Annotated in this window: 46 protein-coding genes (1 of these 46 running past the window's edge); 32 read left to right on the forward strand and 14 right to left on the reverse strand. The window is 66.6% G+C overall.

The annotated features are described in order from the left end of the window. Together J7U37_RS04545 and J7U37_RS04550 are read right to left on the reverse strand one after the other, a co-directional pair. A protein-coding gene (locus tag J7U37_RS04545; RefSeq protein ID WP_247634950.1) for a hypothetical protein crosses the window boundary here: on the reverse strand, positions 1 to 213 show its 5' end (the start). It extends 393 nt beyond the left edge of the window; 213 of the gene's 606 nt are visible here — the first part of the coding sequence; it begins with the start codon at positions 211 to 213; its stop codon lies beyond the left edge, outside the window. Between the two features lie 213 nt (positions 214 to 426). Continuing rightward, entirely contained in the window at positions 427 to 855 is a 429-nt protein-coding gene (locus J7U37_RS04550) for a hypothetical protein (RefSeq protein WP_247634951.1), read from the reverse strand. A gap of 436 nt (positions 856 to 1,291) precedes the next feature. Here J7U37_RS04550 and J7U37_RS04555 point away from each other — a divergent pair, with 436 nt between their 5' ends. The 16 genes from J7U37_RS04555 (at position 1,292) to gor (ending at position 19,506) form a co-directional block, all read left to right on the forward strand. Further along, positions 1,292 to 1,594: a hypothetical protein gene (locus J7U37_RS04555; RefSeq protein ID WP_247634952.1), complete on the forward strand. Its 303-nt coding sequence runs from the start codon at positions 1,292 to 1,294 to the stop codon at positions 1,592 to 1,594. A 497-nt stretch (positions 1,595 to 2,091) separates the two neighbouring features. Next, the gene (locus J7U37_RS04560) at positions 2,092 to 2,745 is read left to right on the forward strand and encodes a LemA family protein (RefSeq protein ID WP_247634953.1); all 654 of its coding nucleotides are present in this window, start codon (positions 2,092 to 2,094) and stop codon (positions 2,743 to 2,745) included. A gap of 21 nt (positions 2,746 to 2,766) precedes the next feature. Beyond that, positions 2,767 to 3,549, forward strand: coding sequence for a YgcG family protein (locus J7U37_RS04565; RefSeq protein ID WP_247634954.1), 783 nt, complete (start codon positions 2,767 to 2,769; stop codon positions 3,547 to 3,549). After that, complete coding sequence (locus J7U37_RS04570; RefSeq protein WP_056479271.1) at positions 3,539 to 4,171, forward strand: TPM domain-containing protein; 633 nt, start codon at positions 3,539 to 3,541, stop codon at positions 4,169 to 4,171. Before J7U37_RS04565 ends, J7U37_RS04570 begins: the two co-directional genes overlap by 11 nt. A 145-nt stretch (positions 4,172 to 4,316) precedes the next feature. Further along, positions 4,317 to 6,383, forward strand: a complete 2,067-nt coding sequence (locus tag J7U37_RS04575; RefSeq protein WP_247634955.1) for a carbon starvation CstA family protein — start codon at positions 4,317 to 4,319, stop codon at positions 6,381 to 6,383. A gap of 5 nt (positions 6,384 to 6,388) precedes the next feature. Then, entirely contained in the window at positions 6,389 to 6,613 is a 225-nt protein-coding gene (locus J7U37_RS04580) for a YbdD/YjiX family protein (protein ID WP_056479277.1), read from the forward strand. 131 nt (positions 6,614 to 6,744) lie between these two features. Further along, a complete protein-coding gene (locus J7U37_RS04585; RefSeq protein ID WP_247634956.1) occupies positions 6,745 to 8,025 on the forward strand; it encodes a DUF898 family protein in 1,281 nt (426 codons plus the stop codon). 98 nt (positions 8,026 to 8,123) lie between these two features. Next, a complete protein-coding gene (locus J7U37_RS04590; RefSeq protein ID WP_247634957.1) occupies positions 8,124 to 9,161 on the forward strand; it encodes a M48 family metallopeptidase in 1,038 nt (345 codons plus the stop codon). Positions 9,162 to 9,333: 172 nt separating this feature from the next. Beyond that, positions 9,334 to 12,558: an efflux RND transporter permease subunit gene (locus tag J7U37_RS04595; RefSeq protein ID WP_247634958.1), complete on the forward strand. Its 3,225-nt coding sequence runs from the start codon at positions 9,334 to 9,336 to the stop codon at positions 12,556 to 12,558. A 61-nt stretch (positions 12,559 to 12,619) separates the two neighbouring features. Continuing rightward, on the forward strand, positions 12,620 to 13,897 hold the full coding sequence (locus tag J7U37_RS04600) for an efflux RND transporter periplasmic adaptor subunit (RefSeq protein WP_247634959.1): 1,278 nt from the start codon (positions 12,620 to 12,622) through the stop codon (positions 13,895 to 13,897). Positions 13,898 to 14,291: 394 nt separating this feature from the next. Further along, complete coding sequence (locus tag J7U37_RS04605; RefSeq protein WP_348772974.1) at positions 14,292 to 14,657, forward strand: DUF2975 domain-containing protein; 366 nt, start codon at positions 14,292 to 14,294, stop codon at positions 14,655 to 14,657. Beyond that, positions 14,657 to 14,890, forward strand: a complete 234-nt coding sequence (locus J7U37_RS04610) for a helix-turn-helix transcriptional regulator (RefSeq protein WP_056479297.1) — start codon at positions 14,657 to 14,659, stop codon at positions 14,888 to 14,890. The genes J7U37_RS04605 and J7U37_RS04610 overlap by 1 nt, the downstream gene beginning before the upstream one ends. Before the next feature lie 62 nt (positions 14,891 to 14,952). After that, complete coding sequence (locus J7U37_RS04615) at positions 14,953 to 16,218, forward strand: peptide-binding protein (protein ID WP_247634960.1); 1,266 nt, start codon at positions 14,953 to 14,955, stop codon at positions 16,216 to 16,218. Between the two features lie 268 nt (positions 16,219 to 16,486). Further along, positions 16,487 to 17,668 carry an MFS transporter gene (locus tag J7U37_RS04620; protein ID WP_247634961.1) on the forward strand — a complete coding sequence of 394 codons (1,182 nt, stop codon included), beginning with the start codon at positions 16,487 to 16,489 and terminating at the stop codon, positions 17,666 to 17,668. Between the two features lie 107 nt (positions 17,669 to 17,775). Further along, entirely contained in the window at positions 17,776 to 17,943 is a 168-nt protein-coding gene (gene rpmG / locus J7U37_RS04625) for a 50S ribosomal protein L33 (RefSeq protein WP_018044575.1), read from the forward strand. Between the two features lie 165 nt (positions 17,944 to 18,108). After that, the gene (gene gor, locus J7U37_RS04630) at positions 18,109 to 19,506 is read left to right on the forward strand and encodes a glutathione-disulfide reductase (protein ID WP_247634962.1); all 1,398 of its coding nucleotides are present in this window, start codon (positions 18,109 to 18,111) and stop codon (positions 19,504 to 19,506) included. A gap of 9 nt (positions 19,507 to 19,515) precedes the next feature. On the opposite strand, the gene J7U37_RS04635 is transcribed toward gor, so the two are convergent. The 3 genes from J7U37_RS04635 to galE all read right to left on the reverse strand — a co-directional run bounded on the left by J7U37_RS04635 (position 19,516) and on the right by galE (position 23,195). Further along, positions 19,516 to 20,922: an SGNH family hydrolase gene (locus J7U37_RS04635; RefSeq protein WP_247634963.1), complete on the reverse strand. Its 1,407-nt coding sequence runs from the start codon at positions 20,920 to 20,922 to the stop codon at positions 19,516 to 19,518. Positions 20,923 to 20,991: 69 nt separating this feature from the next. Then, on the reverse strand, positions 20,992 to 22,137 hold the full coding sequence (locus J7U37_RS04640) for a lytic murein transglycosylase (protein WP_247634964.1): 1,146 nt from the start codon (positions 22,135 to 22,137) through the stop codon (positions 20,992 to 20,994). 68 nt (positions 22,138 to 22,205) lie between these two features. Continuing rightward, a complete protein-coding gene (galE, locus tag J7U37_RS04645) occupies positions 22,206 to 23,195 on the reverse strand; it encodes a UDP-glucose 4-epimerase GalE (RefSeq protein ID WP_056479309.1) in 990 nt (329 codons plus the stop codon). 167 nt (positions 23,196 to 23,362) lie between these two features. On the opposite strand from galE, the gene galU reads away from it, so the two are divergent. Together galU and J7U37_RS04655 are read left to right on the forward strand one after the other, a co-directional pair. Further along, on the forward strand, positions 23,363 to 24,229 hold the full coding sequence (gene galU / locus J7U37_RS04650; RefSeq protein WP_056189657.1) for a UTP--glucose-1-phosphate uridylyltransferase GalU: 867 nt from the start codon (positions 23,363 to 23,365) through the stop codon (positions 24,227 to 24,229). Positions 24,230 to 24,469: 240 nt separating this feature from the next. Then, on the forward strand, positions 24,470 to 25,408 hold the full coding sequence (locus J7U37_RS04655; protein WP_056189136.1) for a DUF817 domain-containing protein: 939 nt from the start codon (positions 24,470 to 24,472) through the stop codon (positions 25,406 to 25,408). On the opposite strand, the gene J7U37_RS04660 is transcribed toward J7U37_RS04655, so the two are convergent. After that, a complete protein-coding gene (locus tag J7U37_RS04660) occupies positions 25,396 to 25,611 on the reverse strand; it encodes a hypothetical protein (RefSeq protein WP_055953370.1) in 216 nt (71 codons plus the stop codon). The two genes, J7U37_RS04655 and J7U37_RS04660, sit on opposite strands and share 13 nt — an antisense overlap. A 436-nt stretch (positions 25,612 to 26,047) precedes the next feature. Here J7U37_RS04660 and J7U37_RS04665 point away from each other — a divergent pair, with 436 nt between their 5' ends. From J7U37_RS04665 to J7U37_RS04675, 3 genes are all read left to right on the forward strand, one after another. Beyond that, positions 26,048 to 27,208: a trypsin-like peptidase domain-containing protein gene (locus tag J7U37_RS04665; protein WP_247634965.1), complete on the forward strand. Its 1,161-nt coding sequence runs from the start codon at positions 26,048 to 26,050 to the stop codon at positions 27,206 to 27,208. Between the two features lie 84 nt (positions 27,209 to 27,292). Continuing rightward, complete coding sequence (locus tag J7U37_RS04670; RefSeq protein ID WP_247634966.1) at positions 27,293 to 27,529, forward strand: hypothetical protein; 237 nt, start codon at positions 27,293 to 27,295, stop codon at positions 27,527 to 27,529. Continuing rightward, positions 27,526 to 28,203, forward strand: coding sequence for a DnaJ domain-containing protein (locus J7U37_RS04675; protein ID WP_247634967.1), 678 nt, complete (start codon positions 27,526 to 27,528; stop codon positions 28,201 to 28,203). The genes J7U37_RS04670 and J7U37_RS04675 overlap by 4 nt, the downstream gene beginning before the upstream one ends. 130 nt (positions 28,204 to 28,333) lie before the next feature. Here the strand turns inward: J7U37_RS04675 and J7U37_RS04680 are convergent, their stop codons facing one another. Further along, positions 28,334 to 29,824 carry a D-alanyl-D-alanine carboxypeptidase gene (locus J7U37_RS04680; protein WP_247634968.1) on the reverse strand — a complete coding sequence of 497 codons (1,491 nt, stop codon included), beginning with the start codon at positions 29,822 to 29,824 and terminating at the stop codon, positions 28,334 to 28,336. Between the two features lie 302 nt (positions 29,825 to 30,126). On the opposite strand from J7U37_RS04680, the gene J7U37_RS04685 reads away from it, so the two are divergent. The 4 genes from J7U37_RS04685 to J7U37_RS04700 all read left to right on the forward strand — a co-directional run bounded on the left by J7U37_RS04685 (position 30,127) and on the right by J7U37_RS04700 (position 34,263). Then, entirely contained in the window at positions 30,127 to 30,564 is a 438-nt protein-coding gene (locus J7U37_RS04685; RefSeq protein ID WP_247634969.1) for a phasin family protein, read from the forward strand. Between the two features lie 310 nt (positions 30,565 to 30,874). After that, positions 30,875 to 31,303 (forward strand): ATP-dependent Clp protease adapter ClpS, encoded by a 429-nt coding sequence (clpS, locus tag J7U37_RS04690; RefSeq protein WP_244476771.1) that lies wholly within the window; start codon positions 30,875 to 30,877, stop codon positions 31,301 to 31,303. Between the two features lie 23 nt (positions 31,304 to 31,326). Next, entirely contained in the window at positions 31,327 to 33,801 is a 2,475-nt protein-coding gene (gene clpA, locus J7U37_RS04695; protein ID WP_056189116.1) for an ATP-dependent Clp protease ATP-binding subunit ClpA, read from the forward strand. A 198-nt stretch (positions 33,802 to 33,999) separates the two neighbouring features. Beyond that, positions 34,000 to 34,263 carry a hypothetical protein gene (locus tag J7U37_RS04700; RefSeq protein ID WP_247634970.1) on the forward strand — a complete coding sequence of 88 codons (264 nt, stop codon included), beginning with the start codon at positions 34,000 to 34,002 and terminating at the stop codon, positions 34,261 to 34,263. A gap of 3 nt (positions 34,264 to 34,266) precedes the next feature. On the opposite strand, the gene egtD is transcribed toward J7U37_RS04700, so the two are convergent. Continuing rightward, positions 34,267 to 35,235, reverse strand: coding sequence for an L-histidine N(alpha)-methyltransferase (egtD, locus tag J7U37_RS04705; protein ID WP_247634984.1), 969 nt, complete (start codon positions 35,233 to 35,235; stop codon positions 34,267 to 34,269). Positions 35,236 to 35,279: 44 nt separating this feature from the next. Beyond that, positions 35,280 to 36,581, reverse strand: a complete 1,302-nt coding sequence (egtB, locus tag J7U37_RS04710; protein WP_247634971.1) for an ergothioneine biosynthesis protein EgtB — start codon at positions 36,579 to 36,581, stop codon at positions 35,280 to 35,282. A 203-nt stretch (positions 36,582 to 36,784) separates the two neighbouring features. Between egtB and murI the strand changes: the two genes are divergently transcribed. The 3 genes from murI (at position 36,785) to rpsD (ending at position 39,047) form a co-directional block, all read left to right on the forward strand. Then, the gene (gene murI / locus J7U37_RS04715) at positions 36,785 to 37,660 is read left to right on the forward strand and encodes a glutamate racemase (RefSeq protein ID WP_247634972.1); all 876 of its coding nucleotides are present in this window, start codon (positions 36,785 to 36,787) and stop codon (positions 37,658 to 37,660) included. A gap of 96 nt (positions 37,661 to 37,756) precedes the next feature. Beyond that, positions 37,757 to 38,233 carry a DUF3291 domain-containing protein gene (locus J7U37_RS04720; RefSeq protein ID WP_247634973.1) on the forward strand — a complete coding sequence of 159 codons (477 nt, stop codon included), beginning with the start codon at positions 37,757 to 37,759 and terminating at the stop codon, positions 38,231 to 38,233. Positions 38,234 to 38,429: 196 nt separating this feature from the next. Then, a complete protein-coding gene (rpsD, locus tag J7U37_RS04725; RefSeq protein ID WP_056189104.1) occupies positions 38,430 to 39,047 on the forward strand; it encodes a 30S ribosomal protein S4 in 618 nt (205 codons plus the stop codon). 100 nt (positions 39,048 to 39,147) lie between these two features. Here rpsD and J7U37_RS04730 read toward each other — a convergent pair whose 3' ends face one another. Both J7U37_RS04730 and J7U37_RS25090 read right to left on the reverse strand, forming a co-directional pair. Continuing rightward, a complete protein-coding gene (locus J7U37_RS04730; RefSeq protein ID WP_247634974.1) occupies positions 39,148 to 39,429 on the reverse strand; it encodes a hypothetical protein in 282 nt (93 codons plus the stop codon). Between the two features lie 107 nt (positions 39,430 to 39,536). Continuing rightward, complete coding sequence (locus tag J7U37_RS25090) at positions 39,537 to 40,304, reverse strand: cold shock domain-containing protein (protein WP_282103625.1); 768 nt, start codon at positions 40,302 to 40,304, stop codon at positions 39,537 to 39,539. 380 nt (positions 40,305 to 40,684) lie between these two features. On the opposite strand from J7U37_RS25090, the gene J7U37_RS04745 reads away from it, so the two are divergent. From J7U37_RS04745 to J7U37_RS04760, 4 genes are all read left to right on the forward strand, one after another. Then, on the forward strand, positions 40,685 to 41,155 hold the full coding sequence (locus tag J7U37_RS04745) for a response regulator (RefSeq protein WP_056189093.1): 471 nt from the start codon (positions 40,685 to 40,687) through the stop codon (positions 41,153 to 41,155). A gap of 157 nt (positions 41,156 to 41,312) precedes the next feature. After that, positions 41,313 to 42,443 (forward strand): Ppx/GppA phosphatase family protein, encoded by a 1,131-nt coding sequence (locus J7U37_RS04750; RefSeq protein ID WP_056189090.1) that lies wholly within the window; start codon positions 41,313 to 41,315, stop codon positions 42,441 to 42,443. Further along, positions 42,440 to 43,156, forward strand: a complete 717-nt coding sequence (locus J7U37_RS04755) for an RlmE family RNA methyltransferase (protein WP_056189087.1) — start codon at positions 42,440 to 42,442, stop codon at positions 43,154 to 43,156. Before J7U37_RS04750 ends, J7U37_RS04755 begins: the two co-directional genes overlap by 4 nt. 266 nt (positions 43,157 to 43,422) lie before the next feature. Continuing rightward, positions 43,423 to 44,718 (forward strand): alpha-hydroxy acid oxidase, encoded by a 1,296-nt coding sequence (locus J7U37_RS04760; protein ID WP_247634975.1) that lies wholly within the window; start codon positions 43,423 to 43,425, stop codon positions 44,716 to 44,718. 55 nt (positions 44,719 to 44,773) lie between these two features. Here J7U37_RS04760 and J7U37_RS04765 read toward each other — a convergent pair whose 3' ends face one another. The 3 genes from J7U37_RS04765 to J7U37_RS04775 all read right to left on the reverse strand — a co-directional run bounded on the left by J7U37_RS04765 (position 44,774) and on the right by J7U37_RS04775 (position 48,447). Beyond that, complete coding sequence (locus J7U37_RS04765) at positions 44,774 to 45,199, reverse strand: DUF779 domain-containing protein (RefSeq protein WP_247634976.1); 426 nt, start codon at positions 45,197 to 45,199, stop codon at positions 44,774 to 44,776. A 124-nt stretch (positions 45,200 to 45,323) separates the two neighbouring features. Next, positions 45,324 to 46,844 (reverse strand): aldehyde dehydrogenase, encoded by a 1,521-nt coding sequence (gene adh / locus J7U37_RS04770; protein ID WP_056479344.1) that lies wholly within the window; start codon positions 46,842 to 46,844, stop codon positions 45,324 to 45,326. A gap of 199 nt (positions 46,845 to 47,043) precedes the next feature. Continuing rightward, a complete protein-coding gene (locus J7U37_RS04775; RefSeq protein WP_247634977.1) occupies positions 47,044 to 48,447 on the reverse strand; it encodes a serine hydrolase in 1,404 nt (467 codons plus the stop codon). Positions 48,448 to 48,696: the final 249 nt, after the last annotated feature.

Below are 48,696 nucleotides of genomic sequence, written 5' to 3' on the forward strand. Positions count from 1 at the left end.
TGATGTGTTGCTGGCCGCGCGATCCGCTGAACCGACGTGCGGCCCCTTATGCTGCCCGGAATCCGGCTGGGACACGGGTGCCCCCATCCCCACCTGGGTCCCGAGTTCGCGCTTCAACGTGGCGATATCGTCGGTGCAGGGGCCTCCCTCCTGGGCGTAGGCCGCCGTATGGACGAAGCCGAGCGCGGACAGAGCGGCTACACCGCACAGCATCTTAAAAGGTGACATTGGCTTCCTTTAAATAATCCGACGACCAACGCGAGCGTCAATCGGATGTTCGAATGATAGTGGAAGCCTTTTCGCCGCAGATAGATGAACGATCGAAAGAAGAAAAACAAAACAAAGGCGGCACACTCGGATTTTTCCGAATGTGCCGCCAATGTTGTCGATTGTACCCCGCCCTGCAGCGGAGCTTAATTGACGACGTTAGTATCCGTAGCCATAGGCCGGGTAGCCGTAGCCGTAGCCATACGCCGGAGCATAGCCATAGGCGGGGGCCGGGGCGTAGCCGTATCCGCCGCCGTAATAACCGACGGGACGGCCGTAGCCGTATCCATAGCCGCCATAGCTGTTTGCCACGATCGCGCCGGCTGCCAGACCGGCGATGCCGAGGCCGATGGCGGCACCCGGGCCGATGCCGCGACGATGGCCGTAACCGCGACCGTAGCCGCCGCCATAGCCACGATATCCACCGTAGCCGCCGCGGAAGCCGACACCGCGATAACCACCGCCGTAGCCGTAACCGCCATGACCGTAACCACCGTGGCCGTAGCCCCAACCGCGTGCCTCGGCAGGTGCCGATGCCAGAAGGCCAAGGCCGACCAAGGCCGTGGAGGCAAGGACGAACTTCCGCATCTGAGAACTCCTGTCGTATGAACGTTAGGCTAGAAACAACCTGCGCCCCAGGCCGTTCCCTCGAACCTGTTGGTTCAACACGTCACAGGGTGAGTCTCCGGCGCCACGCCGGACCGGGCCGCAGCCTATTTGGCCGTAGTTTGGTCTGCGGATCGTCCGAGGCACAGCGATGACGCTTCGTCTCAACTGTGCTGTCTTAGGGCGATGGAAGAAATGCTGAGATCCGCGACCGTCGATCCGGTCGCTGCAGGCACTCTGACCTGTTCAGCGATCCGACGCTCGTAGCGGCGACGTTTGAAACGCCCGGTGCGCGCGGTCTGTCCCCCGCTCATCGGTTCGATCGACCGCGCAAACGGACGCGACACCGGACCGATCACCTCCGTTTGGTCGCAGGAACAGCCCCATCCGGCCCGTGTTCACCGATCAGGATTCTTGCATGGAGGACGCCGTCATGGAGGACGCCGTGAACATTCGTGTCGCGCTGGTCAGTTCGCTCGTCATCGGGGCTACATCGGCGGCCCCGGTTCTGGCGCAGGGTGTGTTCCTTCCCGAACACCGAAGGGGCGTCATCATCCAGAATCAGCCGAACACCACCGGCAACAGCCGCGATGTCGTCATCTCCTATGGAGCCACGGGGGCCGATACCGTGACGACGAACTCTGCCGCCGGCGGCAATGCGAGCCGGCCCGAACAGGCGTTTCCGAATGGAAGCGCCAACGGCGGCCCCGGGGGGCGCTGACCGGCACCTGCTGGCGGACGGTCTCTCGGCCTGATTGCGCTGCGTGGCCATCGCGGGAGGCAGGGCAGAAAGCAGAGGCCTGCCCAAGGCCGTTCGAAAGCGCTTGAGCCCTGTCCTTGAGCCCTGGACTTGCCGAGGTGCCTGCCGGATGGGATGCCCAAGCAGAATCCGACTGTGTGACGGCCCGGCATCGGGGACGCGGGCAGGAGCGTCGCTCAGACTTGGCGTTCGACGAAGGTTTCACCCTGACAGAGTCCCCATCCAGCTGTTCTGCCAAGGTGGCGGGCGTGGGCATCTCGGGGAAGAACGATGGCTCAGCACCCAAGGATCGGGTGATAACGGCTTTTCGCGGCGCCGATGGGTTTGGTACTTCGGCTTTCTCGTGGCAGGAGCGGCATCGTGAGTAGCGCGCACCGCCGCGACGCGCGGCCCCATACCTCGGAGACCGGGGCGGGGCAGCGCCGATGCGCGGCGGTCCGGTTCCGAGGAGTTCGACGATGCACGCAGGTGTGATCACCCCCACGACCCAGTCGGTCAGATCCGGCTCGGTCGGAAACTGGCTCGGCCGGGTGCGGATCGCCGTGGCCGCCCTGACGCTCGGCATCGGCCTGTCCGGATGTGGCGCCGTCAATCGGGTGCCGACCCTGGAGGAGCGGGCGAAGTCCTCGTGGAGCGAGGTCCAGAACCAGTACCAGCGCCGGGCGGATCTGATCCCCAATCTGGTCGAGACGGTGAAGGGCTATGCGCAGCAGGAGAAGGACGTCCTGGTCGGTGTGACCGAGGCGCGGGCCAAGGCGTCGAGCGTCAAGGTCGACGCCTCGACCGTGAGCGATCCGCAGAAATTCAAGGAATTCCAGGAAGCGCAGAACCAGCTTTCGGGCGCGCTCGGCCGCCTGCTCGTCACCGTCGAGCGTTATCCCGACATCAAGTCGAACCAGAACTTCCTCGCCCTGCAGTCGCAGCTCGAAGGCACCGAGAACCGGATCGCCGTTGCCCGCCGGGACTACATCGCGGCGGTTCAGGACTACAACACCGAGGTCCGTACCATTCCGGGCCGGTGGATCGCGGCGATCTTCTACCCGGATGCGAAACCGATGGAGACCTTCACGGCGACGCCGAACGCCGAGCGCCCGCCGAACGTGAAGTTCTAGCCCAGGATGGGCGCTCCGAGCATGCGGGGGATCGCGGCGCGCCGCCTCTGGATCGACACCGCCTGCCTGCTGCTGGCGCTCTGGCTCGCCCTCTGGGCCGGAGCCGCCGGCGCGGCCGAACCGACGTTTCCGGCCCTGACCGGGCGGGTTGTGGACGCGGCCGGCATCCTCAAGCCCGAGGACCGGGCGACCCTCGAGGCCAAGCTGAAGGCCTACGAGGACAAGACCTCGGACCAGGTGGTGGTCGCCACCATCCCGAGCCTGCAGGACCGCACCATCGAGGATTACGGCAATCGGCTGTTCCGGGCCTGGAAGCTCGGAGAGGCCAAGACCAACAACGGAGCGCTGCTGCTGGTGGCGCCCAACGAGCGCAAAGTACGGATCGAGGTCGGCTACGGCCTCGAAGGGGCGCTGACCGACGCGCTCTCGAAGGTCATCATCACCACCGCCATCACCCCGCGCTTCAAGACGGGCGACTATGCTGGCGGCCTCAATGCCGGCGTCGACGCCATGCTGACGATCCTGGCCGGTGACGCCGAGGAGTGGCAGCGCAAGGCCAAAGTCCGGACCGACGAGGCCGATCCGAGCCAGGTCCTGATCTTCATCGTGCTGTTCTTCGTCATCCTGTTCGTCGTCTATCGGATGAACCGGGGCGGGCGCGGCGGCCGCGGTGGCGGGTTCGTGATCCTGCCGGGACCGGTCTCCGGGGGATGGAGCGGCGGCGTGTCCGGCGGCTTCGATGGGGGCGGCTTTTCCGGCGGCGGCGGCTCGTCGGGTGGGGGAGGAGCCTCCGGTGACTGGTAAATCGAGGGACCTCCTGGACGAGGGCGCCCGCACCCGCATCGCGGAGGCGATCCGCAGGGCCGAAACCACGACCTCCGGCGAGATCGTGGTGCTGGTCGCCGCGCGGGCCGGCTTCTATCGCTCGGCGCCGCTTCTCGCCGCGCTGGCCTGCGGGCTCGTGGTCCCCTGGCCGCTGATCCTGCTCACGCCCTGGAGCGCGGCCGCGATCGCCCTGGCGCAGATCGCCGTCGTGCTCGTCGTGCTGCTCGCGGGTCTGCATCCCCGTGTGCGAATGGCCCTGGTGCCCCGTTCCATCCGCCGCGACCGGGCTCACGAACAGGCCCTGCGCGAGTTCAGGACAAGGGGCCTGTGCCAGACCGAAGGGCGCACCGGCGTGCTGATCTACCTCGCCCAGGCCGAAGGGCATGCGGAGATCGTGGCGGATCGCGGTGTCGCCGCTCGGGTCCCGACCCCGGCCTGGTCGAACGCGATCGATACCCTGCTCGATGCCCTCCGGCGCGATGAGGTCGAGGCAGGCCTGACCGCCGCCGTCGGCCAGGTCGGCACCATCCTGGCGGCTGATTTTCCTCCGCGCGCGGTCCCTGTCGACGCCCTGCCGAATCGCGTCATCACCATCCACTGAGCGGCGCGAGTCGACCTGCGACGAAGGCCGTTCGGTTTTCAAACCGCGTCGATTGAAATCGGCTGCCCTGGCCCTTCCAGTCAATTTGCGCGAGAAGGCCCCTTGACGACCTGCCGGCAAGGACAGGTCGCGGGAGCGAGACGTCATGAGTGCGGTATCCAAGCACGGACCCTGGGTCCTGGTCGGAGGTTTGGGGGCGGCCGCCCTCGCGATCGTCGCGACGACGCGCGGCGAAACCGTGAATGCCCTCTGGATCGTCGTCGCGGCGGTCTGCGTGTACCTGATCGCCTACCGCTACTACTCGCTCTTCATCTCCGAAAAGGTCATGCGGCTCGACAACGGCCGTCGGACGCCGGCGCACGTGCACAATGACGGGCTCGACTATGTGCCCACCAACCGCAACGTCCTGTTCGGCCACCACTTCGCCGCCATCGCGGGCGCCGGCCCCCTGGTCGGCCCGGTGCTCGCCGCGCAGATGGGCTACCTGCCGGGCCTGCTCTGGATCCTGGCCGGCGTCGTCCTGGCCGGCGCGGTGCAGGACTTCATGGTGCTGTTCATCTCGATGCGACGGGACGGCCGCTCGCTCGGCGAATTGATCCGTGCCGAACTCGGCACCATCCCGGGCATCATCGCGCTGTTCGGCACCTTCATGATCATGGTGATCCTGCTGGCGGTGCTGGCGATGATCGTCGTCAAGGCCCTGGCCGAGAGCCCGTGGGGCACCTTCACGGTCGCTGCGACGATCCCGATCGCCATGCTGATGGGCCTCTATGCGCGCTACATCCGCCCGGGCAAGGTCGGCGAGGTCTCGATCATCGGCTTCGTCCTGCTGATGCTCGCCATCGTGTACGGCGGCAACGTCGCGGCCGACCCGTATTGGGGTCCGGTCTTCACCTTTACCGGGACCCAGCTGTGCTGGCTGCTGATCGGCTACGGCTTCGTCGCCTCGATCCTGCCGGTCTGGCTCCTGCTCGCTCCGCGCGACTATCTGTCGACCTTCCTCAAGATCGGCACCATCGTGGGTCTGGCGCTCGGCATCGCCTACGTCGCCCCGCACATGCAGATGCCGGCGGTGACCAAGTTCGTCGATGGCAGCGGTCCGGTCTGGGCCGGCTCGCTGTTCCCGTTCCTGTTCATCACCATCGCGTGCGGCGCGGTCTCGGGCTTCCATGCCCTGATCTCCTCGGGCACCACGCCGAAGCTCATCGACCGGGAGTCGGATGCACGCTTCATCGGCTACGGCGGCATGCTCATGGAGAGCTTCGTCGCCGTGATGGCGCTGGTCTCCGCCAGCGTGATCGAGCCCGGCATCTACTTCACAATGAATTCGCCCGCGGGACTCGTCGGCACCACGCCGGAGAGCGCGGCGGCGGCGGTGACGAAGCTCGACCCGGCCTTCACGATCACGGCCGCCGAGATCGCCCAGACCGCCGTCGACGTCGGCGAGCACTCGATCATCTCGCGCGCCGGCGGCGCCCCGACTCTCGCGGTCGGAATGGCGCACATCATCTCCTCGGCCATCGGCGGCAAGGGCATGATGGCGTTCTGGTACCACTTCGCGATTCTGTTCGAGGCCTTGTTCATCCTGACGGCGGTGGATGCGGGCACGCGCGCCGGCCGCTTCATGCTGCAGGACCTGCTCGGCCTCGTCTCGCCGGCGTTCAAGGACACCACCGCCTGGGTTCCCAGCATCCTGGCCACCGCCCTGTGCGTCGGTGCCTGGGGTTACTTCCTCTACCAGGGCGTGACCGACCCGCTCGGCGGCATCTACACCCTGTGGCCGCTGTTCGGCATCTCGAACCAGATGCTGGCCGCCGTGGCGCTGACCCTCGCCACCGTGGTGATCTTCAAGATGAAGCGCGAGCGCTACGCCTTCGTCACCATCATCCCGACCGTGTGGCTCTGCATCTGCACCCTGACGGCCGGTTGGCAAAAGATCTTCTCCGCCGACCCCAAGATCGGTTTCCTGTCGCATGCCGACCGCTTCTCGGCGGCGATCGCCGAGAACAAGGTGCTGGCCCCGGCCAAGACCATGGCCGACATGCACAAGATCGTCTTCAACGACCGGATCGACGCGGCGCTGGCGATCCTGTTCGTCGGCCTCGTGGTGGCCATCGCGGTCTTCGGCATCATGGCCTGCGTGAAGGCGTACCGGGCCGATCGCTGGACCGCGCTGGAGAGCGACGGTCCGTCCGCGGTTCCGGCGGAGTAGGCACCATGGCGCTATCGTCGGCCGAGTTGCGGGACCGCCTCAAGACCTTCTCGAAATGCGTCTGCGACGGCGCCCGGCTGATGGTGGGGCAGGGGGACTACGAGGCCTATGCCGCCCATATCCGCCGGACGCATGCGGACCAGGAGCCCATGACCGAGCGGGAATTCTTCCGCAACCGCGAGAATGCCCGCTTCGGCGTCGGCAACCGCAACGGTTTCCGCTGTTGCTGAAGGAGTCCGCCTGCTGCGACCTTGGCGGGTCTTAACCGGGTCTACAGTCTGTTCGTGTGCGGTTGTGGCAGCGGCACGGCAAATCGGCTTAGCTGAAGCCTCTGACGTTTGGGGGCACGATGACACAGCCGATGCCGGGCGACGCGCGATCCGTGGCTGGGCGCGTCGGGGCGATCACCTTCGACACGCGCCTCGCCGGGCTCACCGGCCTCGCCGTCCGGGGCTTCCTGCTGTCTCTGGTCACCTTCGGAATCTACCGGTTCTGGTATGTGACCGACCTGCGGCGCTACTTCTGGAGCCGGACCGTCGTAGACGGCAGCCCGGGCGAGTATGTCGGCCGCGGCAAGGAACTGTTTCTCGGGTTCCTGGTGGCGCTCGCGGTCCTGATCCCGATCTACGTGGCGATCTTCGTCGCCACCCTGTCGGTGCCGTCGCTCGCCTCCTTCGGCGGTGCCCTGTCCTTCGCCATCCTGTTCGTCCTCGGGCAATTCGCGCGCTATCGGGGCCGTCGCTACCGGGCCTCGCGCACCCTCTGGCGCGGGATCCGGCTCGGGCAGGACGGTTCGGCGATCACCTACGCGCTGATGGCGTCGGGGTGGGCGCTCCTGACCCTGGCGACCCTCGGACTCGCCTTCCCGTTCATGCGCGCGAGCCTGGAGCGTTACCGGATCAACCACACCCTGATCGGGTCGGGCCGCATGGCGTCGTCGGCCCGAGGCCGATCGCTGCTCCTGCCCTGGCTCGCCTTCTACCTCATGGTGCTCGTCCCGGTTCTCGCCGCCGTCCTGGCCTTCTTCGCAGCCTCGGATTTTGCCATCCCGGCCGACCTCTTCGTGGCCAAGCCCGGCGGAAAACCCGGTGAGACCGTCTTCAATTCCGCCTATGCCGGCACTCCCATCGCCACCTACGGCGCCCTCCTCATCGGCACGATCAGCGTCTCTGCGCCCCTGGGGCTGCTGCTGATCCCGTTCTATCGGGCCCGCGAGACGCGGATCTTCATGAACGCGGCCAGCCTCGGCCCCGTTCGCCTCGCCTCGACCCTCAGAGCGCGACAGTTCTATTGGCCCTACATCGTCTACATGCTGTCGATCTTCGGCTTCATCACCGTGGTCGGCGTCGTGATCGGAGCCGGCGCCGTCTCGATCCAGACCGGCGGAGCCCTCAATGGCGCCCAGTGGGTCCTCATGTTCGGGCTGGTCCTGGCCTATCTCGGCGGTGCCCTGTTCTTCGCCGTGCTCTACGTCCGGGTCATCACCGCGCGCCTCTGGGCCGCCGTCGCCACGACCACCCAGGTGGAGAACGCGGACGGCCTCGGGGCGATCCTGGCTTCCGGCCGACGGGTCGGCAGCGGGCTCAACGAGGGCCTCGCCGACGCCCTCGACGTTGGCGGCGCCCTCGAGATCGGGTTCTAGTGCAGCCGCACGGTTCGGACCGAACGGGCGCCGGGCAGGGAGCGACGCTCCACGCCGAAGGGCGCTATTTCGATGGGCTCAGCGCCCGAATCCATCCCGTGACGCTGAGGCTCGATCAGCGCCTGTGGATCGCGGGGCCGGAGATCGCCGTCGACTGGGATCTGTTCGACCTCGTGGCCGGCGACACGGTGGCACCGTTGATGCGGATCGGCCCGCGCGGTCGACCGGCCCGCGTGGAGGTCAGCGACAGCGCCTTCGCCGACGCCCTCACGGCCCGATGCCCCGATCTGCATCGGTCGGATGACAAGGGGTCCGGCGGCAATCTGCGGCTCGTCGTCTGGTCGATCGTCGCTGGGCTCTCGGTGATCCTGCTGGCGATCTACGGAGTGCCTGCCATCGCCGCGCGGCTCGCCCCCATGATCCCGATATCGGTCGAATCGCGGCTCGGCAGCGCCGTCGCGGATCAGGTCGGCCGGATGCTCGGGCATCCCCCCGTCTGCGACGACGGTCCGGCCCGCGCCGTTCTCGACCGGCTCGTGGCACGGATGGCGGGGGAGCGAGGCCTGCCGGGCGAGCCCCGGATCGCCGTGCACCGCCACGCCGTCGCCAACGCCCTGACCCTGCCGGGCGGCCGCGTCATCATCCTGTCCAGCCTGATCGACCGATCCGAGACCGCGGACGAGTTCGCCGGCATTCTCGCGCATGAGTTCGGCCACATCGCCGCTCGTGATCCGATGCGCGCCCTGCTGGCGGCCAGTGGCAGTTCGTTCCTCCTCAGCCTCGTCCTCGGCGATCTCACGGGCTCGACGCTCATCGTCGCCACCGGGCAGATGGCCCTCTCGGCCGGCTATTCACGGGATGCCGAGACCGCGGCGGATGCCTACGCGGTCGAAACCCTACGGCGCTCCGGCGGCGATGCCGGCGCACTCGCCACCATCCTCGAGCGCATCGCCCGGGATGAAGAACCGGACGGGGTCGCGAGCCTTCTGCGCAGCCATCCCTTCACCCGGGAGCGCGCGCATCGAATCCGCACGCTGGCCGGCAAGGACACAGTCGGGCGCCACATCCTGACCGACGCGGACTGGCTCACGCTGAAGCGTATCTGCCGCAGCGTCGCGACGGCAGCACCCCGATAGGTTCGGCGTCGGTTCCGCACGCTTTCGTACAGTCTTGATTCGCGGATTTACACGCGGAAACAAAAATCCCGGCCTGCAACCACAATTGCGTCGCGGCGTCGCGGCTACACATGGCCCCGTGGCATGCGACGAGCGTGGTACACCAGCCTGAACGCGACCACCTGGAAACCCGATGGGCCTCGTCCAGTATGCTCTAAAGTTCCGCATCACGATCTACGTGCTGGCCGTGCTGATGATGCTCGGCGGGGCGGCGGCGGTCGTGGTGGCGCCCAAGGACGTGCTTCCCACCGTCGACATTCCGGTGGTGGTGGTGGTGTGGACCTATAACGGCCTGTCGACCTCCGAGATGGAGCGTCGCATCACCACCTACGCGGAGTTTTCGCTCTCCAACAACGTCAACAACATCGCACGGATGGAATCGACCACCCTCCAGGGCACGGCGATCCAGAAGATTTACTTCGACGGCGCCGTGAGCATCGATCTGGCCATCGCACAGGTCGTCTCGGCCATGAACTCGATCCGCGCGACGATGCCGCCGGGCGTGCAGCCGCCCATCGTCCTGCGCTTCTCGGCCTCCTCCGTGCCGGTGATCCAGTTGGCCCTGTCCTCCGACCGGGAGAGCCTGACCAAGGTCTTCGACTACGCCCAGTACCGCATCCGCCAGCGCCTGACCCAGGTCCCCGGCTCGACCCTGCCGTCGCCCTTCGGCGGCACCCCGCGCCAGATCATGGTCGACCTCGACCTGCACGCGCTCCAGGCCCTCGGGCTCACCGCCCTCGACGTCACCAACGCGGTGACGGCGCAGAACCTCACCATTCCGTCGGGCCTCGCCAAGATCGGCGAGCAGCAATACCCGGTGCAGCTCAACGCCTCGCCGGAGGCGATCGACGCCCTGAATCAGATCCCCATCAAGGTCGTGGGGGGACAACCGATCCTGGTGCGCGACGTCGCCCATGTCCGCGACGGCGGTCCGCCGCAGGTCAATATCGTGCGGGCCGACGGTCTGCATTCGGTGCTGATGCGCATCTTCAAGAACGGCACCGCCTCGACCCTCGACGTGGTCAACAACGTCAAGAAGGCCCTGCCGGACATTCAGGCCGCCGCCCCCGAGGGCATGAGCCTCAAGCCGCTGTTCGACCAGTCGGTCTTCGTCTCGGCGGCGATCGAGGGCGTGATCCACGAGGCGATCATCGCGGCGGCCCTGACGGGCCTCACCATCCTGCTGTTCCTCGGCTCATGGCGCTCCACCATCGTGGTGCTGGTCTCGATCCCGCTCTCGATCCTGACCTCGCTGGCGATCCTGACGGCGCTCGGCGAGACCATCAACGTGATGACGTTGGGCGGGCTGGCCCTGGCGGTCGGCATCCTGGTCGACGACGCCACGGTGGCGATCGAGAACACCTATCGGCTGTTCGAGGAGGGCGAGCCCTTCCGCAAGTCGGTGGTGGAGGGCGCCGCCGGCATCGCCAAGCCGGCGCTGATCTCGACCCTGTCGATCTGCGCCGCCTTCGTGTCGGTCTTCGCCCTGACCGACACGCCGAAATACCTGTTCACCCCACAGGCGCTCGCGGTCGTGTTCGCGATGCTGACCTCCTACGTCCTGTCGCGGACCCTGGTGCCGGTGCTGATCGACGTGCTGGTGGCGCGGGAATACGACGCCAAGCACGGGGAGGGCGCCGCGCCGCAGCAGGGCCGTATCGCCCGGGCACTCGGCGGGATCGTCGGCCCGGTGTTCCGCCTCGCCGGCTGGTTCCGGCACGGCTTCGAAGCGCGGTTCGCGCGCTTCCATCGCGGCTATCTCGGCCTGCTCCACGTCGTCATCGCCCGCCGGATCGCGACGCTGGCCGTGGTCGCAATCGTCTTCGCCACCACGGCGGGGCTCTTCGTCTTCGTGGGCCAAGACTACTTCCCGCAGGTCGCTTCGAGCCAGATGACCCTGCACCTGCGCACCCGCCCCGGCATGCGGATCGAGACGGCCGAGCAGGTTTTCGCCCAGGTCGAGACCGTGGTCCGCGAAGTCATTCCCGAAGGGGAGATCGACCAGATCCTCGACAATATCGGCCTGCCGGCGAACAACTACAACTTCGCCTTCTCGGATGGTTCGTTCGTCGCCTACAACGACGGTCAGATGCTGATCAACTTGAAGGAAGGCCATGGCTCGGTGGCCGACTATACCAAGCGCCTGCGTGAGGTTCTGCGCGAGCGGTTTCCTGATGTGGTGTTCTACTTCCAGCCCTCGGACATCATCACCCAGATTCTCAACTTCGGCACCCTGGCGCAGATCGACATCCAGGTTTCAGGCCGCAACACCGCCAAGGATCTGGAGGTGGCGCAGACCATCGTCCGGCGCCTCAAGGCCACCCGCGGCGCCGTCGACGTCCACCTGCACCAGATCGTCGGCACGCCGCAGTTCTTCGTCGATGTCGACCGGCGCCTCGCCTCGGAACTCGGGCTGACACAACAGCAGATCGCGCAAGGGCTGAACGTCTCGCTCTCGGGCTCCTTCCAGGTGACGCCGAACTTCTGGACCGATCCGAAGACCGGCATCCCCTATCAGCTCTGGGTGCAGACGCCGGAATACCGCAACGCGTCCCTCACCGACCTGCAGAACACGCCGCTTCTGGTCAACGGCAACGCGGATGCGCCGGGCGTCCTGACGCTCCTGTCCAGCGTCTCGACCATGCGGCGGGAGGGTTCGCAAACGGTGATCAACCACGTCAACACGCAGCCGACCTTCAACATCTACGCTGCCGTACAGGACAGCGACCTCGGTTCGGTCGCCAAGGAGATCCGCCGCATCGTCGCCGAGGAGCAGAAAACCCTGCCGGCCCCCGACAAGATCACCGTCCGGGGCCAGATCGAGAACATGGAATCGGCCTTCTTCCGGCTCCAGGTCGGACTCGCGATCGCCCTGGTGGCGGTCTACCTGCTGATGGCGGTGAACTTCCAGAGCTGGGGCGACCCGTTCGTGGTGCTGGCGGCCCTGCCGCTGGCCTTCTGCGGCATCGTCGCGAGCCTGTTCATCACCGGGACCACGTTCTCGATTCCCTCGCTCTTCGGCGCGATCATGTCGGTGGGCATCGCCTCCGCAAACTCGATCCTGCTGGTGACCTTTGCCAAGGAGCATCGCGAGGCCACCGGCTGCGGAGCGGTCGAGGCGGCGCTGCTCGCTGGCGAGACCCGCCTGCGACCGGTGCTGATGACCGCGAGCGCGATGTTCCTCGGGCTGATCCCGATGGCGCTCGGCACGGGGGAGGGCGGCGAGCAGAACGCCGCCCTGGCCCGTGCCGTGATGGGCGGCATCGCGGTCGGTACGCCCGCGACCCTGCTGTTCGTGCCGTTCCTTTACGCCTGCCTCCGTCGGGGCGAGGTCAAGCCGCTGGAGGACTACGCGTGAGCCGGTGGCAGGTCGAGATACGGGATGGCAGGGTGATGTCCGGTTCGGGGATGGGACAGTCGTGAAGCATCCGGAGCACGGTCCGTCCGAAATCCCGCCGCCTCCCGGGAAGGTGCCCTTCGTGCTCGTGGCGCTCGGCGTCATCGGGCTGCTCGCCTGGGGCGGCTACGGCCAGATGGAGCGCCGCGCGGCGGCGGCCGAGACGCAGCGCAAGGTCAACAGCTTCGTGCCGAAGCTACGCACGGCCACGGCCGAGCGCGCCGACAAGCCGATCGAAATCACCCTGCCGGGCCAGACCGACGCCTTTGCCAAGGCCGCGCTCTATGCCCGCGCCACCGGCTACATCGCCGAGCGCCGCGTCGATATCGGCAGCCGCGTGCGCCAGGGCGACATCCTGATGCGGATCGCGGCGCCCGACCTCGATCAGCAACTGGCCCAGGCCGAGGCGCAGACGGGCCAGCTCGAGGCTGCCCTGCTGCAGGCGCGATCCATGGTCGATCAGGCCAAGGCCAACGTGAACCTCGCCAACGTCACCAACACCCGCACCTCGACCCTGGCGGGGCAGGGCTGGGCCTCGAAGCAGAACGCCGACAATTCGCAGGCCAGCGTCCTCAGCCAGACCGCGACCCTCGCCTCGGCCGAAGCGGGCGTGAAGGTGGCCCAGGCCAACATCAAGGCGCAGGCCGCCACGGTCGAGCGCCTGAGGGCGCTGACCGGATTCAAGGACATCATCGCGCCCTTCGACGGCGTGGTCATCCAGCGCGGCGTCGATGTCGGGGACCTCGTCCAGGCCGACGGAACCGGAACCGCCCTCCTGTCCGTCGATCGCGATGACATCCTGCGCGTCTCGGTCAACGTGCCCCAGAACCTCGCGGTCGGCGTGACGCCGGGAGTCGAAGCGGCGATCAAGGTGCCGCAGATCCCGAACCGGATGTTTTCCGGCAAGGTGGAGCGCAGCTCGGTGGCGCTGCTGACCGCGTCGCGCACCCTGACGACGCAGGTCGACGTGCCGAACCAGGACGGTGTCTTGCGCGCCGGCCTCTACGTCTACGTCACCTTGAAGGTGCCTCGCACCCAAGCGAACGTGGTGATCCCAGCCGAAAGCCTCGTCTTCAATCAGCGCGGCACACAGGTCGCCCTGGCCCGCGAGGATGGCACGGCGCAGTGGCGTACGGTCCGGATCCGGCGCGATCTCGGCACCACGATCGAGGTCGACCAGGGCCTGGAGGGCAGCGAAGAGATCGTCCTCAGCCCCCCCGCCGACCTCCGCGACGGCCAGACGATCGAGCGCCAGCCGCCCTCCACCGACAGCAAGCCGCTGAAATCGGCCGCGCGCTGACAAGAGGGATCAGGCTGCGTCCGTTGCCTCCTGGTGGCGAGAGGTCAGGGGTGGGAATGGGTCCGCCAGCCTCCGCACCATGACGTTTCTCCGAACACCACCTTGAACACACAGGCTCGGCGACTTTCGTCGCTGGCTGGAGATCCGCTGAGCAGGCAAGCGGCGCATCCCGTTATACGCTGTGAAGCCGGAACTCTTTCCGAAAACGTCTGGTCCGACACTCTGCCGATCCTGTGGCTGGCGCGCAGACCTGTCCGACGCACGCACGCGTCCTGGCATCGCTCCACCTGCGAAAGACGATGTCACGCTCGGCCTGGTTTTCAAAGGCTCGTGGCTCTGGCTTGCTCCGGGTGCGGCCTTCATCGGCGCCCGTCCCGCGGACGTTGTGGGCGTTGTGCCGTTCGAGGGTCTTCCTTGGCCGACCCGGTGGGCCTACGGAGCGAATTTCACTTTGACCCAGATGCCCGTCGCGGCCGTGCTCTTCGATCTCCACGCGCTGCTGCGCCAGTTGGCGGTCGGGACGGTCTTTGCGGCCGGACAGGTTCTACGCCTGCGTCGCATGGCGATCTGCCTCCTGGCTTATGCCGTCGCTCCGATCGGCGGACAGGCTCTGATCCGGCTCGCCGGGGGTGGAGTCGATCTCGCGTGGTTCCGCACCTCCTCGATGCACGCTCTTCTGCTCGCCGTCCTTCTGATCGTTCTGGCCGAACTCATACGGGCCGGTCAGGCGATCCAGGACGACCGGGACGGGTTCGTCTGATGCCGATCGTGATGCGCCTCGACGTGATGCTCGCGCGACGCAAGCGGAAGTCGAAGGATCTCGCCCGCGCCGTCGGAATCACGGAGGCGAACCTGTCGCTTCTGAAATCGGGCAAGGTTCAGGGTGTGCGCTTCGCGACCCTGGAAGCGATCTGCCGTGAACTCGACTGTCAGCCGGGCGATCTGCTCGAATACGTGAACGACGGCGAAAACGCCCAGAGCCGCGCCGGCTGACGATCCGATCCTCGATCTCGAACCGACCTGCCTTCACGGTGCAGGAGCGGAGACCTGTGCCCATGTACAAATCCTCAGGTGTTCGGCGCGCGCTCGTGATCGGTCTCGCCGCCGGGCTGCTGACTGCCTGTCTCCCGCCGCCGTCGCAGGTCAGTCGGGTTGCGGTGGTCTGGCCGGACGGCGGGACCTCGGTCACGCTGCCGATGGAGCGGGCGTCCGGACGCTGGCTCGTACCGGTCGCCTTTCGGAGACCGGATGGGAGCGAACGGCGCCTGCTCGCTTGGCTCAACATGGGTGCGGCCGCTCCGATCCTGTCTCAGGATCTCTATCGCGCGTTGGGCCTCGCCGAGGGCCACGATCTTCTGATGGACATCGGTGGCGTCAGCGTCACGGTCGAGGCAGGGTCGGTGAAAGATGGCCCGGGCAGCGTCGACGGACAGGATCTCTTCGGTCTCCTGTTCGCACCTCGCACCGTCGAGGCCGTTCTGCCGGCTGGAGTGCTTCAGCACTTTGCCGTCACCATCGATCCAAAGACCGCATCCCTGACGCTGGCGCGATCCGGTGCATCGCGGAGCCGCGGCGTACCGGTTCCGGTCCGGACCAATCCCACGACGGGGATCACCGTGGTGGAGGCGCAGGTCGGCGACCAACGCATTCCGCTCGTTCTCGATGTCGGCGCGCCCTATACATGGCTGCGTGGACGGACCGTTGCCGGGTGGCTTCTTCAGCATCCGGAGTGGCGCCGTGCCGACGGCGCGGTCGGGCGCGCCAACCTGGCGATGGCGGATCTGGCTCTCGAACGCGCTGGCACAATCATTCGCCTGCCGGGCATCGACGTCGGGGGAGTGATGTTCCGGGATGTCGGGGCTTTGGGCACGGGCCCGCTCGGTGGCGCCATCGGCGACGCTGCGCTCGGCGAGATCTTCTGGGACACTTGGCAAGTGGATGCGGGCGAGCCGGTGACCGGCTGGCTGGGCAACAACGTTCTCGACACCGTGCGGCTGACGCTCGACTACGCGGCCGGCACAAGCTTCTGGGAGCGGCTGGGCAGCGCCGATCCGGGCGATCTCGACGGTGTTGGCCTGACGCTGGTGCGACGCGATGCAGGCTATGCCATCGCGGCCGTCGCGACGAGGGACGGGCATCCCCTCGTATCCGGCGTCGAAGTGGGAGACCGATTGCTGCAGGTCGACGGGTATCCGCTCGATGGCCTCGCACCCGATGCCGTGCGGGCGAAACTGTCGGCGCGTCCGGGCGAGCGACGCCGCCTGCAGCTTGACCGTGCCGGAACATCCGTCACCGTCGCGACGGAAGGAACGCGCTTCTGACGATGGCGCACTTGCCGGTGCGGTGCGCGTTGGACCGCGTACGCCTTCAAGCCGGGCATCGTTCGATGCGCCCCCGTCCGGGCCTCTTCATCGTTGAGTTCGCACGGAAGACGGGAGGCATCGACGAACAGACAGGACAAGGATCGGCGTGAACAGCCCGGCCCAGGCCTCAGACATCCGCAGCCAGCCAGGGCGCCGGTTGCGTCGGCAAGCCCCGGCGTAGACAAGGCGGTCCCGGTGTCGCGCGCGACCCGCAACGGACCCCTTCATGCCGGCCCCACGCCCCGCCGATTTCCCCGATGGCTCGCGCTTCGCCTCGATTGCCGCCGCCATCACCTGCGTGGCGGTGGTGGGCATCGGGCTCAGCCTGACGATCCCGCTGCTTTCCCTCGAGATGGAGCGCATGGGCGCCTCCGGCACCCTGATCGGGATCAACACCGCCGTGGCGGGGCTCGCCGCCATCGTCACCGTGCCGTTCGTACCGCGCCTGGCGGCCCGGCTCGGCGTTCTGCGCCTCCTCGTCGGCGCCATCGTGCTCGGCGCGCTCTGCCTCGTCGCCTTCAAGCTGCTCCAGGGCATCGGCTGGTGGTTCGTGTTGCGCTTCGTGTTCTCGATGAGTCTCGGCGCCCTGTTCGTGCTCTCCGAGTTCTGGATCAATGCGGCGGCGCCGCCGGAGCGGCGTGGGCTGGTGATGGGCATCTACGCCACGGTTCTGGCCCTCGGCTTCGCGGTCGGGCCGATCCTGCTGACACTCCTCGGCACGCAAGGATACGCGCCTTACTTCGGGGGCGCCTTGCTGTTCCTCGTCGCCCTGGTCCCGCTCCTGCTGGCGCGGGGGCTGTCGCCGGTGATCGGGCACGGAGCATCGCGACCGTTCCTCGCCTATCTGCGCCTCGCCCCCGCCGCCACCGTCGCGGCCCTGGTCTACGGAGCGGTCGAGACCGGCGGATTCGCGATCCTGCCGCTCTACGGCCTGCGCCTCGGCTACGAGGCCGAGACCGCGGCCGGACTGGTCAGCGCGCTCGCCCTGGGCAACGTGCTGTTCCAGATCCCCTTCGGCTGGCTTGCCGACCGGGTCGACCGCCGCCTCGTCCTCCTCATGGCCGGGCTCGGCGGAGCCCTCGGGTCGATGCTGATTCCCCTCGCGTCGACCTGGTTTCCGGCCCTCCTCGTGCTGCTGTTCCTGTGGGGCGGCATCGCCGGAACGCTCTATACGGTGGGCCTCGCCCATCTCGGCGCCACCGTGCAGGGGCCCGAACTGGCAGGCGCCAACGCCGCCTTCGTCGTCCTGTACAATGTCGGTCTGATGCTCGGTCCGCCGCTCATCGGCGGAGGCATGGACCTGATCCCGCCCCAGGGCTTCGCCTACAGCCTCTGCCTGCTGTTCCTGGGCTACGCGGTGGTCGTCGCCCTGCGCATCGTCCAGCATCCGACGCACGAGGCGCCTTGACGAATCCCGGCCGATGAGGCAATCACCCGCCGGTATTCAGCCGGCCACCGCCGGCCCTTTTGCGTTTCGCTGATGCGGAATGCCGCGATCACAGGAGCGCCGCGTCCATGGCCAAGGCCGTCACCGTTAAAGTCAAGCTGATCTCGACTGCCGACACGGGTTACTTCTACGTCACCAAGAAGAACTCCCGCACGCAGACCGAGAAGCTGTCGATGAAGAAGTACGACCCCGTCGTGCGCAAGCACGTCGACTTCAAGGAAACCAAGATCAAGTAAGCCCGCCGGCGCCTCGCGCCGCGCTGGGGTTCGGAAGGCCGCTTTTCCGCGAGGGGAGGCGGCCTTTTTCGTTCGGCGGTGGGAACGGCAAGACGCGCCGGTTGATGTACCGCGCGGTTCGGGCGATGGAGAGCCCTCGGTGCTCCCACCCGCAGGATGACTTCCATGGCTGACGATCTGGCCCGCACCTTCGATGTCGACCTGTTCGTCATCGGCGGAGGCTCCGGCGGCGTCCGGGCGGCACGGATCGCGGCCGGATACGGCGCCCGGGTCCAGCTCGCCGAGGAATACCGAGTCGGCGGCACCTGCGTGATCCGCGGCTGCGTGCCGAAGAAGCTCATGGTCTATGCCGGGCGTTTCGCCGACGAGTTCGAGGATGCCGCCGGCTTCGGCTGGTCGGTGTCCGAGCCGCGCTTCGATTGGTCGGTGCTGAAAGCACGCCGCGACGCGGAGGTGGCGCGGCTGGAGAGCATCTACGACGCCAATCTCGGTCGGGCCGGCGTCACCATCATCCCCGAACGGGCGGTGATCGAGGACGCCCACACCGTGCGGCTGGTCAGCTCGGACCGGCGCGTCACCGCCCGTTTCATCCTCGTCGCGGTCGGCGCGCATCCGGTCAAGGAGCCGCTGATCCCGGGCGCCGAACTCGCCATCACCTCCAACGAGGTGTTCGAGTTGGAGACCCTGCCCGAGCGCATCCTGGTGGTGGGCGGCGGCTACATCGCGGTCGAGTTCGCCGGTGTCTTCGCCCATCTCGGTGCACGCACGACCCTGCTGCATCGGGGCGACAAGCTCCTGAGGGGCTTCGACGAAGAGGTCCGCGACGCGCTCGGCGAGGCCTATGCCCGGCGCATGGACCTGCGCCTGAACCGGACCGTGGAGCGACTCGATCGAACCGAGACCGGCATCCGGGCCACCCTCGACGACGGCACGACCCTGGAGGTCGATCAGGTCCTGACCGCCACGGGACGGCGCCCGAACACCGCCGGCCTCGGTCTCGAGGCGGTCGGGATCCAGCCCGATGCGCGCGGTGCGATCCCGGTCGACGCCTTCTCGCAGACCTCCATTCCCTCGATCTATGCCGTCGGCGACGTCACCGACCGTGCGGCGCTGACACCCATCGCCATCCGCGAAGGCCACGCTTTCGCCGATACGGTGTTCGGCAACACGCCGTGGTGTGTCGACCACGGCCTCATCCCCACCGCCGTGTTCTCGACTCCGGAGATCGGAGTCGTCGGCCATAACGAGGATGTGGCGCGCGACCTCTACGGCACCGTCGATGTATACCGTTCGCGTTTTCGCCCGATGAAGGCGACCCTGTCCGGCCGCGATGAGCGCGTGCTGATGAAGGTGGTGGTCGATTGTGCCAGCGATCGGGTCGTCGGCGTCCACGTCCTCGGCCACGATGCCGGCGAGATCATCCAGGCCGTGGGCATCGCCGTCACCATGGGCGCCACCAAGGCGGATTTCGACCGCACCGTCGCGGTGCATCCGACCCTCGGCGAGGAACTCGTCACCATGCGCAGCCCCGCGGTGACCAAGCACCCCGTCGGCGTCGGCTAGATCCCGCCCTCAGCCGGGCGGCCACTTGAAATCGTCGGCCCGTCCCGGTTGCGCCAGGGGCGCCGCTCCGCGCACCAGGCTGCGCTCCACTGTTCCAGACGGGTCTCCGTCGCGTGGGCGGCCGCTGATCAAGGTTCCGCCCGGCGTCACCTCGGCGCGTCCGAGGGGCACCACCGGCCCCGCAAGGGGCTTCACCGGCAGAGCGGGAATCCCCGGCGGTTCGGGCAGGCTCGGCAGCATCGCGGTGATCTGACGGTCGATGGCTCCGGCATCGTCGAGCTTGACCGCCTCTCCTTCCAGGGGTGTCTGAGGCGCGGTCGCCACGGGGGCGGCGAGGGCAGGCGGCGCCGCCGCCGCCCCCGTCCCCATCATGCGCTTGAGCTCCACGTCGGCGAAATGCGCCATCTTGCGCGCGCCGGCCTTGGTGAAATGCACGCCGTCGGCGGTACGCAGCTTTGCCTCCTGGCCCTCGAGGTCGGGACCGGTGGCCGTGTAACGGTTGCGATCATCGACGAAGCCCGGCCAGATATCGACATAGGTCTGACCCGCCTTGGCGATGCGCTCACGGTAGATATCGTTGATCTCGGCGATGTCCTTCGTCAGTGCCTCGCTGCGCATGGGGGGCGCCCCGACCCAGATCAGCGGAATCCTTGCGTCGGTGAACACCTTGATCAGGGCATCGACGCGTTCGGAATAAACGGTTCGCCACCGGTCGTTCAGGGGATCGAGGGTCTGATCGCCCTCGCGGATCGGCTGGCGGTCGTTCGATCCCAGCATGACCACGGCATAGTTGGTCTTGGGATTGGCCTTGACGAAGTCCTCGGCCGCCTTCGGCCAATCCACCACATCCTTGCGCACCAAGCCGCTATCGGGTTTCGAGCGGTCGACCACGCCGATCTCCGTGTTGTCCTCGAACACGTTCGAGAGCCCGCTGCCGAGGTGGCTCGCCAGCGTGTCACCGAAAACGGCGATCCGGGTCGTCGGCTCGACCTTCGGCACGACCGGCTTCGGCTGTGCGACGACGGGGGCTGGGCGCGGTCGACGCCGAATCGCCCGTCCGTCGTCGCGACCGCCGCGCGGATCGTCCGCATAGCTGCGCCCGCGTGTTGGAGCCGGTCGGGCGCTCGGCACCGGGGGCGCGGCCTGGGCCGGCGCCGGGCGATCCTCCCAAGGCCAGTAGAACTGCCGCGGTGCTTCCTGCGGCGGCGGTGCGTAACGGCGGCTGGCCTGGCGCGCCCCGTAGCCGCTGTCGTCGCGATAATAGTCGCGCGGCCGCCGGCGCGGCGGCTCGTAGTCGCCACCACGCGGCGCATCATAGGAATCACCCCACTGGGCCTGCGCCGGCACAGGTCCGGCGAGAAACAGGGACAATCCCGAGAGGAAACACCAGGCCGTGCGGGAAGCCGGCAAGGTCATGGGGCGCCTCGAAATGCTGATCGGCGGAGCGATCGGTCCCGCTACCTTAGCGGAGGATGCCGGCGAGGTCTAAGGCCGGCCCGCGAGATGAGCGAGGAGCTTCGGCGTCGCATAGCCATCGGCCGGCAGACCTTCGGCGATCTGAGCCTGCCGCACCGCCTCGCGCAATTTCGGTCCGGCGCGCCCGTCAGCGTCGCCCGCATAGAGGCCGCGCTTGGCCAGGGCGGCCTGCAGGGCCTGCAGCCCCGCTTTGTCGAGGCGCCCCTCCTTCGTCGGCCACGCCCGCGCCAGGGCCGGCCCGCCCGACAGCCGATCGGCGAAGTGTCCCACCGCCAGAGCGTAGGAATCCGAAGTGTTGTAGGCGCGAATGACCTCGAAGTTGTCGGTGATCAGGAAAGCCGGTCCGGAAAGCCCCCCGGGGAGGAACAGGCTCGCCGGGCCGCCGCTCGGGAGAGGCTTTCCGTCCGTGCGCCGTATGCCCCGCCGGGCGAAATCCGAGAGGTCGCCGCGATAGCGCGCGAGATCGAAATCGGCGGGCAGGATGACCTCGTAACCCCAGGAGAGCGATGGATTCCAGCCCAGCGTCTTCAGATAGGCCGCGATCGAGGCGAGTGAGTCGCTTTCCGATGTCCAGATGTCGCGGCGGCCGTCGCCGTCGAAATCGACCGCGTGCGCGAGGAAGCTCGTCGGCAGGAACTGCGCCTGGCCCATTGCACCGGCCCAGGATCCCTTCATGCGATCCGGGGTGATGTCGCCACGCTCGAGGATCGTCAGGGCGGCAAGCAATTCATCGCGGAACAGGCTGCCGCGGAATTTGACCTCCGCCAAGGTCGACAAGGCACGGATGGTCGACATCGTGCCGGCAGTGGCGCCGAAATCCGACTCCACCCCCCAGAATGCCAGAACGATGGCGCGCGGTACGCCGTAACGGACCTCGATTTCCGCGAGCACGCGCGCCAGCTTGGCGGCCTGCGCCTGACCACGCGCAATCCGACCGGCCGACACGGCACCGACGAGATAGTCCCAGACCGGACGGCTGAACTCACCCTGCCGGCGCGTCCGAGCGACGACGTCCGGGTCCGGCCCCGAGATTCCGGCAAACGCTGCCGTGAAGGTCGCGGCGGAAATGCCCCGTGCCTCCGCGTCCGGCCGCAATGCGGCGATGAAGCTGCCGAATCCACCGGCGATCTCGCGAGCGGCGAAGGGCGGAGACACGCCTGCTCCCGCGGCGAGCACCGGACCTGCGCCGATCAGGCCCGCAAGGACGAAGGCTGACCAGCGCGTCACGTGCGATTGCGGCGCGTGAGGGCTTCTTCCCAAGCGAAGGCCTGACCGACGATCTCGTCGAGATCGTCGTATCGCGGCGTCCATCCGAGAGCCCGGATGCGCTCGGCCTCCGCCACGATCTGCGCCGGATCGCCGGGTCGGCGCGGCGACAGGCGGACCTCGAAGTCCCGCCCGGAAACGCGTTTGACCACCTCGATCACCTCGAGAACCGAGTAGCCCTGGCCATAGCCGCAATTCAGAGTCAGGCTCTCGCCGCCGGAGCGGAGGTGATCCAGGGCGACCCGATGCGCCTCGGCGAGGTCGGAGACCTGGATGTAGTCGCGCAGGCAGGAGCCGTCGCGCGTTGGATAGTCGGTCCCGTAGACATCGAGATGCGGGCGTTGCCCGAGGGCGGCCTGCGTGGCCACCTTGATCAGGTGCGTCGCGTTCGGAGTCGATTGCCCGGTCCGGCCGCGCGGGTCGGCGCCCGCGACGTTGAAGTAGCGGAGGATGACGTAGGAAAACCCATGCGCCTTGGCCGCATCGGCAATCATCCACTCGCTCATCAGCTTGGAGCGACCATAGGGATTGATCGGTGCCGGTATCAGGCTCTCCGGCACCGGGACGGTCTCCGGTTCGCCATAGACGGCGGCTGTCGACGAGAAGATCACGTGCTTGACGCCGCAACGGACAGCCGTCTCGATCAGCGCCCGGGTCTTCACCGTGTTCGCCAGATAATAGTGGAGCGGATCGGCAACCGAATCCGGCACTACGATCCGCGCAGCGAAGTGAGCGATGGCATCGATGCGATGCTGAAGGATGACCTCGGTGACAAGCGATTGATCGGCAATGTCGCCGACGACAAGCTTTACTTCAGGCGGAAGTGACCAATCGAAACCAGTCGACAGGTCGTCGAGAACCACAACCTCGTCGTGGCCGGCATCGAGCAGAGCCAGCACCATGTGACTGCCGATATATCCCGCTCCGCCTGTCACCAGAACCGCCATCACATCCTCTCCCCAATCATTTCACCGACGATATATCCGAAATCGAGCTTGTCGGTTATGTCCATTACGCCGGTTGCCCGATGACCTCCGTTAGCAGAGGTTGTGTTGCGCCATCGTCAAACCCTTCGAGGTTTTCCTCATCCTCCCTTGTTATCGGGTCCCGCTTGATGAAACCGATTCGCAAAGCCGTCCTGCCTGTTGCCGGCTTGGGCACCCGCTTCCTCCCGGCCACCAAGGCCGTCCCGAAGGAGATGCTCACCGTCGTCGATCGCCCGGTGGTCCAGCACGTCGTCGACGAGGCCCGCGAAGCGGGGATCGAGCACTTCATCTTCGTGACGGGGCGCGGCAAGGCGGTGATCGAGGACCATTTCGATGTGGCCTTCGAACTCGACCGGATGCTGCAGGAGCGCGGCAAGACGGAGGCCTACGAGTCTCTGAAGCGCGACCTGCCGGCCGCCGGCCAGACCAGCTTCACGCGCCAGCAGGCTCCCCTCGGCCTGGGCCATGCCGTCTGGTGCGCCCGTGAGATCGTGGGTGACGAGCCCTTCGCCGTTCTGCTGCCTGATATGCTGAGCCGAGGCTGCATGCAGCAGATGCTCTCCGCCTACGAGCGTCACGGCGGCAACGTCATCGCCGTCGAGGAGGTGAAGCCGGAGGAGACGCATCAGTACGGCATCGTGGGAGTCGGCCAGACCTTCGGTCAGACGTTCGAGATCAACGGGATGGTGGAGAAGCCGAAGGCCGGCACGGCCCCTTCGAACTTCATCATCTCCGGACGCTACATCCTTCAGCCCGAGATCTTCGATATCCTCTCCCATGGCGAGAAGGGCGCAGGCGGCGAGATCCAGCTGACCGACGCGATGATCAAGCTGGCACAGGATCAGGCCTTCTTCGGCATGCACTATCAGGGCAGGACGTACGACACCGGTTCGAAGCTCGGTTTCCTGACGGCGAACATCGCCTACGCACTGGAGCGGCCCGACCTTGCCGATGCTTTGAAGGTCGAGATCGCGCAGCTTCTCAGCGAGCACTGAACGCCCCACAGGGGGCTCGGCGAGCGCCTATGCGGCCGTAGCGCGCGGACGAAAATCTGCGTTGAACGCCGTACAATCTCCTTGCTATTTGTGCGGCGCACTTTAGATTGTGCGTTGCGGGACCGCGATGGCGTCGCGGTTCGGCAGCCCTTCTTGGGCGTTTCCTCCCTAGACTTCGGGCCGCTCTTCGGAGCGGCCTTTTTTTGTCCTATGCCGTTACTGCCGGGAACAGGGACAGACATGAAGCACGGGACGGGGGCAGAGAGCGCAGCCAGATTCTGGCCGCATCTCGCACGTTTCATATCTCTGGATGTACGCGTTGGGACCTGGGCACAGGCGAAAGGGCCTTGGGTCGCCGGAGCCTACGAATTTCTAAGGTTTGGCATCAAGCAGGGCTGGGCCTGCCTGTTTGGTGGCCTGCTCTGCGCCGCCGTGATCGGGAGCTATCTGTTCTATCCGCCCGATGCCGCCCTGAGCCGCTACGATGCGTTGACCCTCGCGGCCATCGCCATCCAGGCTAGCCTGCTCGCCTTGAAGATGGAGACCTGGGAAGAGGCGAAGATCATCGCCCTCTATCACGTCGTCGGCACGGTGATGGAGGTGTTCAAGACCAGCGTCGGATCTTGGATCTATCCCGAAGCAAGCGTCCTGCGGATCGCCGGTGTCCCGCTCTTTACGGGCTTCATGTATGCCAGTGTCGGGTCCTACATCGCGCGGGTCTGGCGCCTGTTCGACTTCCGCTTCGCCCATCATCCGCGTCTGTCCCTGACGCTACCCCTGGCCGGGGGGATCTATGTGAACTTCTTCAGCCACCATGTGATCTGGGACATGCGGATTGCGCTATTCTTGGCCACGGTGCTGCTTTTTGGACGGACGTGGGTGTATTTCAAGGTCTGGCAGGTCCACCGCCGGATGCCGCTGCTTCTAGGCTTCGGCCTTGTGGCAGTGTTCATCTGGATTGCGGAGAATATCGGCACCTACACCCGGGTCTGGCTCTATCCGAAGCAGGTGACCGGCTGGTCGCCCGTATCCTGGCAAAAGTTCGGGTCCTGGTTCCTGCTGATGATCGTCTCGTACGTCCTCGTGACACTCGTGAGCCGGCCGCGGCCATTTCGACAGCCGGCTCGCGCAGAGTGCGGCGCCGATCCGGCGCCGACGAACGAACGTCAGTTCAAGTAGGTGCGGATCCAGTTCGGCGAGAGAACCTCACCATCCTCGGTGATGATCCAGGGCTGCTTGGCCGGGTCGGACAGGGCACCGGCGGCGGCTTCGATCGCTTCGCGCAGGGTGCGGTAGCGGGCCGGCTGGGCGAGGGGAGCCGGAACCGGAGCCGTACGCCAGATCGTCAGATCGGCGGGACGTTCCAGGGCTTGGGTTTCCATTTTCGTATTCCTTCAATCGTGAGGGTGGTTCCCCGCGATACCGGGTGACCGGCTCAAGACCTTTACGGCCTCGAACCTGAACATTCGCTGCGGGACGTTCATCGGTATGAATGGAAGCATCTCTGAGGCGGCTTCGAGGCTATTTCAGACCACAATGAAATGTTCATTTCAGCCTGAACCCTGTCTCCCTCATACGATGCGCTTGCGCGGTGCAATTAGCGCAGAATATGGCCGCTTTTGGACGCCTTCTCGTTCGGTTTGTCACCAAGCCTGACAATGTCGGGCCGATGTTTATCTTTGGCAGCCGCCAGAATCGGTGTGCTGTCACACCCACGCCGGCGGTGGTACCGCATCAGTTGAAGGGCGATGCGTCACTGACCAGTTAATGGAAATGACGTGCGACGCGATTTTCGCCGCATGGTGAAGAGGATGACACATGCGCGATCGGTCTTCGCCGCAGCCTCCGGCGGATCGTTTCCTGCGATGGGTCGCCGGTGCGGCGATCGTCCTGCTCACACTCTTCGTCGCGCAACCCTACCTGACCGGTCTCGCGTTCTCCGAGCGGACGTCCCGCGCCATTACCGCCCGGGGCGACCTCGCGCCGGCCGAGGCGACGACGGTCGAGTTGTTCGCCCGGGCGAGTCCGTCCGTGGTTCACGTCTTCGTTCAGGCTGCTGCTCAAGGCCGAGCCCTGATGGGCGTCGACGCGGAGGATGGCGACCAGAACAACGGCGCGCAGACCGGCACCGGCTTCGTCTGGGACGCGGCCGGACATATCGTCACCAACAATCACGTGGTTGCAGCGGCTGCGCAGGGCGGCAGCTCCGTCGCCGTCCGCCTCTCCTCCGGCGCGGTGGTGTCGGCAAGTTTGGTCGGTGCGGCACCGAGCTATGATCTTGCCGTGCTCCGCCTCGGCCGCACGACCGCCGCACCGCAACCCCTGGCGATCGGCACTTCGGCCGACCTGAAGGTCGGACAGGCGGCTTATGCCATCGGCAATCCCTTCGGTCTGGATCATACGCTGACCACGGGCGTGATCAGTGCACTCCAGCGGCGTCTACCCACGAGCGCGGGCCGCGAATTGTCGGGCGTGATCCAGACCGATGCCGCGATCAATCCCGGAAATTCGGGTGGTCCGCTTCTCGATTCCGCCGGGCGCCTCATCGGCGTGAACACGGCAATCTTTTCGCCGTCAGGAGCCAGCGCGGGCATCGGCTTTGCAATCCCCGTCGATGTGGTGAACCGGGTCGTTCCCGAACTCATCCGAAATGGCCGGACCCGCAATCCCGGCATCGGGATTATCGCCGGTCAGGAGGCCACGGCAGCGCGTCTCGGCATCGATGGCGTCGTCGTTCTGCGCGTCCTGCGCGGATCGCCGGCCGCGGCGGCCGGCCTGCGCGGTGTCGATCCCCAGACCGGCGACATCGGCGACATCATCGTCGGCGCCGGCAAACAACCCGTGCATCGCCTCGCCGATCTCACCGCCGCGATGGAGGCGGCCGGCCTGGGTGCGCCGATCGAACTGACCGTCGAGCGCGACGGGCGCACACGCCGTGTCCGTGTCACGACGTCCGACGTTGCGGAAAGCCGTCTTTGACTCTCGACCTCTCGTCAGGTGGGGCGCCGACCGGTAAAGCGGCTCGGCGATCAGCGAAAGCGACTCATGGTCTGTCACCGTCCCGTGCCCATTCTCCTGCTCTGGTTCGCCGGCATGGTCGCCGCCGATGCCGGAGAGCAGATGCCGCCCCGTCTTTGCCCGGAGAACGCGCAGGAAGGCGTGCGGCTGCCCTCGCGGCTTGGGTGCGGTAGCGAACGCGCGCCGGACCGATCGGCTCGGGATCAGGGCTTTCGTGACATCGACGGGGTGAAACTTCGGGTCGGCGGGCGGATCACTGCTGAGTACGGCGTCAGCCGGTGACGTTCATCGCCGGCATCGTCGCGCTCATGATCCTGTGGTGGTTCGCATCCCATGCGCGCCGGCGGTATCCGGCGCTGAGCACGCGCCTGCTGAGGCAGGCGAGTGGCTATCTTGCCCTCGCGGCGGCGGGGCTTTTCCTGGTCCGCGGCCGGCTCGAGTTCGCGCTCCTGCTGGGCGCGGGTGGGGCCTGGCTGCTGGAGGGTTCCACCGGATTGAGAACCCGTCTGAATGGCATCGCTTCCCGGTTCGATCCGAGACAATTCGGCGGCGGCAGCATCCGGTTCGATCAAAGCGGCGACGGGATCGCGCTGATTGGTCCTTATGCGGGGCAACCCCTGTCGGCGATCCCCGTGCCCGGTCTTCTCGCCCTGTTCGGACGCGATGCCGTCACCACCCGCCGACTAGAGGCGTATCTCGACCGCCGGCATCCCGGCTGGCGTGTAGACGCTCAGGGAGATGCCGACACGGGGCCGCGCCGTGCGGCGTACCCAGGGGCGATGACGGAGCAGGAGGCCTATGAGATCCTGGGGCTTGAGCGCGGGGCGTCCCTGGAGCAGGTCCGCACGGCTCATCGGACGTTGATGAAGCGGCTGCACCCCGACCAGGGGGGAACGGCCGAGCAGGCGGCGCGCGTCAACGCGGCCCGTGACAGGCTTAACAACCGACATCGCTGATACTCCACGCGCGTTGCCAGACAGGGAATGTCGAACGTACCGCCGACCGGTGGAACGAACCGGGCATGCGTATCCTGTGCCGGACGCGCGATGAGGCGTCCGGGCCGATCGAAGGTCGCCGACGGAGACCTTAGCTACGGGTGGCGAAGCAACTGAAACCGCTGCGCTTCAGCGCGTTGCAGGCGTCCTGGGCAGTATCCTGCTCGGCAAAGCCGGAGAACCGGGCCCGGAACAGAGTCGCGCCGCCATGCTCGACCTTCACCGTGTAGGGCGAGGCCTTGGAGAGCGTCCCACCGGCACGGCTGCGAGCCTCGGCGAGCATCGACTTCGCCTTGTCCTCGTCATCCATGGCGCCGAGCTGGATCACCCAGGCGGTTGGCGTGATCTTCGCGCCGGCCACCGGCTTCGGCGCCTCGGCGCGCGGACCATCGATGGAGGCGAGGCGGGCATCGCTCTTGCCGCCCGACGGGAATGCCGCAGGACCGCTCGTGGCCGCATAGGCCTGCGCAGAATTCGGAAGGGCACCGGACCGCCACTTCGCACCGGCGCTTCCGGGGGTCGTAGTGGCGCTCCGGTTGGGTGTGATGTCGAGCGGCTGGCCGGCACGGAGCGTCGACGCGGTGGTCTCGACATCCTCCTCGTCGTCCGCCGAAGCAACCTGCGTCCGCGTCCGCGAAGCGCCGTCCGCCACCACGGCCGGGCGCGCGCGCTCGGCGACCTCGATGGTCGAGGGCGTCTGTCGCGAACCCGCATAGGCGCGCGGCAAGGATTGGCGCACGAGGTCGGCCATGATGCGATCACGGCTGGCGCCCGACTTGCCACCCAGCACGATCGCCACGATCTGGCGATCGTCCAGCTTGGCCGCCGTCATCAGGTTGAAGCCGGAATCGCGCGTGTAGCCGGTCTTGATTCCGTCCACCCCCTGCACGTTGCCGAGGAGGCGGTTGTGGTTGCCGATGACCCGGCCGCGAAAGGCGAAGGAGCGGGTCTGGAAGTACTTGTAATAGCGCGGGAAGCGGTCCTGGATCGCCCGCGCCAGGATCGTGAGGTCACGGGCCGTGGTGATCTGGTCGGCGTCCGGCAGACCTGAGGCGTTGGCGTAGTGGGTCCGGCTCATGCCGAGCGCCTTGGCCTTCTGCGTCATCATCTCGGCAAAGCGCGCTTCCGAGCCGGCAATATTCTCGCCGATGGCGCAGGCGACGTCGTTGGCCGACTTGGTCACGATCGCCTTGATCGCCTCCTCGACCTCGATGGTCGAGCCCGGGCGCAGACCGAGCTTCGAAGGAGCCTGCGAGGCCGCGAAGGACGAGATCGTCAAAGGCGACTCGAGGGTGTAGCGGCCACGCTCAAGCTGTTCGAACAGCATGTAGAGCGTCATGACCTTGGTGATCGAGGCCGGGTGACGCAGCGAGTCTTCGTTGATCGCATGCAACGTCTTGCCGGTCTTCACGTCCACCACCATGGCGGCGTAGGGCGGGTTGTAGCCACCTCCGCCGCCACCGCGGTGATGGTGACCGCGACGGGCCTCCGCCGGAGAGGCGAGGGCGGCCAGAACGGCGGCCGCCGCGATCGCGGCCGGCAGGGCAGGCACCCGGCCGACGCGGGGAGTATGGCTACGCATCACGACTCACTGCCTCGACATGCACAGCCCGCAGGCCGGCTTGCACCGCAACATCTCGGCGGAGCGGGCGGTCGGTCCGCCCAAACCCCGCAACATCTGTCAATCAGGCTAGGTGGACGCAGTTACGGCCCGGTTAATGCCTGGACGTCAATTCGCCGGGAAAACATCCCGTGTTGCATCGCAATATAAATCTTGACGTTCGATGGTGCATCGCACACATCAGGTCACAGGCCGCTCGCAGTCGACCGGGCCTCCACCCGAGACGTCAGGGACTGGCCTGAAAAAGCCGAGAGGATCGCCAGATGACCCAAATGTTCGACAAAGCTTCCACGATGAGCAAGACGGGCCTGTCCGACGCGCTGAGAAGCGTGTCCCTGGTGGCCAAGACCAACCAGACGGCCGGGATCGAGATGGTGGACTTTGCCAAGGACTCCTACGCAGCCAGTTCGGAAGCCATCAAGAAGCTGGCCGGCGCGCGTACGATGCAGTCCGCGCTCGAGATCCAGACCGCGTATCTGAAGGCCTCTTACGAGCGGCTTCAGGCGCAAGCGAACACGATGACGGAACTCTACCGAGGGCTGGCGAAGGAAATCGGCGCGCCCCTCCAGGACAAGACCGGGTTCGGCGTGCCGGCCTTCTTCGATCCCAAAACTTTCTTCGATCCGAAAGCCTTCCTAGATCCGAAAAATTTTCCGAAACTTCCGGGCTTTCCGGGCGCGCCCAAGACGCTGGCCGCCTGAGCGCAGACCCGGCGGGGGGCATCGACCTCCCTTCGCGAGACCCGGAACACCCCCCTTCGACCCTGCGCGAGTCTTCGCGTGGGGTCGTTTGCGTTCGAGCGCCGCGCGGCGGCGTTGCGGCGGACAGAACCGCTGTCCGGGCCCCACCGATGCCTTGCCGAAAGCGGTATCGGACAAGTGCGCGCATCCGACTGGCGAAGCGGCCGATCGCTCTATAGATTACTCCCGATGCGAGCGCGCCTCGCCGGCGTGACCCGCGGACCAGCAGCCTACGAGCAGCATGCCGCACTATGGGGTCGATGCGATTCAGATGACCGACGTCCTGATACGGGGCAGCGAATCCTCACGCGCGAACGGCCCCGACACCCCTACGCAGCTTCGCCGTGTCGCCGAAGTGCGCGCGGTCGACGAACCCCACGAGCCTGGTGGTACCGATGACGGGCGGTCCGGAACCGCCATCATCACCCGAACGAAGCCTAAGACGAAGCGACCGAGCCTTTATAGGGTTCTTTTGCTGAACGACGACTACACGCCGCAAGAATTCGTCGTGCATGTCGTCGAGAAATTCTTCAACAAGTCGCAGGAAGCCGCCTTTCAAATCATGATGCACGTACACCACAACGGTGTCGGCGAGTGCGGGATCTTCACCTACGAAGTTGCGGAGACCAAGGTGACGCAGGTCATGGACTTCGCCCGCAAACACCAACATCCTCTCCAGTGCGTTATGGAAAAGAAATAGGCACCCCACACAGAGGCCACGCTTTGCCCAGCTTCTCTCGCAGCCTAGAACAAGCTCTCCACCGCGCCTTGGCGCTCGCCGGTGAGCGCCGGCACGAATACGCGACGCTGGAGCATCTCCTGCTCGCCCTCGTCGACGATCAGGACGCGGCCGCCGTCATGCGCGCCTGCAACGTCGAGGTCGACACCCTCAAGCGCAGCCTGGTCGAATACGTCGACACCGAATTGGCGAACCTGATCGGGGACGGCCGGCAGGATGCCAAACCGACAGCGGGGTTCCAGCGCGTGATCCAGCGCGCGGTGATCCACGTGCAATCCTCCGGGCGCGAGGAGGTCACCGGTGCGAATGTGCTGGTGGCGATCTTCGCCGAGCGCGAGAGCCACGCCGCCTATTTCCTGCAGGAGCAGGACATGACGCGCTACGATGCCGTCAATTACATCAGCCACGGCATTGCCAAGCGGCCGGGAGCCTCCGAGTCGAAGCCTGTGCGCGGAGCCGACGAGGAAGCGGCCTCGGAGCGTCCCAGCGGTGATGAGGGCGAGGGTCGCGCGAAGAAGAAGGGCGATGCCCTCGAGGCCTATTGCGTCAACCTCAACAAGAAGGCTCGTGACGGTCGCATCGATCCGCTGATCGGGCGCGAGAGCGAGGTGCAGCGCACCATCCAGATCCTCTGCCGCCGGCAGAAAAACAACCCTCTGTTGGTGGGCGAGCCAGGCGTCGGCAAGACCGCCATCGCCGAGGGTCTGGCCCGCAAGATCATCAACAAGGAGGTGCCCGAAGTCCTTATCGAGGCCACGGTGTTCTCCCTCGACATGGGCACCCTGCTGGCCGGTACCCGCTATCGCGGTGACTTCGAGGAGCGCCTCAAGCAGGTGATGAAGGAGATCGAGGCGCATCCGAACGCGGTGCTCTTCATCGACGAGATCCACACCGTCATCGGCGCCGGTGCGACCTCGGGCGGCGCGATGGATGCCTCGAACCTCTTGAAGCCCGCCCTGGCGAACGGCTCGCTCCGCTGCATCGGTTCGACCACCTACAAGGAGTACCGCCAGTACTTCGAGAAGGATCGCGCCCTGGTCCGCCGCTTCCAGAAGATCGACGTCAACGAACCGTCGATCCCGGATGCGATCGAAATCGTGAAGGGCCTGAAGCCGTACTTCGAGGAATTCCACAAGCTCAAGTACACCACCGAGGCCGTGAAGGCGGCGGTGGAACTCTCGGCCCGGTACATCAACGACCGCAAGCTGCCCGATAAGGCGATCGACGTCATCGACGAGACCGGCGCATCGCAGATGCTGGTCCCGGAGGCACGCCGCAAGCGCACCATCGGCGTTAAGGAGATCGAGGCGACCATCGCCACGATGGCCCGCATCCCGCCCAAGACCGTGTCGAAGGATGACGCGGTGGTTCTCAAGAACCTGACCGAGAACCTCAAGCGCGTGGTCTATGGCCAGCCCAACGCCATCGATGCGCTCACATCCGCGATCAAGTTGGCTCGCGCCGGCTTGCGCGACCCGGACAAGCCGATCGGTTCGTACCTGTTCGCGGGTCCGACCGGCGTCGGTAAGACCGAAGCCGCCAAGCAGCTCGCGGCGTCCCTCGGTGTCGAGATGCTTCGCTTCGACATGTCCGAGTACATGGAGCGCCACACGGTCAGTCGCCTTATCGGCGCGCCTCCCGGTTACGTCGGCTTCGACCAGGGCGGCCTACTGACCGACGGCATCGATCAGCATCCGCATTGCGTCCTGCTGCTCGACGAGATCGAGAAGGCGCATCCGGACCTGTTCAACATCCTGTTGCAGGTCATGGATCACGGCAAGCTGACCGATCACAACGGCAAGCAGGTCGATTTCCGGAACGTCATCATCATCATGACGACGAATGCGGGCGCGTCCGACCTGGCCAAGTCCGCCTACGGCTTCACGCAGGCGAAGCGCACGGGCGACGACGTCGAGGCCATCAACAAGCTGTTCGCACCGGAATTCCGCAACAGGCTCGATGCGATCATCTCGTTTGGGCATCTGCCAAAGGAAGTCGTGGCGAAGGTGGTGGACAAGTTCGTCCTCCAGCTCGAGGCGCAGCTGGCCGATCGCAATGTCACCATCGAGCTTTCGGACGAGGCGCGCGAGTGGCTGACCGAGAACGGCTACGACGATGCCATGGGCGCCCGGCCCATGGCCCGGCTGATCCAGTCGACCATCAAGACTCCGCTGGCCGACGAGGTTCTGTTCGGACGGCTCAAGGATGGAGGCGCGGTCCGGGTCGTGGTCCGCAAGCCGGAAGGCGAGGGCAAGGAGGCACTCGGTTTCGAATTCCCTGCCGGCCCGGTGACGCCGAAGCCCGAGAAGGATGTCACCAACGCCGCCAAGAAGCACAAGCGGACTCGGGCCAAGGCGTCGACGCGCAAGCCGACCGACAAGCGCGATGACAAGGGTGGGTCCGGTGGCGGCGGCTCGGGCGTTCGTACCGTCCCGAAAGTGCCGTTGGTCAAGGCCTGATCGCGTAACCAGCCGGTCTCTCCGTTCGTCGGAGGGGCCGGTTTAATGGTCCTGAACGTTGAGAAAACCAGACCCGCCGGTCGACATGAGATCGCCGGGTGGTTAGCAAGCGCGGGAACGGAGAGCGGGCGCTGCAACGACAGATGGGCCGGAAACGCCTCCCTATCGCTGAGAACGATTGAGGAGGGCGCCCCCCGGATGAGTGACTTACAAGAAGGTCCCCTCACGCCGATTTCGCAGACCCACCAGCCCGTGCCGAAGCTGACGGCCCGCGAACAGCGTAGGCTGCGTCGCAAGCGCCGGCGTCAGGGCGAGGAAATCCTGGGCTGGATCCTCGTTCCTGTCATCGTCGTCGGGATCTACTGGGGTGTGACGGCCGGACTCGACGTTCTCGGTACCTCGCCGGGCCAACTGTGGGATCAGCTGATGCAGGTCAAGGCCATGCTGGAGAAACGCAGCTGACGCCTACGGCCGCTTCAGAGCGTGAATCGAAAACAGGGCGGCCGGGTCGGTCCAGACAGACCCCGCCTCCCAGCCGGCCTCATAAGCCAAGGCACGGAAGCGATCGATCGTATACTTGTAGCTGTTCTCGGTATGGATGGTTTCGCCTTCCGCGAAAGAGATGCGCCGATCGGCGATCTGGATCGTCTGCGCTGTCCGGCTGACCAGATGCATCTCGATGCGAGAGGCGTCCGCATTGAAGAAGGCACGGTGCGTGAAGGCATCGCGGTCGATATCGGCACCGAGCTCTTGTTTCATGCGGACAAGAAGATTGCGGTTGAAGGCCGCCGTTACTCCCGCCGCGTCGTCATAGGCCGCTTCGAGGACCGCCCTGTCCTTCACGAGATCGACCCCGATGATCAACGTGGCGCCGGAGCCCAGAACCTGTCCGAAGTGTTCGAGCAGACGGGCTGCTTGGGGCGGCTCGAAATTACCGATGGTCGAGCCGGGAAAGAAGCCGGCCACAGGTCCCTCCGCGAGTCCCGACGGCAGGGAGAAGGCCCGGGTGAAGTCGGCGGCGACGGGGGTGATCGCGAGATGGGGGAAATCCTGCGCCAAGGCCTCGGCCTCGCTGCGCAGGAAGCTTTCCGAAACGTCGACCGGAACGTATCCGGCAAGGTCCGGCCGATGCACCAAGAGGCGCCGTACCTTGACGGTCGAGCCGCTGCCGAATTCTACGAGCGTCGCCCGCTCCGGAAGGGCCGCGGCAATCGCCGAACCCTGCGCGTCGAGGATGCCGAGTTCGGTTCGCGTCGGATAATATTCAGGCTGGCGGGTGATCGCCTCGAACAAGTCCGAACCGGCAGCATCGTAGAAGTACTTCGCCGAGAGGAACTTCTGGGGTGCCGACAGGCCGGTGAGGACATCGTCGAGGAATTGCCGTTCGGCGTCGAGGGCCGTGATCGGCGTCGCATCCGTGAAGACGGGATTGATGGTCAAGGGATCTCTCCGGATACGCGACGGGTCGAGGGGAGCAGTCAGATGCGGGTGTCGGACAGGCGCAGGCCCGTGAATTGCCAGCGCTGATGCGGGTAGAAGAAATTTCGGTATTCAACGCGCGCATGGCCTTGCGCCGTGGCGACCGATGAGCCGCGTAGCACGAACTGGTTCGACATGAACTTGCCGTTGTATTCGCCGAGCGCTCCGTCGACCGGGCGATAGCCCGGATAGGCGGTGTAGGCGCTGCGGGTCCATTGCCAGACGAGGCCGAAGGCGTCCGAAAGTTTGTCCTCGCGGGCAGCGACCTCCCACTCGAACTCGGTCGGCAGATCCCGTCCGGCCCATCGGGCATAAGCGTCAGCCTCGAAGTAGCTGATATGGGTCACCGGGAGAGCTGGGTCGATCGGCTGGATGCCGGCCAGGGTCATGCTTGCCCACGCTTCGCGGCCACTGATCTCTTCGGCCTCCGAGACGCCGTCACGGCGCCAGTAACCCGGCGCCTCCCAGCCCTCAGCCTGGGCGGCGATCCAGCCATCCGAAAGCCAGAGTTCGGGGCGCGTGTAGCCACCATCGGCCATGAAGGCGAGCCATTGTGCGTTCGTCACGAGGGCTCGGTCGATGGTACCGCCCTGGATCAGAACCTCGTGGCGCGGCGATTCGTTGTCGAACGAGAAGCCCTCACCCGTATGCCCGATCGGGACGATGCCGCGCGCGAGATCCGAACGCCCCTCTGCGCCAACCGGTCGGGGGAAGCGCCACCCGGCGTCATAGGCTGGTCCGAGGGGGTTCTGCGCAAAGGCATGCAGGATGTCGGTGATCAGCAACTCCTGGTGCTGTTGCTCATGGTACAGCCCGATCTCCAGAACCGGCAGGATCGCATCCAAGGCGCTGGCGGAAGCTTGGCTCAGAAGAGCGTCCACGGCCCGATCCACATGCGCCCGGTAGCCCGCCACGTCGTCTGCGGTCGGCCGCGTGATCAGCCCGCGCAGAATGCGGGGCTGACGGGGGCCGGCGGCGACGTAGTAGGAATTGAAGAGGTAATGCAGCCGCTCATCATAGATGGCGTAGCCCGGCAGATGCTCGCGCAGCAGGAACTGTTCGAAGAACCACGTCGTATGGGCTCGGTGCCATTTCGTCGGGCTCGCATCGGCCATCGACTGGACCTGCTGGTCCTCGGGAGAGAGCGGGCCGGCTCGCCGCTCTGTCTCGTCGCGGACATGATGAAAAGCGGCGATCCAGGCCGAGCGATCGACAGGCTTGGCATTTCGAGACGGAGGCGGGAAGACCGCCCGGTCCGTCGCCACGTCCTGGATCTCGCGAAACGCTGCCGTCGCTGCCATGACGAACATCCTCTCTGACACTATCGTCAGGTGAGATATGTCCGATGGTGGATTCGGCAATCTCCGCAAAGCTGGGCCGTTCGTCGCGGCAACGGTCCCGCACCCTACGGAACGCGTCGCCTTTTTCAGGCCATGGTGACATCCCCTTAACCGTCGCTGGCCGACACTTCGCCGTTGAAGCGAGACAGTCGGACCGAACTCGGATGCGGATCGATCTCATGGCTGGAGCGACCACCAGCGCGGTGGCCCGGAACGTGGTCCCGACGCCCACCATCCTGGTGTTCGATTCCGGGCTCGGCGGCTTGTCCGTGCTGGATCAGGTTCGGCGGGCACGGCCCGATGCCAGCTATGTGTATGCGGCCGACGATGCAGCCTTTCCCTATGGGCGCCTCGCGGAGTCCGTCCTGGTCGACCGGGTGCTCGCCGTGATGGAACGTTTGGTTGCCGTGCACCGCCCAGACCTCGTGGTGGTCGCGTGCAACACCGCATCCACCCTGGTTCTGCCGGCCCTGCGCCAGCATTTCACCACACCGTTCGTCGGCGTCGTGCCGCCGATCAAACCGGCGGCGGAGGCAACGCGCTCGCGTGTCGTCACCCTTCTGGCGACGCCTGGTACGGTGGCGCGGGCCTACACGCATGATCTCGTCGAGACCTACGCGTCCACCTGCGCGGTGACCCTGGTGGGTGCTCCGAACCTCGCGGGCTATGCCGAGGCCGAACTGGCCGGACGGCCCATCGACGATTTAGAGCTCGCCCGCGAGATCGCTCCCTGCTTCGTGACCCTGGAGGATGGCCGGCGCACCGATGTGGTCTGCCTTGCCTGTACGCACTACCCCCTGCTGCTCACACGCTTCCAGGTCCTCGCACCATGGCCGGTGACGTGGATCGATCCCGCACCGGCCATCGCCCGCCGCGTGACCCAGTTGCTCGGACCGGTGGATCACACCGCCCCCGCGGCTGCCCCCATGCTGGGTGCCTTCACGGCTGGAGGGGGCCTGACCCAACCGCTTCGACATTCGCTGATGCTGCGCGGCATCGGCTCCATCGCCGTCGAGCCGATGCCGCTCGGACGCCAATAGCAGGACGAAGCCACGCTCGTCGGCGAACGCGCGCTGTGGGCGCAATCGGGCGTCTCCTCCATCGCTCTCGGCCGAATGAGGGTGACCGGTAACATCATGACCTTCATCAGTGTCACCCGCCTGCGCCTCCGCGCGATCAGATTTCTGCCGGGATTTGCCGTGCACGCGATCCGGACTCGCAATCAGGTTCGCCAAGCCACCGGATTCGAGGCCGGTGCCCTGCTACAGGATCACGACTGGACCTTCTGGACCATGACGGCCTGGACGGATGAGGCGAGCATGCGCCGGTACGTGATGGGGGGTGCCCATCGCAGCGCGATGCCCAGCCTGGTCCGCTGGTGCGATGAGGCCTCGGTGGTCCATTGGACCCAAGCGGACACTGTCCTGACCTCCGGGAGCAACCTCCCGCCTTGGGAGGACGCGGACCGCCGCATGCGTGCGGATGGCCACCCCTCGAACGTCAGGCACCCAAGTCCGCGGCATCTGACGATGACGTACCGGCCCCCGCGCCTCACCCGCTCCGGTCCGATCCGTGCCGCCACGGCCGGTAGCGAAGAGCCGGCTCGGCATTGACCTTGCCGCGCTCCTGCTCTAACGAAGCGCCGGTGACGGGGCTCCGACGAGGGGCCCCGAAGCCTTTTCGTACACACTCGTTCTAACGCACCCGTGGGCGGCAATGTCCGCTCTGTCGTTCCGTCATCGGCCCTGTGCCACGGCGGAAAGAGGAGGGCGCGTTCCTCGATAGATCTCCATTGCGAGAGGAACCGCGATGTCAAAACGCATTCAGGCGAAGCACAAGCTCGATCGCCGCATGGGCCAGAACATCTGGGGCCGCCCGAAGAGCCCCGTCAATCGCCGCGAGTACGGCCCCGGCCAGCATGGTCAGCGCCGCAAGGGCAAGATGTCCGACTTCGGCACGCAGCTGCGCGCCAAGCAGAAGCTCAAGGGCTACTACGCCAACATCACCGAGAAGCAGTTCCGCCGCTACTACGCCGAGGCGATCCGCCTGCGTGGCGATTCCGGCGAGAACCTGATCGGCCTGCTCGAGCGCCGCCTCGACGCCGTGGTCTACCGTGCGAAGTTCGTACCGACCCCGTTCGCGGCGCGCCAGTTCGTCAACCACGGCCACGTCAAGGTCAACGGCCAGCGCGTCAACATCGCCAGCTACCTGGTGAAGCCGGGCGACCTGATCGAGGTCAAGGATTCGTCGAAGCAGCTCGAGATCGTCGTCGTGGCGGCGCAGCTTCCCGAGCGCGACGTGCCGGACTACATCGAGGTGGATCACTCCAAGATGACCGCCCGCGTGACCCGCGTGCCGAACCTCGGCGAAGTTCCCTACCCGGTCCAGATGGAACCGAACCTCGTCATCGAGTTCTATTCGCGCTGATCCCAGCGGATCGCGCCGAACACCGGAAGGGCCGCCCCCACAAGGGCGGCCCTTTCTCGTTGACACGGTCCGCGCGTGGAACGCTCACCGATAGCGACGATCAGCGGGGGAGGGGGTTCGCCGAACCCGGCTGCGGTGTGCGGTTCCGTGCCTGAAGCGCTCGGGATGCCTCCATCGCACTCGGTGGCAAGCCATTCCCTGCCGTCGCACCCGCGACCTCGCTCGCGGCATCCGGCCTAGCGCCCCGTGCGTCGCGCTCCCCCGCCCCGAACGCATAGCCCGCGTTCACGCCGGCGTAGAATCCGGTGAAATCCTCCGCCGCGGCCGAGCCGGCGGTGATCAAGGCAACCAGGGTAACCGTCGACATCACGGCGATCCGCATCCGTTCGTCCTCAGCCTGCCGTATCCCCAACGCGAAACGGCGGCCCGATGGGCCGCCGCTTCAGTCAAGCTCTCAAAGGTGGCCGCAACGCGACCCCGGGACGACGATCAATCGTCGACGTTGATGCTCTGGGCCTCGCGGCCTTTCTGGCCCTCGACGACACCGAGGACGACCTGCTGGCCTTCGGCGAGCGAGTCGAGGCCGGCCCGCGAGAGCGCGGAGCGATGCACGAACACGTCCTTGCCGCCATCGTTGACGGAGACGAAGCCGAAGCCCTTGGCCGGATCGTACCACTTCACCGTGCCGGTCATCTCGGTCGACGGGCCGCTGGCGAAGCGGCCACCGCCACGATCGCCGCCGCCGGCGCGATCGCCGTAGCCACCACCGCCGCCGCCGCCGTAACTGCCACCACCGCCGAAGCGGTCGCCGCCGCCGAACCCGCCGGTGCGGGGCGGACGCGCGTCGCGCATGGGCGCAGCCTCAGCCGTCGAGGTATCCACGCTGGTGACGTCGGTCACCTGCGGACCCTTCTGGCCCTGGGCGGTGTGAACCGTCAGGCGCGTGCCGGGCAGGAGATCGGCATGACCGGCAGCTTCGACGGCGCGGATGTGGAGGAAGGCATCGCCCGAACCGTCAGCCAGCTCGACGAAACCGAAGCCCTTCTCCTTGTTGAACCACTTGACCGTCGCATCGCGCTCCGGCCCCGAGGGAGCTGCGGCAGCCCTGGCCGGGCCACGGTCGAAACCGCCGCCACCGCCGAAACCACCACCGTAGCCACCGCCGCTCGGAGGAGCCTGATCCGGCCAACGCGGCTCGGCTCCACCCTCATCGAAGCCGCGCTTCTGCGGCCCCCGAAAATCACGACCACGTCCCATAGAAAGCTCGCAAAAACCGTCCGCCGACCATCAGTTTCGATAACCGCGTGCGCGCCATCCCAGACAGCCCACGCTCCGCACTATCATTACTCCCAGCAGCGGTGACCAAGAATAACGCCTTAGTCCTGACTGAAAGCTGCCTTGATCGCAAGATGCTTCTGCCCCGGTTCGTCAGGGTTCCGTAACTTTCCTGCGGCAAAATGCGTAGCTTTTTAGCGCACCCGCGAGCTGCGGGCGCCAATGCCTCGCGTTTGGGCAATTCTCAGACGCCCGCGCGATCGTTGCAATTTATCGTCGCGCGTTAGCAAAGCGCAAAGGCCGGTCCGGCTAAGCTGTTGCCGGAGCACGCCTGCGCCAGCCGACCGGTCCGACCCTCACACATGATCGCCACACCGAGCTTCCCGGATCTCTCGGCCCTCGTCGTCGACGAAAGCCTCTACATCCGTCGCATCGTGCGCGACATGCTCATGCGCGTCGGGATCAAGCGCGTGCTCGAGGCGCCGGACGGAGCCGAGGCCCTCGGCGTCCTGGCCGAAAGCAAGCCCGACCTGACCATCATCGACTGGGATCTGGCGATTCTCTCGGGGGAGGAGTTCATCCGCCTCGCCCGGACGCCGACGACCTCTCCGTCGCCGACCGTGCCGATCATTCTCATGCTCGCCCAGCCACGCCGGAACGTGGTGGATCGGGCGATCTCGCTGGGGGTCAACGAGATCATCGCGAAGCCGTTCTCGCCGAAGACGCTCTGGTCGCGCCTCGATGAAGTCATCAACCGCCCGCGTCCGTTCTCGCAGGTGAAGAGCCTGCTGCGCCCCGTCCCGCGCATGGCGGCGGCCGGCAAACTCGGTTAGATTTCCCTTCGCTCCGTTCGGGCCGCCGGAATCATCCGCCATCCACGCGCCTTTGTTATCGAGGCTTTGCAGTTTGTCGGGGAGACCTGTAGCGTCCTTGCGGAATGTTGGTCCGGCTCTCCGCCTGGGGCCATGATCGAGGATTTCGGCTCGGCCGATGAGGGAAGAGAGCGCCGCGACCCTGCCGGCCCGCCCGAATGGCGGGAAGAAGCCGTCGCCGGCACCGCTCGCGCGTGTCGAGGCTCCCCGTGTGGAGTCGGCCCGCGTCGAAGCACAGGGTCCGGCCGGTCGCCCGCAGCGCCGCAACGCCTACGCGGCCCTTGATCTCGGCACCAACAATTGCCGCCTGCTGGTCGCCGAGCCGGCCTCGCACGGCTTTCGCGTCATCGATGCGTTCTCGCGCATCGTGCGCCTTGGCGAGGGGCTCGGCAGCTCCGACAGGCTGAGCGAGCCGGCGATCGAGCGGACTCTCGAGGCGCTTCGCGTCTGCCGCGCCAAGATGCAAGCGCGCGGCGTGCTGCGCGCCAAGATCATCGCCACAGAAGCCTGTCGCCTCGCAGTCAACGGCGCCGAATTCGTCGAGCGCGTGCGCAGTGAAGTCGGGCTCGACCTGGAGATCGTCGACCGTCAGACCGAGGCCTATCTGGCGGTGACGGGCTGTGCGGCCCTGGCCGACCCCTATTCGGAGTCGGTCGTTATCTTCGATATCGGCGGCGGCTCGACGGAGATCGCCTGGCTCGACGGGGCAGCCACCAACCCCTCTGCCGACCCCACCCTGCGCATCCGCGCCTGGGATTCGCTTCCCGTCGGGGTCGTGACGCTGGCCGAGCGGCACGGTGGCAGCGACGTCACCCGCCTGACCTTCGAGGGCATGGTCGAGGAGGTCGCAGACCTGCTCGCGCGATTCGCCATCCGGGCGGCGCCGGCGGCGAATGCGCGGCACTTCCACCTGCTCGGCACCTCCGGTACGGTGACCACGTTGGCAGCGATGCACCTGCGCCTCGCCCGCTACGAGCGTCGGCGCGTGGACGGCCTCTGGATGAGTGATGCGGAAGTCGGCGATGCCATCGACGATCTTCTCGACACCCGCCTCGACCAGCGCGCGGACAATCCCTGCATCGGTCGCGACCGGGCGGATCTCGTGCTGGCCGGCTGTGCCATCCTGGAGGCCATTCGCCGGGCCTTTCCGTCCGACCGCCTCCGGATCGCCGATCGCGGCCTGCGCGAGGGCTTGCTGATGAACATGATGCGTGAGGACGGCGTCTGGCGCCGTGGGAGCTACCGGTGAGTGACAGGCGTGGTGCCAGCGGGGGTTTGCGCGGCGAACTCAAGCAGCGGGTCAAGACGGGGCGGGGCCGCACGGCCTCGCAGAAGCGCTGGCTCGAGCGGCAGCTGAACGATCCCTACGTGGCTCGTGCCCGACGCGAAGGCTATCGCTCGCGTGCGGCCTTCAAGCTGATCGAAATCGATGAGCGCTTCAAGCTGCTCAAGCCCGGGCAGCGCATCGTCGATCTCGGCGCCGCGCCCGGTGGCTGGTCGCAGGTCGCGGCCAAGATCGTCGGGGATACCGGCCGGATCGTCGGCATCGATCTCTTGGAGATCGAGCCGATGGTCGGCGTCGAATTCATCACCCTCGACTTCCTGGCGCCGGAAGCGCCGGCGCTGCTGACCGACCTGCTCGGCGGCCGCGCCGATCTGGTGCTGTCGGACATGGCGGCCAACACCACCGGTCACAAACAGACCGACCACCTGCGGATCATCGGGCTTGCCGAAACGGCCGCCGAGTTCGCGCGCGAGATCCTCGCACCCGGCGGATCGTATCTCGCCAAGGTGTTTCAGGGCGGCACCGAGGGAACGCTGCTGGCCGACCTGAAGCGCGACTTCGCCACCGTGCGCCACGTCAAGCCGAATGCCAGCCGGGCCGATTCCAGCGAACTCTACGTCCTCGCCTCGGGGTATCGGGGCCCGACCGGCGAAACCGCTGATCGGGATGATGCCTGACGGCGCCGCGACCCGACCGGTCGAAGCTTGGCCACGATGCGTTTGATGCAATGCAGCACGAATGTGAGTGCAGACCTCTAGACTGCCGAGATCTACGCCTGCGGTCTTGCCGTCGGTTTATTATCATTCCAGAGACTACAGCTGCAAGATAACGTCGCAATCCCGGGCCGAGAGATTGACATATAACGCATAGAGCCTGTGTTGCGCATCGCAACAAGGATGGTGCAGGAGGGCATCTCCGCGAGATCGCTGTGTGAGCCCATTGAATGACCGAGACGTTTCAAATTCAGCCTGGTTCCGAGACTGAAAAACTGCTTCACCGCCGCAAGTTCTTGGAGTTCCTGTCTGCAAGTCCGGTCGTCGCGCCCGGTCTCGTCACGGCCCTGGCAGGCCTCTCGGCCCTCGGCACCGATGCCGCCATGGCCCAGAGCTACGATGTCTTGCGTCAGTCGCCGGGCAATGTCGGCGACATCATCGATTCCCCGACCCAAGCCCTCAACGTGTTCGACTTCGAGCCGGCCGCCAAGAAGGCGCTCCCGCCGGCGCATTACGGATACCTCGCCAGCGGCGTCGACGGCGACGAGACGCTCAAGGCAAATCGTGACGGCTTCGAGAGAATCCGCATCCGTGCCCGCCGGCTGGTCGATGTGCGCAAGATCGACACAACCGTAAAGATCTTCGACGAGACCTGGGCGAGCCCGATCGTGCTGGCCCCGGTCAGCAGCCAGGCCGCCTTCCATCCGGAGGCGGAATCCGCCGTGGCCCGCGGCGCCAAGGTCAAGGGTCACCAGATGATCCTGTCGACCGTGGGCAGCACGTCGATCGAGGACGTGATCAAGGAGCGCGGCGCGCCCGTCTGGTACATGCTTTACCCGACCGACGACTGGACCGTAACCGAGGCCCTGGTGAAGCGAGCCGAGAAGGCCGGTGCCCCCGCCATCGTCCTCACCGTGGATCGCCAGGGTGGCCGTAACACCGAGACGCTGTTCCGGGAGCGCCGCCTCGACACCCGCAACTGCTCGGATTGCCACACGCCCGGCTTCAAGAACGAAGTCAGCCGCAAGCCGATGTTCGACGGCATCGACGTGTCGAAGGTGACGAACCTCTACGGCACCGGCATGACCTGGGATTACGTCAAGCGCCTGCGCGGCATCGTGAAGGGCAAGCTGGTCCTCAAGGGCATCGTCACGCACGAGGATGCCAAGAAGGCCCTCGATTATGGCGTCGATGCCCTGATCGTATCGAATCACGGCGGACGCGCCGAGGAGAGCCTGGAGGCGACGATCGACGCGTTGCCGGAAGTGGTCAAGGCGGTGAACGGCAAGGTCCCGGTCCTGATCGACGGCGGCTTCCGCCGTGGCACCGACGTGATCAAGGCCCTGGCGCTGGGCGCCAACGCGGTCTGCATCGGCCGGCCCTACGTCTGGGGTCTGGCCGCCTTCGGAGAGCCGGGCGTCACCACCGTTCTGGCGATCATGCAGCGCGAGTTCGAGACGATCATGCGCCAGGTTGGAGCCACCAAGCTCTCCGAGATCACCCCCGTCAGCGTCAGCCGCGCCTGATCGGATGCCTTCCCGGACCGCTTTCGTCCGGGAAGGCGACGTTCGTCGATCGACCTTAAATCCGACAGGCGCCCGCTAAAGCCGTATTCTCGGCCTCGGTGAACAGCCGTGAGCGAATGAGGAAACGCTTGTCGCGTCCGTTCTCCAGGGAGAACATGCCGCCGCGCCCCGGCACCACATCAAGGATGAGGTGCGTGTGCTTCCAGACCGCGAACTGGGGCCGGCTGATCCAGAAATCCGCCCCCGCCACCGTGCCGAGATGGACGTCGCTGTCGCCGGTCAGGAAATCGCCCACCGGGTAGCACATCGGCGACGAGCCATCGCAGCACCCGCCCGATTGGTGGAACATCACCGGCCCATGGTCGGCCCGCAATTCCTCGATCAGCGCGACCGCCGCCGGTGTTGCGGTGACGCGCAGGGGCGTACCGTCCGCGCCGGCCTGGTCGGCGGAATTCGGATCGTGGGATGCGGTCGCGGTCATCGCGGGGTCTCCGTGAACAGGTCTGTCCGGACAGATAGGGCAGGGGACGAGCACGGGAACGAAAAAGCCCCGGCCGTTGCCGGCCGGGGCAAGTCTCATTCGGGTCCCGAACGGTTCGCCGGTCTCAGAAGAAGCCGAGCTTCTTGGCCGAGTAGCTGACCAGCATGTTCTTCGTCTGCTGGTAGTGGTCGAGCATCATCTTATGGTTCTCGCGGCCGATGCCGGACTGCTTGTAGCCGCCGAAGGCCGCGTGGGCCGGATAGGCGTGGTAGCAGTTCGTCCAGACGCGGCCGGCCTGGATGGCGCGGCCGAAGCGGTAGGCACGGGTTCCGTCACGGGTCCAGACGCCGGCGCCGAGGCCGTAGAGGGTATCGTTGGCGATCGAGAGCGCGTCGGCGTCGTCCTTGAAGGTCGTCACCGAGAGCACCGGGCCGAAGATCTCTTCCTGGAAGATCCGCATCTTGTTGTGGCCGCGGAACACCGTCGGCTTCATGTAGTAGCCTTCCGCGAACTCACCGTCCTTCACGTTGCGCTCGCCCCCGGTCAGGCACTCGGCTCCCTCCTGCCGGCCGATATCGACGTAGCTGAGGATCTTCTCCAATTGCTCGGACGAGGCCTGGGCGCCGATCATCGTGGCGGGGTCGAGGGGTGAGCCCTGCGTGATCGCCTCGACACGCTTGATCGCCCGCTCCATGAAGCGGTCGTAGATCGACTCGTGCACGAGCGCGCGGCTCGGGCAGGTGCAGACCTCGCCCTGGTTGAGGGCGAACATCGTGAATCCTTCGAGCGCCTTGTCGAAGAAGTCGTCATCCTCGTTGGCGACGTCCGAGAAAAAGATGTTCGGCGACTTGCCGCCGAGTTCCAGCGTCACCGGGATCAGGTTCTGGGAGGCGTACTGCATGATCAGCCGGCCCGTCGTCGTCTCGCCCGTGAAGGCGATCTTGGCGATACGTGGCGACGAGGCCAGCGGCTTGCCGCATTCGAGGCCGAAGCCGTTGACGATGTTGAGCACGCCCGGCGGCAGCAGATCGGCGATGAGCTCGGCCACCACGAGGATCGAGGCGGGCGTCTGCTCGGCCGGCTTCAGCACGACGCAGTTGCCGGCCGCGAGCGCCGGCGCCAGCTTCCACACCGCCATCAGGATGGGGAAGTTCCACGGGATGATCTGCCCGACGACGCCCAGCGGCTCGTGGAAGTGATAAGCGACGGTGTCGTGGTCGATCTCGGAGATCGAGCCTTCCTGCGCGCGGACGCAGCCGGCGAAGTAGCGGAAGTGGTCGATGGCCAGCGGGATGTCGGCGTGGGTCGTTTCGCGGATCGGCTTGCCGTTGTCCCAGGTCTCGGCCAGCGCGATGAGGTCGAGATTGTCCTCCATCCGGTCGGCGATCTTGTTCAGGATTCGGGCGCGCTCGCCCGGCGCGGTGCGGCCCCAGGCCTCCTTGGCGGCATGGGCGGCATCCAGCGCCTTGTCGACGTCGGCGGCATCCGAGCGGGCGACCTCGCAGATCACCCGGCCGGTGATCGGCGAGGTGTTCTCGAAGTAGCGGCCGGCGACGGGCGAGACCCACTGGCCGCCGATGAAGTTCTCGTACCGGGCCGAGAACGGGGACTTGGTGCCCTGATTCAGAAATTCCGGCTTGTTCATCGCGTATCCTCCTGGTTTGTTTTTATGAACCGCAGCCAAGGCCAGGCGGCGCGTCAAATCAAGATGGACTTTTGGCCAACAGATCGACCGCGCGGCGGAGCCCGCAGGCTGGAACGCACCCGTGTCCGGGATGGCGTCCCGGCCGGCATCCGGATGCTAGTCCGGTTTCGACGGGTTGGCGACCCGGAGGGTGGGTCGCTCAGGGTTGGATCGCCCGGGCGAGACGCCGCGTCGAGATCCGGCGGGCCGTGCGGGAATCGATGAGCGGCCCGGCCCGGGTTTGGCCCGGTGCGTCGAGCAGAAGGCCGGTCGCCCGCCCGTCGGGCTCAATGTCGAGGGCGATGCGGGTCCCGTCCCCGCCCACGAACACCCGGTCGCTCTCGGGAGCCAGAACCAGCCGGGGCAGATCGGTCCCCTGCGCCACCAGTCCGTCGCCCGCACGCGTCAGCCGGAGGATGGACCGCGGGCCGGTGCGATACGATCCGGCGTAGCGGTCGAGCACGTTCGGCGGCACCACGATCCCGGTCGCCTCGGATTGCTCCAGAACGAGCGCCCCGAGGCGTCGCGACAGCGTCTGGGCCGGTGTCGTCTCGGTGTTTCCGAGCACCACGATCGTCAGGCCGCGATCCGGATAGGTGTCCTTGATCGCCGAGAAGCCGTGCAGAAACCCGCCATGCGACCAGAGCCGCGCCCCATAGGCTTGCCCGAGATACAGGCCGAGCCCGTAGCCGTACCCCTCGTCCTTGACCAGCTCCGCCATCGCGGCGGGTCCGAGGACGCGGCCCCCGAGCAGAGCCCGATCCCACGCCACGAGGTCGTCGACCGTCGAGACCAGGCCCCCGGCGCCGAGCGCCGCTGCGGCCGTGACGGGCGTCGCGTTTCGCCACTGCCCGGCCACGCGATGATAGCCGACGGCCCGGCGAGGAACGATCCGTTCGGGATCGGCGTCGCCCGTCCGTGACAGTCCGGCGGGGCCGAGGACGAGGCCGTGCAGCGCCTCCGCGAACGATTCGCCGGTCAGGCGCTCGATCACGGCGCCGAGGAGGATGTATCCGGTGTTGCTGTATTCCTGTGCCGAGCCCGCCGGAAACAGCAGCGCCTCGCCGAACAGCCGGCCGACCACCTCCATTGGCTGGCGCGCCACGCGGGCGATCGTACTGTCGTAATCGGCGAGCGCCGTCACGTTGGGCAAGCCCGAGCGGTGATCGAGCAGCATCCGCACGGTGATCGGCGCCCAGCCCGCCGGCAGGCCCGGCATATGGCGGGAGACCGGATCGTCGAGGCCGATCTGCCCCGCCTCCTGCAGCTTCAGGATCGCCGCGGCCGTGAACTGCTTGCTCAGGGACGCGATGCGGAAACGGGTGTCGGGCGTGTTGGCGACGTCCCACTCGCGATTCGCGGCGCCGTACGCCTGCCGGAACAGCACGACACCGTCCCGGGCCACGATGACGGCGCCGGAGAACAAGCCCGCGCGCGCATACGGCCGCACCAGCGCGTCGGCCTCGTCCGCCAAGGAGCGGCGCGATCCGGCCAAAGCCGTCCGGATCGGGACGAGACCGGCCAGGAGCGCGAGCTGAACGATGCGGCGACGGGTCTCGGGCATGGGCTGGCGGCCTTACCTCTCGCATCGGGCCGATGAAATCGATGTCCGGCGACCCCATTCCACACCTTCCCGCCGGTAACGCGAAAAGGTCGAGGCACGCTTCGCGACGATTGTGGCGCGAGCGCGCCCATCCGTCCGCGAGGCTGGCATGCGGCTGCCCCGATGGCGCCGGCGCGCGGAAGGCACCAACAGCCGGGGCGAGCGTTCTGGCTCGATGACGATCGGGCCGGCCCGCCCATCCCCCCGGCC

This window comes from Methylobacterium sp. 37f (assembly GCF_023093475.1).
Lineage (GTDB): Bacteria > Pseudomonadota > Alphaproteobacteria > Rhizobiales > Beijerinckiaceae > Methylobacterium.

Bases quoted from the DNA above. Each gene is read 5' to 3' on its own strand.
- adh (WP_056479344.1), bottom strand. From the start codon at position 46,844: ATGAACAAGCCGGAATTTCTGAATCAGGGCACCAAGTCCCCGTTCTCG.
- J7U37_RS04550 (WP_247634951.1), bottom strand. From the start codon at position 855: ATGCGGAAGTTCGTCCTTGCCTCCACGGCCTTGGTCGGCCTTGGCCTT.
- galU (WP_056189657.1), top strand. From the start codon at position 23,363: ATGAAACCGATTCGCAAAGCCGTCCTGCCTGTTGCCGGCTTGGGCACC.
- J7U37_RS25090 (WP_282103625.1), bottom strand. From the start codon at position 40,304: ATGGGACGTGGTCGTGATTTTCGGGGGCCGCAGAAGCGCGGCTTCGAT.
- J7U37_RS04680 (WP_247634968.1), bottom strand. From the start codon at position 29,824: ATGCGTAGCCATACTCCCCGCGTCGGCCGGGTGCCTGCCCTGCCGGCC.
- J7U37_RS04555 (WP_247634952.1), top strand. From the start codon at position 1,292: ATGGAGGACGCCGTCATGGAGGACGCCGTGAACATTCGTGTCGCGCTG.
- gor (WP_247634962.1), top strand. From the start codon at position 18,109: ATGGCTGACGATCTGGCCCGCACCTTCGATGTCGACCTGTTCGTCATC.
- J7U37_RS04580 (WP_056479277.1), top strand. From the start codon at position 6,389: ATGGCGCTATCGTCGGCCGAGTTGCGGGACCGCCTCAAGACCTTCTCG.
- J7U37_RS04560 (WP_247634953.1), top strand. From the start codon at position 2,092: ATGCACGCAGGTGTGATCACCCCCACGACCCAGTCGGTCAGATCCGGC.
- J7U37_RS04620 (WP_247634961.1), top strand. From the start codon at position 16,487: ATGCCGGCCCCACGCCCCGCCGATTTCCCCGATGGCTCGCGCTTCGCC.
- murI (WP_247634972.1), top strand. From the start codon at position 36,785: ATGCGGATCGATCTCATGGCTGGAGCGACCACCAGCGCGGTGGCCCGG.
- J7U37_RS04610 (WP_056479297.1), top strand. From the start codon at position 14,657: ATGCCGATCGTGATGCGCCTCGACGTGATGCTCGCGCGACGCAAGCGG.
- J7U37_RS04700 (WP_247634970.1), top strand. From the start codon at position 34,000: ATGAGTGACTTACAAGAAGGTCCCCTCACGCCGATTTCGCAGACCCAC.
- J7U37_RS04585 (WP_247634956.1), top strand. From the start codon at position 6,745: ATGCCGGGCGACGCGCGATCCGTGGCTGGGCGCGTCGGGGCGATCACC.
- J7U37_RS04660 (WP_055953370.1), bottom strand. From the start codon at position 25,611: ATGGAAACCCAAGCCCTGGAACGTCCCGCCGATCTGACGATCTGGCGT.
- J7U37_RS04575 (WP_247634955.1), top strand. From the start codon at position 4,317: ATGAGTGCGGTATCCAAGCACGGACCCTGGGTCCTGGTCGGAGGTTTG.
- J7U37_RS04615 (WP_247634960.1), top strand. From the start codon at position 14,953: ATGTACAAATCCTCAGGTGTTCGGCGCGCGCTCGTGATCGGTCTCGCC.
- J7U37_RS04730 (WP_247634974.1), bottom strand. From the start codon at position 39,429: ATGCGGATCGCCGTGATGTCGACGGTTACCCTGGTTGCCTTGATCACC.
- J7U37_RS04745 (WP_056189093.1), top strand. From the start codon at position 40,685: ATGATCGCCACACCGAGCTTCCCGGATCTCTCGGCCCTCGTCGTCGAC.
- J7U37_RS04595 (WP_247634958.1), top strand. From the start codon at position 9,334: ATGGGCCTCGTCCAGTATGCTCTAAAGTTCCGCATCACGATCTACGTG.
- rpmG (WP_018044575.1), top strand. From the start codon at position 17,776: ATGGCCAAGGCCGTCACCGTTAAAGTCAAGCTGATCTCGACTGCCGAC.
- J7U37_RS04655 (WP_056189136.1), top strand. From the start codon at position 24,470: ATGAAGCACGGGACGGGGGCAGAGAGCGCAGCCAGATTCTGGCCGCAT.
- J7U37_RS04750 (WP_056189090.1), top strand. From the start codon at position 41,313: ATGAGGGAAGAGAGCGCCGCGACCCTGCCGGCCCGCCCGAATGGCGGG.
- J7U37_RS04765 (WP_247634976.1), bottom strand. From the start codon at position 45,199: ATGACCGCGACCGCATCCCACGATCCGAATTCCGCCGACCAGGCCGGC.
- J7U37_RS04565 (WP_247634954.1), top strand. From the start codon at position 2,767: ATGCGGGGGATCGCGGCGCGCCGCCTCTGGATCGACACCGCCTGCCTG.
- J7U37_RS04685 (WP_247634969.1), top strand. From the start codon at position 30,127: ATGACCCAAATGTTCGACAAAGCTTCCACGATGAGCAAGACGGGCCTG.
- clpS (WP_244476771.1), top strand. From the start codon at position 30,875: ATGACCGACGTCCTGATACGGGGCAGCGAATCCTCACGCGCGAACGGC.
- J7U37_RS04720 (WP_247634973.1), top strand. From the start codon at position 37,757: ATGACCTTCATCAGTGTCACCCGCCTGCGCCTCCGCGCGATCAGATTT.
- J7U37_RS04760 (WP_247634975.1), top strand. From the start codon at position 43,423: ATGACCGAGACGTTTCAAATTCAGCCTGGTTCCGAGACTGAAAAACTG.
- galE (WP_056479309.1), bottom strand. From the start codon at position 23,195: ATGGCGGTTCTGGTGACAGGCGGAGCGGGATATATCGGCAGTCACATG.
- rpsD (WP_056189104.1), top strand. From the start codon at position 38,430: ATGTCAAAACGCATTCAGGCGAAGCACAAGCTCGATCGCCGCATGGGC.
- egtB (WP_247634971.1), bottom strand. From the start codon at position 36,581: ATGGCAGCGACGGCAGCGTTTCGCGAGATCCAGGACGTGGCGACGGAC.
- J7U37_RS04775 (WP_247634977.1), bottom strand. From the start codon at position 48,447: ATGCCCGAGACCCGTCGCCGCATCGTTCAGCTCGCGCTCCTGGCCGGT.
- J7U37_RS04635 (WP_247634963.1), bottom strand. From the start codon at position 20,922: ATGACCTTGCCGGCTTCCCGCACGGCCTGGTGTTTCCTCTCGGGATTG.
- J7U37_RS04665 (WP_247634965.1), top strand. From the start codon at position 26,048: ATGCGCGATCGGTCTTCGCCGCAGCCTCCGGCGGATCGTTTCCTGCGA.